Genomic DNA, 55443 nt, shown 5'->3' on the forward strand with positions numbered 1-55443 from the left:
TGGCCTTTGTGTAAATGGAGTGGGGTTTCGGTGTATTTCCGACCCCCCCCTTAGACGCTTTTGCTGGGTGGTGGTTCCCCCTCTTTGTTTTTTTGGCCCTTTCCCGGGGGGCCGCCCCCCGGCACGTGCGGGCCGTCGTCGACCCCGCGCTGGTGCCGCGTGTGCGGGCGCTGGCCGACGGCGCGCGCCGCGTGACGTCGGTGTGCGTCGGTGCGCACGTGCTCGCCGAGGCGGGTCTGCTGGAGGGCCGCCGCGTCACCACGCACTGGTCCACCGCGCAGCAGCTCGCGGCCGAGCACCCGGGCGTCCGGGTCGACGTCGACCCGATCTTCGTGCGCGACGGCGACGTGTGGACCGGGGCCGGGCTCACGGCGTGCCTGGACCTCACCCTGGCGCTGGTGGCCGACGACCACGGCCAGGAGGTCGCGATGCGCGTGGCCCGCCAGCTCGTGATGTATCTCAAGCGGCCCGGCGGGCAGAGCCAGTTCTCCGTCGCGACCGACCCGCGCGCGACCACCCGCCGCGTGGACGACCTGCGCCACCACGTCCTGCAGAACGTCGCCGCGCCGCTCACGGTCGCCGAGCTCGCCGAGCAGGCGCACGTCAGCGAGCGGCAGCTGACCCGGCTGTTCAAGACCGAGCTGGGCACCACGCCCGCGGCCTACGTCGAGTCCGTCCGCGTCGAGGCGGCCCGCCAGCGCCTCGAGACCACCGACGACACCCTGGAGCGCGTCGCCGCCACCTGCGGGTTCGGCACGACCGACACCCTGACCCGGGCGTTCCGGCGCCGCCTCGACACCACGCCCGCGCAGTACCGCGCCCGGTTCCGCCTCGCGGGCTGACGCCGGCGCCCGCGACCGGCCCGAACGGGTCCGGAGTCAGCGCCAGCGCTCGAGCAGCCGCGCGACGGTGGCGGTCGCGCGGTCCAGCACCCCGTCCGTGCCGGCGGAGGCGGCCGTGAGCAGCGCCGCGTCGACGACGTGCGCCACGAGGTCGACGTCGCGCGGGTCGGCGCACGCCGCCTCGAAGCCGGAGGCCGCCAGCACGGTGCGGGCGGCGGCGAGCAGCCGGGGCCGCGAGCGCCGCATGATCGGCTGCAGGGCGGGGTCGCGCATCGCCGTCATCATCGGGTCGAGCCGCCGGGCCACGACCGTGTCGTCGACGTGCGGGGCGTACAGGACCTCGACGAGCAGCCGCGCCGTCGTGGCCGCGGAGCGCCGGCGGTGCGGCAGCGCCTCCGCCGCGGCCTGCGCGGACGCGCCGCGCAGCTCCTCCGCCGCCTCGACGGCCGCGGCGACGAGGGCGGCGCTGCTCGGGAAGTAGTAGGACGCCGAGCCCTGCGGCAGGCCCGCCGCCTCGGCGACCCGGCGGTGCGTGACGGCGCCGAACCCCTCGTCGATGAGGAGCACCGCGGCCGCCTCGACCATCCGCCGCTGCTTGTCGGCGCCGCGGTCCTGGACCATGCGCCGCCGGCGCGGCCGGTCGCTCTCCGTCACGTCGCCCATCGTAGGCGGGCTGCCGCCGCGGCGCAGGAATTATTCATACGCACGTATGGTTCTCGCGATCGACAGACCCGCCGCCGGCGGCACGAACCGAGGAGATGAACCGACATGGCCACGGAAGGCCTCGTGATCGACTGGGCGCAGATGCCCACCTACAACACCGTGATGTCCGTCGCCGTGGGCGCCGGGCTGCTGCTGCTCGTGTGGCTCGGGCGCGAGCTGCTGCGCTCGCCGAAGAAGGTCGTGGCCGAGGGGTGGGCGCTCGCCTTCGGCGTGCTGGGCCTGATCCTCACGGCCACCGGGCTGCACATGACGCTCACGTGGCCCCTGGCGGCAGGCGGCTTCCCGTTCGACAACATCATCTTCGGCGAGACGAGCCTCGCGTTCGGCGTGCTCCTGCTCGCCGCCGCGTTCTACCTCTGGACGCGCGGCAAGGAGGCCCTGGCCCGCGAGGACGCCACCGACCACCTGCGCGCCGTCGCCCGTCCGGTCTCGGTCTTCGTGCTCGGCATGGGCCTGGGCCTCGTCGCCATCGCGATCGCCGGCGTCACCTACCAGCTCTTCGCCGCCCCGCCGCAGGAGCCGATCTCGGGCGCCTTCGCTGCCTACCCGCTGGTCGAGGCGATCTTCATGTCCGGCCTCATCGCCCTGGTCGGCCTCGGCGCGATCCTCTTCCCCCTCGCGCTGCGCGACGGCGCCGGCCGCGGCCTGCGCGTCGTCGTCGGCTGGGCCTGGGGCCTCGCCGGCCTCGCGTTCCTGCTGTTCGGCGCGATGAACTTCTTCACCCACATCGGGCTCATCGTCAACACGATGGGCTGACGCCGACGTCACACCGGACGGGCCGGGCCCGCGGGAAGCCCCGCGGCCCGGCCCGTGTTGTGCGCACCATGCGAGCCATCACCTACTCCCGCTTCGGCGGCGCCGACGTCCTCGAGCTCACCGAGCAGCCCGACCCCCACCCCGGCGCGGACGCCGTGCTCGTGCGCGTGCGGGCCGCGTCCGTCAACCCCGTGGACTGGGTGGTGCGCCAGGGCCATCTCGAGGGCCTGATGGACACCCAGTTCCCGGTGATCCCGGGCTGGGACGTCGCGGGCGTGGTGGAGCAGGTCGGCCTCGACACCCCGGAGTACGAGGTGGGCGACGAGGTCTACGGCTACGTCCGCAAGGACTGGGTGCACGCCGGGACGTTCGCCGAGCTCGTGGCCGCTCCCGTGCGCACCCTGGCGCGCAAGCCCGCGTCGCTGAGCTTCGAGGAGGCCGCCGCGGTCCCGCTCGCCGGCCTCACCGCCTACCAGTCCGTGCTGCGCTCCGGCGTCCGCGAGGGCCAGACCGTCCTGGTGCATGCCGCGGCCGGCGGCGTCGGTTCCTTCGCGGTGCAGATCGCGCGCAGCCTCGGCGCCCGCGTGATCGGCACGGCGAGCGAGGCCAACCACGACTTCCTGCGCGGCCTCGGCGTCGAGCCCGTGACCTACGGGGACGGCCTGGCAGAGCGCGTGCGCACCCTCGCCCCGGGCGGCGTCGACGTCGCCCTCGACTACGCCGGCGGCGACGCCGTCGCCACGAGCGCACAGGTGCTGGCCGACGGCGGCACGATCACCTCGATCGTGGACGCCGCGGCCCGCACCGAGCACGGCGGGCACTACGTGTGGGTGCGCCCGTCCAGCACCGACCTCGAGGCGCTCGGCGCCCTGATCGACGCCGGCAAGGTCTCGGTGGAGGTGGGCCAGGTCTTCGACCTCGCCGACACCGCCGACGCGCACCGCGCCAGCGAGTCGCGGCACGGCCGCGGGAAGATCGTCGTGCGCGTCTGACGGGTGGTCGCGGGCCCGGGCGGGCCGGCGAGCCGCGTGCGGGGCGGGGCGCCGGGCGGCACGCTGGGCACATGACGCCCTTCTCCCCCGCCGTGTACGCCGACCGCCGCCGCCGGGCCGCCGCGCAGGCCGCCGCCGCCGGCCTCGCCGGGGTGCTCGTCACCCCGGGCCCCGACCTGCGCTACTTCCTCGGCTACACGCCGTCCGCGGACACCGAGCGGCTCACGCTGCTGGCCATCCCCGCCGACGGGTCCGACGCCGTCGCCGTCGTGCCGAAGCTCGAGGCGCACGACCTCGAGGTCGGCGCGGTCGGCGGCATCGAGGCCGTGGCGTGGTCCGACGGCGAGGACGAGCACGCCGTCGCCGGCCGGCTCCTGCGCCCGGACGGCCGGTACGCGATCAGCGACGCTGCGTGGGCGCTGCACGTGCTCGGCCTGCAGCGCGCGCTGCCCGCGTCGTCGTACGCGGCCGTCACGAGCTCCCTGCCGATGCTGCGCGCCGCGAAGTCGCCCGAGGAGGTCGCCCGCCTGGCCGCGGCGGGCGCGGGCGCGGACGCCGTCTTCGACGAGATCGTGCGCCGCCGGTTCGCGGGGCGCGCCGAGCGCGAGGTGTCCGACGACCTCGACGCGCTGCTGCGCGCCCACGGCCACGAGCAGGTGGACTTCACGCTCGTGTGCGCCGGGGAGAACGGCGCCGACCCGCACCACGAGGCCGGCGACCGGGTGATCCGCGAGGGCGACATGGTCGTCATGGACTTCGGCGGGCTGGCGGACGGGTACGGCTCGGACACCACGCGCACCGTGCACGTCGGGCCGCTCACCGCCCGCGAGCAGGAGGTGCACGACGTCGTGCGCGCCGCCCAGCAGGCCGGGGTCGACGCCGTCCGGCCGGGCGCCGCCTGCCAGGACGTGGACCGCGCGTCGCGCGGCGTCATCGCGGACGCCGGGTTCGGCGAGTACTTCGTGCACCGCACCGGCCACGGCATCGGCCTGACGACGCACGAGCCGCCGTACATGGTGGAGGGCGAGGAGACCCCGATCGAGGCGGGGATGTGCTTCTCCGTGGAGCCGGGGATCTACCTGCCCGGCGAGTTCGGGGTGCGGATCGAGGACATCGTCGTCGCCTTCCCCGCGGGCGTGACCGGCCTGGCCGACGCGCCCGACGCCGGTGTGCGGCTCAACACCTCGCCGCACGAGGTCGTCGTCGTGGAATGACCGGCATCCGTCGGCCGGGCGGGTCAGCTGGGCGACGCCTTGCCGTGCCGCCAGTACCCGACGAAGTCGACCTGACCCTTGGGCCAGCGCCGCTCGTTCACCAGGTGGCGGCGCACGCCCGCGGCGAGCGCCTGCTCCCCCGCGACCAGCGCGTACCCGTCGCCGGCGGGGAGCTGCTCCCCACGGACGAAGGCGAGCGCGGCGCGGCCGGGGACCTCGCCGAGCGCCGGGTCGTCGGCGGCGGCGCGATCACGCTCCACCCAACGTAGGTCGACCCCGCCCGGCACGCGGAAGTCCTGACGGTCGTCGGCGGTGGGCACCTCGACGACGGCGACGCCGCGGGCGTCGTCGGGCAGGGACTCGCAGATGCCGGCGACGGCGGGCAGTCCGCTCTCGTCGGCGACGAGGAGCCGCCACGCGCACTCCGCGGCGGGCCGGTGGTAGGCCCCCTGGTCGAGGAGGCCGACGCGGTCGCCGGACTGCGCGGACAGGGCGAACCCGGCGCCCGGCCCGAGCGGCTCGTCGCCGACGTGTGCGTCGTGGCCGTCGTGGCCGTCGTGGCCGTGCAGGACGAAGTCGACGTCGATCTCGCGCAGCTCGGGGCGCGCCGCCCGGATCGTGTAGTTGCGCACCAGGGGCCGGCGCGAGCGCGGCGTCGCGAGGTACTGCGCGTACCAGCCGAGGTTGGAGGTGCGCGTGGGGAGCGTCAGCGAGTCCTGGCCCGGGCGCGGCAGGAACAGCCGGAACCACTGGTCGTGGCCGACGAGCGTCAGGTGCTCGATGTCCTCGATGCCGAGCGTGACGCGCTGCAGGTGCGGGCCGATGCGCTTGGTCGTCACGACCTCGGCCACCAGGACGTGCGGGTCGACCGGCTTCGACAGGGTGCGGGTGCTCACGGAGGTAAGGTTAGGCGACCCTCACCTATTTGACCAGGCCCGTCTGCTCGACCGGGTCTGCCCGCCCCGCGGACGTGACGGAGACTGTGCGGGTGCACCCCCGCCCGTCGCGCGCCGCCCTCACGCTCGCCCTGCTGCTGCCGCTCGCCGCCTGCACGCCGGCGGCGCCGGCGCCCGCCGACGCGACTGCCACCTCCGCCACGGCGAGCCGGACGCCGACACCCGCACACGAGGTGCGCGTCGAGGTCGCGGCCGGCGACGTGACCCTGGAGGTCACCGTGCCAGGAGCGTCGGACGACGACCCGCGCGTCACGGTCGAGCGCGACGACGACGCGAGCACGGCGGCGGTGACGTTCGCGGCGGCGGCGCTCGGCGACGACGACGCCGGCCCGCCGCGGATCGCCCTCACCTCGGGCGGCACGCTCGCGTCCCGCCCGGACGGCAGCGTCGTCGTCCGCGACGGCGGGACCGCGGTCGGCGGGCTCTCGGCACCGCGGGGCGCGCGGTTGGTCGCGGTCGACGACACGCACCTCGAGGTGCGCGCCACCGCCGCGTCCGACGCCGAGGTGGCCGAGGACGCTGAGGACGCGGCGGGCGCGACCACCGTCCTCGGCACGGCGGGTGTGCGCTCGGCCGACTGGGGCGACCGGGAGGGCGGGCGCTCCCTGGCCGTGGACGCGACCGCCTGGGCGCGCGACGCCGGGCAGGCGGGCGTCGACCTCGTGTGGGCGGAGCTCGTCGCCGACGACCCGGAGGTCGACACGTCGACGATGCACGACCAGCTCGAGTGCCACGCGATCGGCGCGCCCGACAAGGCCACCTGGAACCTCGAGCCGTGGCGGCCCGACGTCGGCCTCGTCGCGACCATGGCGGCGCGCTGCAACCCGACCTCTTGACACATTCCGATATAGGCATACATTGAGAGGGTGGCACGCGCAGCGACGACGACGGACGCGTTCAACGCGGTGGCCGAGCCCCGGCGCCGCGAGATCCTCGACGCGCTCGCGCAGCAGGAGCGCAGCGTCGGCGAGCTCGTCGAGCTGCTCCACGTCGCCCAGCCGGTGGTCTCCAAGCACCTGAGGGTGCTGCGGGAGGTCGGGCTGGTCGAGGTCCGCGACGACGGCCGTCGTCGCCTCTACCGCGTCGACAGCCGGCCCCTGCAGGAGATCCATGCGTGGGTCGGCCGGTACGAGCGGCTGTGGGAGGAGCGGTTCGAGCTCGTCGACGGGCTGCTCGACACCCTGGAAGGCACACCGGAGACCCCAGGAGAACGATCATGACCAGCACCACCACCGGCACCGCCGTCCTGACGTTGCCGAACGACACCGACATCCAGGTCGTGCGCCGCTTCGCCGCGCCGGCCGCCACCGTCTGGCGCGTCTTCGCCGAGCCCGACCTCGTGGCCCGCTGGTGGGCCGGGCGCCGCGGCACGGTGACGAGCGTCGAGATCGACCTGCGCGTCGGCGGCGCGTACCGCTACGCCATGCAGGCCGACGGCGGGTTCGAGGTCGCGTTCCACGGCGAGTTCACCGAGATCGTCCCCGCCGAGCGACTCGCGCACACGGAGGTGTTCGAGGGCATGCCCGACGGCGACGCCGCGGCCACGCTGAACACCTACTCGTTCGTCGAGGACGACGGCGCCACCACGCTCACGCTGGTCACGCGCGCCCCGAGCCGCGAGGTGCGCGACGCCATCGTCGAGTCGGGCATGGAGGGCGGCCTGCAGGAGGGGTTCGACCTCGTCGACGAGCTGGCTGCCGGGCTCGCCGCACACTGACCCGACGCCGACCAGGCAGCTGCCACCGGTATGGGCCGAGGATCGGCGCCATTCCGGTGGCAGCTGCCTGGTCGGCGGGGGGCGGGTGCCGGGTCAGACGGCGGTGTAGCCGCCGTCGATCAGCCAGTACGCGCCGGTGACGAACGACGCGTCGTCGGACAACAGGAAGCGCACGACGCGCGCGACCTCCTCGGGCTCGCCGAGGCGGCCGAGCGGGTGCTTGGCGACGAGCGCCTCGCGCGCCTCGGCCGGGAGGCTCGACTCGACCAGCGGCGTCTTGATGTACGCCGGGCCGACGGCGTTGATGCGCAGGCCCTGCGGCCCGTACTCGGCGGCGGCGTTCTTCGTCACGCCGACGACGCCGTGCTTGGCCGCGGTGTACGCGCCGCTGCCGATGGCGGCCACCGTGCCGTGGATGGACGCCATGTTGACGATGGCGCTCTGCGCGGCGCCCTGCTCGAGCATCGCCGGTATCTGCGCACGCATGCCGTACAGCACCCCGTTGAGGTTGATACCGATCACGCGGTCCCAGTCGTCGAGGTCGGTGTCGCCGGCCGGGGCCTGCTTGCCCCCGATGCCCGCGTTGTTCACCGCGTAGTTCAGCCCGCCGAAGGTCGACTTCGCGAACTCGACCGCACGGGCCGAGTCCTCCTTCACGGCGGTGTTCGCCTCGAACGCCGCAGCCTCGCCCCCGGCGGCCGTGATCTCGTCGGCGACACGCTGCGCCGCGTCGAGGCGGATGTCGGTCACCACGACCTTCGCGCCGTGCGCCGCCAGCTCCTTGCTCACCGCCTCGCCGATGCCGGACCCGCCGCCCGTCACGAGCGCGACCCGTCCGTGGAAGCTACCGCCTGTCGCCATGTCCGTACTCCTTCGCACCACGCCCCGGCGGGCGGGGCGCGGAGTGCACGACGACGGCCCGGACGGGACGAACGACCGCCCCGTCGCCCTCGTGAGGGAAGGGGCGCTGACCCTTCGACCGTAAGCCCGACCGTGGGCACCCAGGGCCCGTTCCAGGCCGAAAGTGACGCACTACACCTGTGGCGTCAGCATCTTGGGCCGGGCCGTCATGAGCCGGCCGGCCGTAGCCTCTCCAGAACCTCGGACTCCTCCGCGGCGGTGAGCCCGGTGACCGCGGCGCCGGGTGCGGCACGCAGCCACGCGAGCGTGTCGCGGGCGGTCTCCTCCACCGGCCGCGGGGTCAGGCCGGCGGCGACCGCCGGGGCGGCGTCGTGCGCCGGCATCCCGTCGTACTCCGGCCGCGGCAGCCAGAGCGGGAGCGACCGCTCCCCCGACCACGGGCGCACGTCGGCCGCCTCGAGCCGCGCGCCGTCCGCCCACACCCAGCGCGGCTCGGCACCCACGCCGCGGGCCACCGCCGCGAGCAGGTCGCCGATCGGCGTCACCGGGCCGACGGCGTCGAACACTCCCGTCGTGCGACGCTCGGCGAGGTCGACGACCCACGCCGCGAGGTCGCGCACGTCGATCACCTGCACGGCGTCCGACGGGTCGCCGGGCGCGAGCACGTCGGCGGCGCCCTCGAGCACGCGCCCCATCCGCGCCGGCCAGTAGGCGAACCGCCCGCTGGTGTCGTCGGGGCCGACGATCAGGCCGGGACGCACGACGGCGGCCCCCGCCGCGCCCGCGCGGACCGCCTCCTCGCAGGCCACCTTCATCGCGCCGTACGCCTCGGGGCTTGATGCCGGGTCGACGTCGCGGGTCTCGGGCTCGCGCAGCGTGCCCACGCCCGGGCCGCCGGGGTCGGAGTCGTCGGCATAGACGTTCACGGTCGAGACGAACACCCAGTGCGCGGCGGGCAGCGCGGCCACGGCGCGGCGCACGTGCGACGGCGTCCGCGACACGTCGACGACGGCGTCGAAGCCCTCGTCCGCGAGCACGGCGGGGAACGGCTCCGCCCGGTCGAGCAGCACGTGCCGCACGCCCTCCGGGACCGGGCCCGAGCGACCGCGGTTGGCGGCCACCACCTCGTGGCCGCGCGCCACGGCGTCCGCCGCGACCGCCTTCGAGAGGAACACGGACCCACCCAGCACCAGGAGCTTCATGGACCCACCCTGGCGCACGCCGTCGCCCGGCGCCGGGGCCTTCCGCGCGTGGCAGAAGACGTGCCGGCCGTCGCCCGCGCTAGCCTCCGGCGGCATGACCCCCGAGGCACCGAGCGCCCTCCCGCTACCGGACGGCCTGCCTGCCACCGTGCCCGTCCGCGCCGCGTTCGAGGTCCTCGTCCGCTCCTCGCCCGCTGCGCTGGTCCACCACGCCGTCCGCTCCACCCTGCTGGCGGCCGACCTCGGACTCCGGCTGGAGCTCCCCGTCGACGACGAGGTGCTCGCCGTCGCGGGCCTGCTGCACGACACCGGCCTCACGCCCGGTTTCGACGCGCACGCCGCACCCTTCGAGGTGGCCGGCGGCAACGTGGCCTGGGCGGTCACCGCCGGCGCCGGCTGGGCCCCGGAGCGCCGCGACCGCACCGCGCGCGCCGTCGTCGACCACATGCTCGACGACGACGAGGTGCCGCCCCACGAGCGCCCGGAGGGGTACCTGCTCGCCCGGTCGACCGGCGCCGACGTCAGCGGCCGCGGCCTCGAACACTGGCCCGCGGCGTTCCGCGACGACCTCGAGGCGCGATGGCCGCGGCTCGACTTCCGCGACCTGTTCAGCGCCTGCCTCCGGGACCAGGCCGCGCGCAAGCCCTCGTCCGTCGTGGCGGCCTACGTCGCCGCGGGCGGCGCCGACCGCGTCCGCTGACCGGCCTGATCGGTTGTCCACAGATTGCCGGGAAGGTCTAGAACAGGTGTTCGAACGTCGCTAGGCTGAGGGCATGACGACGACGCTCCCCGACTCCGCGACCGGCACCTCCGCCGGCACGCCTGCGGGTCGCGCGAACGTGCCGGTGAGCCTGAACGCGGCGGCGGAGCGGCTCGCCGCGATGCCACGGTCGTGGACCCCGTCGATCAGCGAGCTGCTCGAGGAAGAAGGACGATCTGGCAGGGGCGGGCCCGGCACTGAGCCGCAGCACCCTGCCTCCTCGAAGCAGCCCTCGTTGGCCGACCTGGACCGGGTGCTCGACGAGCTCGCCGAGAACGACGCCGAGATCGCTACCCTGCACGCCCACCGCGCGGTCCTCCTCGCCCGCGCCGCCGGTCTGGCCGAGGCCCTGGAGTCCGACCTCCTGGACCCCGCCGACCCGACCGCCCGCCGGGCACCCTCCGCCCGCCGCCTCGAGCTCGCCAGACGCGCCGTCACCACCGAGATCGCCACCACCCTGCACCAGGGCGAGCACGCCACCGGCACGCTGGTCGACCACGCCGTGACCTTGACCGTCAAGGCCCCCGCGACCCTGGCCGCCCTGCACCAGGGCCGCCTGTCCTGGGCGCACGCCACCGCCATCACCAAGCACGTCGCCGACCTCGATCCCAGTGCCGCCGCACACGTCGAGCACGCCGTCCTGACAGCCGTGATCAAGCCCGACGACGCCCCCGGCACCACCACGGGCACGGTCACCTGCACGCCCACCCAGGTCGCCCGCCGCGCCCGCCGAGCCCGCGAGACCGCCCACCCCACCCCGCTCGACGTCCGCCACCACGAGGCCGCCCAACACCGCACCGTCTTCCTCGACGACGACCACGACGGCATGGCCTGGCTCGTCGCCCACCTCCCCGCACCCCTCGCGCACGCCGCCTACGACCGCCTCACCCGCACCGCCCGCCACCTCATCACCAACAATGCCACCAGCAGCGACGCCGGCCGAGCCGGTGGCACAAGCGGCGCAGGCAGCACGGGCAGCGCACGCGGCATGGGCAGTGGCCGCACCCTCGCCCAAGCCCGCGCCGACACCCTCACCGCCCTCCTGCTGGACGACGGCACCCTCGAGACAAGCACCATCAAGACCAGCACCTCCGCGACGCGCACCCCTGACACGCGCACCCCTGAGACGGGCAGCGCCGAGACGGACACCTACGACGACCCGGACTCACAGGTCGCGCACGAGCACGAGCACGAGCGGGCCACCCTGGCAACCCTGGCGCGCTCGATCCGCCCCCAGGTCACCGTCACCGTCCCGGTCCTGACGCTGCTCGGCATCACGGATGTTCCGGCCACGATGAACGGGCACATCCCCATCGACCCCGACACCGCCCAACACCTCACCGCCCTCGCCCCCACCCTGCGGCGGATCCTGACCCACCCCGAGACCGGCACCGTCCTGTCCGTCGGCCGCACCACCTACACCACCCCCGCCGACCTCAAGAACCTCATCCGCCACCGCGACACCACCTGCCGCTTCCCCGGCTGCACCCACCCCGCCACCCAGTCCGACCTCGACCACACCACCCCCTGGGCCACCGGCGGCACCACCAACGCCACCAACCTCGCCGCACTCTGCCGCCGACACCACGTCCTGAAACATCAGACGACATGGCAGGTCAAACAGGTGAACACAGCCCCCGGCACCGGCCCGCACCAGCAACCACCCGACTGGGGCGGCACCCTCGAATGGACCTCCCCCACCGGACGCCGCCACACCACCACGCCCGAGCCCATCGACACCACACGACACCGCACGCTGCCGCGGGGCCACGAGATCGAGCCGCCGGACCACGACGCCCACGACCTCCACGACCCCCACGACGTGCGGCCGGACATCCCGCCGTTCTGACCTGAGCGTCCGACCTGAGCGTCCGACCCAAGCGTCCGACCCGGGCGGCCAACCCGAGCAGCAGGTCCGAGCAGCAGCTCCGAGCAGCAGCTCCGAGCAGGGGTCCGAGCGGTTCGGCTCACCAGCGCTGCGCGACGTCCTCCGCCCAGCCGTCGAGCCGGTCGACGTCGACACGCGTGCCGTCGTCGGCGACGACCCAGCCCGACCAGGTGCCGAAGCACTGGTGGGTGGACGACGCGACGAGGCCGAGTTGGGTGCGGCTCACGCGGTCGTGGACGGGAGCGAAGGTGAGGTCCAGCCGCTCGCCGCGCACGCGCCACGGCTGGGTGTACGCGGCCGTGTCGAAGGTCCAGTCGAGCTCATCGTGGATCTTGTGGAGGAGTCCGTCGACGAAGACGCCGTTCTCGGTGGTCGGGCCGGGCCGGGTCCAGGTGCCGCCGAGCTGCAGCGCCACCTCGTGCTCGGCGCCGGCGGCGTCGACCCCGCGGCCGAGGCCCACGCCCCACTGCCACGCGGCGCGGTACGGCCACCGCCCCCGCCCGTGGTCCAGCACGGCCCACGACCCTTCCGGCAACGCACGCTCGAGGCCGTCCACGGTGAGCCGGCCGGCGGCCGGCCGCCCGACGTCCTTCGCCGTGTACTGGAACCGCCGCTGAGACCAGGGCACCACCACCCCGAGCAGCTCCCGGCCCGCCGGGCGGGCGACGGTCACGTCGAGGTCGACGCGGGCCGTCCGGGCCCGCAGGCGCGTGCCGCCGGGCTCCTCGTCCACCGCGATCGCGACGGCGCGCGTGCGCGACCGGACGGGGCCATCGCCGAGCCGCCCGGGCAGCGTGGCCGAGCGGTTCAGCGGCGCGATCGCGACGGCGTCGACCTCGGCCCCGGAGGCGCGGTCCCACACCCACACCTGGTGCAGGGCGGCGTAGTCGAGCGCCGACGTCGTGAGCGCGACGACGTGATCGGGCGTCACGACGGCCCAGTACTCCCACCGCTTGTTCCGCCCGCGCCCGCGCAGGCCGCGCCCGACGCTGGACGTGTCGTGCAGGGGCCCGCGCGACCACCCCACGGCCTCCGGGTTCAGACGCCCGTCGGGCCGACAGAGCGCCACGTCCGCACGGACCTCGCGCTCGCCCGCCTGCTGGGTCCCGTGCTTGTGCTCTGCCACACGGCGAGGGTAGCGGTGCCTGCTACCGTCCGGGCGTGCCCGACTCCCCCGCCGCCGGCTCCCCCACCACACGCGTCACCTTCCGTACCGCCACCCGCGACGACCTGCCGCGGGTCGTCGAGCTCATCGCCGACGACGCCGTCGCCGCCGCCCGCACCGGCTCGTACGGCCCGGCGCACGTCGCCGGGTTCGAGGCGATCGAGGCCAGCCCCAACGACGAGCTGGTCGTCGCGGAGCTGGACGGCGCGGTGGTCGGCGTCATGCAGCTGACGTTCGTGCCCGGCATCTCACGCAACGGCGCCACCCGGCTGCTGGTCGAGGCGGTGCGCGTCGACGCATCGCTGCGCGGCCAGGGTCTGGGCCGGCTGCTCATGGAGCACGCGCACGAGCGCGGCCGCGAGCGCGGCTGCGTGCTCGCCCAGCTCACGTCGGACAAGCAGCGTCCCGACGCGCACCGGTTCTACCGGTCGCTCGGGTACGCGCAGTCGCACGAGGGGTTCAAGCTGCCCCTGTGACATCGGGGGCGGGCCGGCGCACGTCGCGGATGCCCACCATGCTCACCAGGCCGCCGAGGACCAGCAGCCCCGCCGTGACGACCAGCGCCCGGTGGAACGACGCGACGTCGAGCACCTCGCCGAGGATCACGCCGGCGAACGCGACCGTCAGCAGCCCGGCGACGCGTGAGACGGCGTTGTTGACGGCCGAGGCGATGCCGGCGTCCGCGGGCGGCGCGGCGCCGAGGATCGCGGCGGTGAGCGGCGCGACCGTGATCGACAGGCCCAGGCCGAACACCAGCAGCCCCGGCAGCACCTGCGTCACGTAGGCGGCGTCCTCGTCGATGGCGAGCAGCAGCAGGTACCCGGCGCCCGCGACCATCGGGCCCACCGTCATGAACCACCGCGCCCCGTACCGGGCCGCGAGAGTGCCGAACCGCGTGGACAGCGCCAGCATCGCGAGCGTGGAGGGCAGCTGCGCCACCCCCGCCGCCGTGGCCGAGTAGCCGGCAACCTGCTGCAGGAACAGGCCCAGCACGAAGCCTCCCAGCGACAGCGCGCCGTAGACGGCGAACGTGGCGGCGTTGCCCCACGCGAAGTTCCGCGCGGCGAACAGCCGCGGCGGCATCATCGGGTCGCGCGCCCGCCGCTCGTAGACGACGAACGCCACGAGCAGCACGACGCCGAGACCGGCGGCGGGCCAGACCCGCTCGATCAGCCCGTACACGCCGGCCGCGAGGCCGGTGGCGGCGAGCAGCGCGCCCGGCACGTCGAGCCGGCGCCCGGTGGTCTGGTGCACCTCCGGGACGGGGCGCAGCAGCACGAGCGTCACGACCACCACCGGCAGGTTGATCCAGAACACCCACCGCCACGACAGCAGGTCGACCAGGCCGCCGCCCACGAACGGGCCGACGATCATCGCCGTCCCCGTCCATGCCGTCCAGCGCCCGATGGCGCGGCCCTGCGACTCGCCGTCGAAGGTCGAGATGATCAGCGCCAGCGAGCTCGGCACCAGCAGCGCGCCCGCCACGCCCTGCAGCAGCCGGGCGCCGACGAGCACCGGCCCGGTCGGCGCGAGGGCGCACAGCACGGAGGCCGCCGCGAAGCCCACCAGCCCGGCGACCAGCACGCGCCGCCGCCCGTAGAGGTCCGACAGCGAGCCCGCGAGCAGGATCAACGAGCCGAGGGTGACCAGGTAGCCGTCCACCACCCACTGCTGGAGGCTGAGCCGCGCCGCGCCGGCCCCGCCCAGCTCGTCCCCGATGGCGGGCAGCGCCACGTTCACCACGGTGCCGTCGAGGAACGACACGAACGACGCGAGGATCGCGACCACCAGCACCCGGGCACGCAGCCGGGCCTGCGTCGCGTCGGGCACGGGCGCGTCTGGCACCGAGGACGGGCTCACCGGTTCACGGTACGGCGCAATACCGGTGACGCGCCGGTCGCGCCACGCTAGCGTCGCCGCCGTGAGCAGCGACACCAGAGAGTTCCGGCGTACGACCATCGCCGACGTCCCCGCGTCACGGCGCCTCGGGGCGGAGGCCTTCGGCGTGCCGGAGACCCCGCTCCCGGACCCGGATCCCGCCTCGTGGCCGCTGCCGAACATCCGGCCGTGGGTCGCGACCGACGACGGCGAGGTCGTCGCGGGCCTGGGCGTGCGCTCGTTCACGTCGTGGTTCCACGGGACCAGGCTCCCGACGGCCGGCTTCGCCGGGGTCACCGTCGCGGCCGAGCAGCGCGGCTCCGGCCTCGTGCGCCCGCTGATGACGGCCGCCCTCGCGGAGGCCCGCGCGCTGGGTGACGTCGTCTCCACCCTCTACCCGTCCTCCGCGGGGATCTACCGCGGGCTGGGCTACGAGGTGATCGGCGCGTTCGAGGAGGTCGACGTGCCGATGGCGGCGCTCGCCGCGGTCCCCCCGCCGGCCGCCGGCGTGCGCGCACGCCGCGCCACCGCCGACGACGTGCCCGCCGTCCGGCGCGTGTACGAGGCGTGGGCGTCCGCGCAGAACGGGCCCCTGTCGAGGGCGGAGGAGCCGTTCGCGATGGAGGCCGACGACCTGGCCGGCCCGGACGCCGAGTACACCGGCGTCACGCTGGCGGTGCGGGGCGGCGGCGAGGCCGAGGAGGTGCTCGGCTTCGCGAGCTGGTCGCGCGGCCAGGGCTACGACCGCACCACCGCGATCGAGGTCGACGACCTCGTCGCCCTCACGCCGGACGCCGCCCGCGCGCTGTGGCGGGTGCTCGGCTCGTTCTCCGCGGTCATCGGGTCGGTGCGGGTCTGCACCTCCGGCGGGTGGTCGGGCCTCGACCCCTCGCGCCTCGTGCTGCCCGACCACGCGGCCACGTCCGCGCCGCGGCCGTACATGCTGCGCCTGCTCGACGTCCCGGGCGCGCTGGGCGCGGGCCGCGTGGCTCCGTTGACGGCCCGCGTGCCGTTCGCCGTGGCCGACCCCCGCACGCCCGACCTCGAGGGCGCGTGGACCCTGGAGGCCGCCGACGGCGCGGTCCGCGTGCTGCCCGACGCCGACGCCGTCCCGGGCGACCGTCCGACGTTCACGTCCGGAGGACTGGCCCAGTCGTGGGCCGGAGCGCAGTCGGCCGCGAACGTGCGGCTCGCGGGCGGGCTGAGCGGCCCCGACGCGCACGACGCCGTCTGGGACGCCCTCTGGGGCGGCCGCCAGGTGCACGTGCGCGACTACTTCTGACCCGACTCTCGCTGCCCGCCCCCCATCTGCCCGCCGCGGCGGGGCGACGGGCGGCGGGGCTGGTCACCATACCTAGAGGTAGGTATGGTGACGCCATGAGCACGCCGACCGACGCGCGCGCCCGGCTCGTGGCCGCCGCGCAGGAGATGTTCGCCGCGCAGGGCGTGGGGGCCACCAGCCCGCGCCAGGTGCTGGCCGCCAGCGGGGTGGGGCAGGGCAGCCTCTACCACCACTTCCCCACCAAGCACGACCTCGCGGCGGCCGCGGTCGGCGCGACGGTCGAGAACGCGCTCGCCGCGGCGCGGCGCGACCTCGAGGGCGCCACGCCGGCCCTCGACCGGGTCGTCGCCTACGTCGAGCGGCCCCGCGACGCCCTCGCCGGCTGCAAGATCGGCCGGCTCACCAGCGACCAGGCCGTCATGGACGACGACGGCCTCCACGACGTCGTCACCGCCTACTTCGTCCGCCTGCTCGACGCCGTCGCCGCGACCCTGCGCGAGGCGGGCCTGCCCGACGACGACGCCCGCGACCGCGCACACGCCGCCGTCGCGATCGTGCAGGGCGGCTACGTGCTGGCCCGCGCGACCGGCGACCCGGACGCGATGCGGGCCGCCGTGCGCGGGTTCGTCGCGATCCTCACCCCCGCCAGCACGAAGGAGACCGCATGACCTTCCGCGAGCGCCTGCGCGCCCTGCCGACGTTCCCGCCCGGCCTGCCCCCGTTCGGCGTCGATCTCGACGACCTCGCCACGGCGCCCGCCGCGCCCCAGGAGCTGTTCGGAAGCTGGTTCGACGACGCGTTGGCCGCCGGCGTCGGCGCCCCGCACGCGGCGATCCTCTCGACGGCCGACGGCGAGGGCCACGTGCACGCCCGCACGCTGGTGATCAAGGACGTGACCGAGGCGGGCTGGTGGTTCGCCGGGCACGCGTCCAGCCCCAAGGGCCGCGACCTGGCCGCCAACCCGCACGCGGCGCTCACCGTCTTCTGGCGCGACCTGGGCCGCCAGGTCCGGGTCACGGGCCGCGCCCGCTCGGCAGGCCCGGAGGCCGGAGCGGCGGACTTCCGCGCCCGGCCCGAGGGGTCGCGCGCGGCGGGCCTCGTCGGCCACCAGAGCGAGCCGCTGGCATCCCCCCAGGAGTACCGGGACGCCTTCGCCGGTCGCCTCGACGAGGCGCGCGAGCACCCCGACGCCGTCGCCCCTGCATGGACCGCCTGGGTGCTGGCCCCCGCCACCGTCGAGTTCTGGGCGGCGAGCGACGACAAGGGCCAGTCCCGCCTCCGCTACCGCACGACCGGCACCACCACCGAGAACGCCCCCACCTGGACCAAGGAGCTGTTGTGGCCGTGACGATCCCTGACCCCACCCTCACCCACGCGCTGGCCGACGCCGACGCCGCGCTCGCCGCGCTGATCGACGTCGTGCGCACGCTGCCGGACGACGCGGGGGCGGCGCCGTCGCCCCTGGACGGCTGGACCCGCGGGCACGTGCTGTCGCACGTGGCGAACGTGGGCGCCGCGCTCGCCCGCCAGGCCGAGTACGCCGCGCGCGGCGAGAAGGTCGAGCCCTACGACGGCGGCCGCGCCGGCCGGGACGCCGCCATCGAGGCGGGCGCCAGGCGCACCGCCGCCGAGCACCTCGCGGCGCTGGAGACGACGCGGGCCCGGCTCGCCGCCGCGTGGCCGGACGCGAACGACGCCCTCTGGGGCGCGCCCGTGGCGTACCGCGACGGGGTGCTCGCGGACGCCCTGCTCGCCTGGTGGCGTGAGGCGCGGATCCACGCCGTCGACGCGACCGCGGGCCTCGCCACCGAGCACGGCACCGCACTCGGGTACGCCTCCTGGGACGACGCGTTCTGCGCCCACCTGGACGAGTTCCTCGCCGTGCGGCTGCCGGACGGCGGGGCGGGCCTCGAGCTCGTCGGCGACCGGCGGGACGTGGCCGCCTGGCTCGCGGGCCGCACGCCGTCGGGCCCCGTCTCGGCCACCCGCGACGGCGCGGCCGTGCCCCTTCCCGAGCTCGGCCCGTGGCCCTCGTCGCCGGCCCCGAAGCCCTGACCTGCAGGCCGGTCGCGGCCCGGTGTGACGCACATCACTGCAGGTCAGGGCGCCGTGTGAGGTTGCTCTCATTCTTTGTGACAGTTTTCACGCGCGGCGTATGGTGGCCCGGTGACTTCGAGTGCTACGACTGCTGGGGCCCCCACGGGGGCCGACGTCGACGTCGTCCTCATCGGCGGCGGAATCATGAGCGCCACGCTCGGCACGCTGCTCCAGCAGCTCGAGCCGTCGTGGTCCATCCGGATCTACGAGCGCCTGGACGACGTGGCGCAGGAGTCCTCGAACCCGTGGAACAACGCGGGCACGGGGCACGCCGCGCTCTGCGAGCTCAACTACACGCCCGAGCGCAAGGACGGCTCGATCGACATCACCAAGGCGGTGGCGATCAACGAGCAGTTCGAGATCTCGCGCGAGCTGTGGCAGCACCTCCTGGCCACCGGCCGGATCAAGGACGACTCGTTCCTCAGCCACACCCCGCACATGACGTTCGTGCGCGGCGAGAAGAACGTGGACTACCTGCGCCGCCGCTACGAGACGCTGCGCGTGCACCCGCTGTTCCGCGACCTCGAGTACAGCACCGACCGCGCGGCCATCGGCCGCTGGGCACCGCTGCTGACCACCGACCGCGACGCCGACGAGCCGATCGCCGCCACCCGCGCGACCTCGGGCACCGACGTCGACTTCGGCAACCTCACCCGCCAGCTCGTCGACGGCCTCGTCGCGAACGGCGCCGAGCTCAAGCTGCAGCACGAGGTGAAGAGCCTCAAGCGCACGAAGGACGGCCGCTGGCGCCTGCGCGTCAAGGACCGCTCCTGGAACGCCAGCCGGCGCACCAGCACCGTCACGGCGAAGTTCGTCTTCGTCGGCGCGGGCGGCGGCGCGCTCCCCCTGCTCCAGTCGGCCGGCATCCCGGAGATCAAGGGCTTCGGCGGCTTCCCCATCTCGGGCGAGTTCCTGCGCACCTCCGACCCGGAGCTCGTCGCGCAGCACCAGGCCAAGGTCTACGGCAAGGCCGACGTCGGCGCCCCGCCGATGTCCGTGCCGCACCTGGACACCCGCGTGGTCGACGGCAAGACGTACCTCATGTTCGGCCCCTACGCCGGGTTCAGCCCCAAGTACCTCAAGAAGGGCAAGTACCTGGGCCTGATCACCTCCCTGCGGGCCAACAACGTCACGTCGATGCTCGGCGCCGGCCTGAAGAACCTCGACCTCACCCAGTACCTCGTCGGCCAGCTCGTGGCGGCGCCCGAGACCAAGTTCCAGGCGCTGCAGCAGTTCATGCCCACCGCGCACCCCAAGGACTGGGAGAAGATCACCGCCGGCCAGCGCGTGCAGGTCATCAAGCGCGACGCCGACGGCAAGGGCGTGCTGCAGTTCGGCACCGAGATCGTCACCGGCGCCGAGGGCTCCATCGCCGGCCTGCTCGGCGCCTCGCCGGGCGCGTCGACGGCGGCCTCCGCGATGGTGGACCTGCTGGAGCGGTGCTTCCCGTTCCGGTTCACCAAGTGGCGCCCCGAGCTCGCCTCGGTCATGCCGAGCCTCGACGGGGTCCCCGCCGACGCCAGCACGATCGACGCCACCCCGGTGCCCGACTCGCCCTCGATGCTGCACGCCGACGGCGTCCTCGACGCGGCGGTCTACGAGTCGCAGGCGGACTCGCGGATCTGACGATCCCCCCGAACGACCTCCTCCTCGGCGGCGTCAGAGAGCCTGGACGATCTTGTCCACCTGCTCCCTGGCGTCGCCGAAGAGCATCCGGGTGTTGTCGCGGAAGAACAGCGGGTTCTGCACGCCCGCGTAGCCCGTGGCGAGCGAGCGCTTGAAGACGACGACGTCGCGCGCGTGCCACGCCTCGATCACCGGCATCCCCGCGATGGGCGAGGACGGGTCGTCCTGCGCGGCCGGGTTCACCGTGTCGTTCGCGCCGATGACGAGCACGACGTCCGTGTCCGACAGGTCGCGGTTCACCTCGTCCATCTCGAGCACCAGGTCGTACGGCACGCGCGCCTCGGCCAGCAGCACGTTCATGTGGCCGGGCAGGCGCCCGGCCACCGGGTGCACGCCGAACCGCACCGTCACGCCGCGGGCCCGCAGCCGCTCGGCCAGGTCCGCGACGGGGTGCTGCGCCTTCGCCACCGCCATCCCGTAGCCGGGCACGACGACGACCGACCGCGCGGCGGTGAGCAGCGCCGCCACCTCGTCCGGCGACGTCTCGTGGACCTCCCCCACCTCCGCGGTGCCGCCCCCGCCCGTCGTGCCGCCGGACGCCCCGGCGCCGAAGCCGCCGAGGACGACGGACCAGAACGACCGGTTCATGGCGCGGCACATGAGGTAGCTGAGGATCGCGCCGGACGCGCCGACGAGCGCCCCGGTGACGATGAGCAGGTCGTTGCCGAGGGTGAAGCCCGCGGCGGCCGCGGCCCAGCCGGAGTACGAGTTGAGCATCGACACCACGACGGGCATGTCGCCGCCGCCGATCGCGGCCACCAGGTGCCAGCCGAGCGCCAGCGCGACGAGCGTCATGAGCAGCAGCGGCACGATCGCGGACCCGGCGTCGTCCGCGACGAGGAACCACGCGAGCAGCCCGGCGGACGCCACCAGTGCCAGCAGGTTGAGCGCGTGCCGGCCGGGCAGGGTGAGCGGCGCGGACGCCAGCCGGCCCGACAGCTTGCCGAACGCCACCACGGACCCCGTGAACGTCACCGCGCCGATGAGCACGCCGAGGAACACCTCGACGCGGTGCACCGTGTCGCCGCCCGTCGCCGCGGGCGCCGCGAGGAAGGACCCGTAGCCCACCAGCACCGCGGACAGCCCGACGAACGAGTGCAGCAGCGCGATGAGCTCCGGCATCTGCGTCATCTCGACGCGGCGCGCCCGCCACGACCCCACGGCGGCGCCTACCACGAGGACCAGCAGGATCAGCCCGGCCGTCACCGGCCACGGCCGCTCCGAGCGGTCGAGGGCCAGCGCGATCGTCGCGACGATCGCGAGCCCCATGCCGACCATGCCGAGCACGGTGCCCCGCCGGGCGGTCTCCTGGGCGGACAGGCCCGCCAGCGACAGCACGAACAGCAGGCCGGCGACCACGTAGGCGGCCTGCGCCACCGACTCCACGCTCACGAGGCGCCCCCGTCCGTGGGGGCGTCCCGGCGGAACATGCCGAGCATGCGCCGGGTCACGAGGAAGCCGCCGAACACGTTGACGCCCGCGAGCGCCGCGGCCACGACGGCGAGCGCCGTGACCAGGGGCGACGCGTCGCCGATCTGCAGCAGCGCGCCCACCATGATGATGCCGCTGATCGCGTTGGTCTGGGCCATGAGCGGCGTGTGCAGGGCGTGCGTGACGTTCGAGATCACGTAGAAGCCCACCACCACCGCGAGCGCGAACACGGTGAGGTGCCCGACGGCGTCGGGCGGGGATGCGGCGATCAGGAGGCCGAACGCGACGGCGCCGAGCGCGCCCAGCACCGTGCGCCGCATCGCGCGGCGTCGGCGCTCGGCCGCGGGGTCGACGGCCGGGGCCGGAGCGGGCTCCGGCTCGGGCGGGGGCGGGGCGGCCGACACCTGGACGGGCGGCGGCGGCCAGGTCACGGCGCCGTCGTGCGTCACGGTCATGCCGCGGACCACCGCGTCGTCGAGGTCGAGCGCGAGGCGCCCGTCCTTGCCGGGCGTGAGCAGGGTGAGGAGGTTGACCACCACCGTGCCCAGCAGCCGCGAGCTGTGCTGCGGCAGGCGCGCGGCCAGGTCGGTGTACCCGAGGACGACGACGCCGCGGGGCGTGACCACCCGCTGCCCGGGCACCGTGGCCTCGCAGTTGCCGCCGCCGGGCGCGGCGAGGTCGACCACCACCGAGCCGGGGCGCATCGCGTCCACCATCGCGCGGGTGATCGTCGTGGGGGCGGCGCCGCGCACGAGGGCGGTCGTGACCACGACGTCGGCCTGCGCGGACTGCTCCGCGTACGCGCGCAGGGCGGCCGCCTCCTGGTCGGCGCTCTGCGCGCTGGCGTACCCGTCGGCGCTGACCTGCTGCACGGCGTCGTCCGCCCGCACGACGCGGGCGCCCAGGGACTCGATCTGCTCGGCCGCCTCGGGTCGCACGTCGAAGGCATGGGCCTCCGCGCCGAGGCTCACGGCCGTGCCGATCGCGGCGAGCCCGGCCACGCCGGCGCCGATGACGAACACGCGCGCCGGCGGCGTGCTGCCCGCGGCGGTCACCTGACCCGCGAACATGCCGCCGAACTCCTCGGCCGCCTCGACCACCGCGCGGTAGCCCGCCACGTTCGACAGCGCCGAGAGCACGTCGAGGGACTGGGCGCGCGAGATCCGGGGCACCGCGTCGAGGGCGAGCGCCGTCACGCCGCGCGCGGCCAGCTCGTCGAGCAGGCCGGGGCTCGTCGCGGGCGCGAGCTGGGACACCAGGACCGCGCCCGGGCGCAGCAGGCCGAGCTCCGCAGGCCCGGGCGGGTGCAGCGTGACCACGACGTCGGCCGCCCACACGTCGGCGCGGTCGGCCACGCGGGCGCCCGCGGCGACGTAGTCGTGCGCGGGCAGCCGGGCGCCGTCGCCGACCCCGGGCTCCACGACGACGTCGTGCCCCAGGTCCGCGAGGCGGCGGACGGCGGCGGGGGTGACGGCCACCAGGCGCGGGTCCGCGCCGGCCGTCCGAGGGGCACCGATGCGCATGACCGCCTCCTCAGCGGGCTGCGTCGGCTGCGCTGTGCAGGGCGCCCCAGGCCGTCCAGCGGTCGACCTCGACCACGGCGGTCACGCGGGCGCGGTCGCGCACGGCGTACGACTTGCCGCCGTAGTGGTGCGAGATGCGGTCGGTGTCCACGAGCCCGACGTCGTCGCGCCACGCGGTCACCCGCCCGAGCAGGGTGACGTGCGTGTACCAGTCCTCGCCCAGCACGGTGAGGCTCACGTGCGGGTTCGCGTGCAGGTGCTGCACCCGCTTGCGCGTGGCGTCGAGGTTGACGAGCACCTGCCCGCCGCCGGAGCCGTCCTCCTCCAGCAGGTACCACGTCGCCGCGGTCACGGGGCTGCCGTCCGGGCGCACGACGCCGATCACGGCGGGCTGGGGGCGGCGCAGCAGGTCGAGCACGGGGGCCGGGAACGGCGGACGGGGCATCGTTGACTCCTCCGGGACACGGGGCGGGTGTGCGGTCGCTCGGCGCCGACGCTACGCCCTGGACGTGCGGGGACGCACGCGATCCCCGCACGCCGCCCGGTCTGCGGTCGTCGCTAGGGTGGCGCCGACGCTCGCCGAGCGTGCCCCGACCCGCCCGCGCCCTCCCGGAGTCCCGCATGTCCCGCACCGTCCACCTCGCCGGCGACTCGACCGCGGGGCCGAAGTCCCGCTCCGCCGCGCCCGAGACCGGCTGGGGCATGGCCCTGCCCTACTACCTCGCCGACGACGTCGCCGTCGCGAACCACGCGCGCAACGGGCGCAGCACCCGCAGCTTCGTCGCCCAGGGCCGCCTCGACGCCGTCGCCCGCGACCTGCGGTCCGGCGACGTGCTGGTGATCCAGTTCGGACACAACGACGCGAAGGTCACCGACCCCGAGCGGTTCACCGAGCCGTGGACGTCCTACACCGAGCACCTCGTGCGGTTCGTCGAGGTCGCGCGCGCCGCGGGCGCACGGCCCGTGCTCGCGACGTCGGTCGAGCGACGCCGGTTCGACGACGCCGGCCGGGCGGTCCCCGCGCACGGCGAGTACCCCGACGCGATGCGCGCCGTCGCCGCGCGCGAGGACGTGCCGCTGGTCGACGTCCAGCGCGACTCGCTCGCGCTCTGGGACGACCTCGGGCCCGAGGGGACCCTGCACCACTTCTTCCACGCCGCCGACGGGCGGCGCGACGACACGCACTTCAACCCGCCCGGCGCGGGAGCCGTCGCCCGGCTCGTCGCCACCGGCCTCCTCACCGCCGGCGTCCTCGCGGGCGGCGAGGTGCGGCGCCTCGACGAGGACGTGCCCGACGACTGGTTCCGCTGGCTCGACGACGAGCCCGCCTGAGCCTCCGCGCGGGGTCGGGCGTGCGCTAGGCTGAAGCACACTGGAACCGGTTCCAGAGTCGGCACCAGCCCCTGGAGGTCCGTGTGGTCACGCTCCGCGACGTCGCGCGCGCGGCGGGCGTCTCCCCCGCCACCGCGTCGCGCGCCCTCAGCGACGCGCCGCACGTCTCGCCCGCCAACCGCGAGCAGGTGGCCCGCGCCGCCGCGTCGCTCGGCTACCGCCCGCACCCCGCCGCCCGCGCCCTGACCACCGGCAGCACCGGCACGCTGGGCCTGGTCGTCCCCGACCTCGCCAACCCGTTCTTCGCCGCCGTCGCCAAGGGCGTGCAGGCGCGGGCGCACGAGACGGGGCGCGACGTCCTCGTCGCCGACACCGACGAGGACGTCTCCGCCGAGCCCGACGTCATCACCCGACTCGGCGACCGCGTGGACGGCCTCGTGCTCTGCTCCCCCCGCATGCCGGCGGACGACCTCGGCACGCTCGTCGCCGGCGGACGGGTGGCGCTGGTCAACCGCGAGACGCCGTTCGCGCCGTCGGTGTCGTTCGACCTCGCCGGCGGCGTGCGCCAGGCGCTCGACCATCTGCGCGCCCTCGGGCACGACCGCATCGCCTACGTGGGCGGCCCCGCCACCTCCTGGTCCGACGGCGAGCGGCGCCGGGCGCTGGCTGACGTCTCCTCCCGCGGCGTTCCCCCCGTTCACGACCTGGGCCCCTTCCGGCCCACGCACGGCGGCGGGGTGCAGGCCGCCGACCTCGCGCTCGCGGCCGGCGCCACGGCCGTGCTGTGCTTCAACGACCTCGTCGCCCTCGGCGTCCTCGCCCGCCTGCACGCGCGCGGCGTCGCCACCCCCCACGACGTCTCGGTGGTCGGGTTCGACGACGTCCCCGCCGCCTCCCTCGTGACGCCCGCGCTCACCACCGTCGCCGTCCCGCTGGCCCGCGCCGGCCGCGAGGCGGTCGACCTGCTCGGCCGCGACGCCGGCAGCTCCCCCGAGCCCGGCTCCCCCGAGCACCGGCGCCTGCCCGTCGAGCTCGTCGTCCGCGCGTCGACGGCGCCCCTGAGCGCCACCGCACCCACCGCCACGTCTCCCCACCGCACAGATCCCGAGGTCGTGATCCGATGAGCACCGCCCCGCACCACCCGCTGCTGCCGCTCGCGACGCCACCGGCCACCACCGAGCCGCCGCTGCCGGGCGTCGTCGACCTCGCCGACGTCGCGCTCCTGCTGCGTCCGGCCGACGACGTCGCCGTGGCGACCCGGCAGGTGCCGGCGGGCACCACCGTGCGGCTGCCGGGCGGCGGCGAGGCCACCACGCGCTCTACCCTGCCGCGCGGGCACAAGCTCGCCGTCCGGGAGGTCCCGGCGGGCACGGAGGTGCGCAAGTACGGGCAGCCCATCGGCCGCGCGAAGAAGGACGTGGCGCCGGGCGACCACGTGCACACGCACAACCTCGGCTTCGACGACCCCACCGCCGACGGCGCCCGCGAGTACGAGTTCGGCACCGCGCGCACCACGCTCCCGGCACCCGAGCGCCGGCGGACGTTCCAGGGCTACCGGCGTTCGGACGGCCGCTGGGGCACCCGCAACTACGTCGGCATCCTCACGTCCGTGAACTGCTCGGCGTCGACGGCGCGGATGATCGCGGACCAGTTCCGCGGGCCGGTGCTCGACGCCTTCGGGCACGTCGACGGCGTCGTCGCGCTCACCCATGACACCGGCTGCGGCCTGGTGCCGACCTCGGAGGGTGCGCAGGTCACCCTGCGCACCCTGCGCGGGTACGCGTCGCACGCCAACATGGCCGGCCTGCTCGTGGTCGGGCTGGGCTGCGAGATGCTCCCCGCCGCGTCCGTCCTCGACGGGCTGGAGCTGCGCGAGGACCTGCCGGTGCGCACCCTGACCATCCAGGACACCGGCGGCATCCGCGCCACCGTGCGGGCGGGCGTCGCGGCCATCACCGAGATGCTGCCCGAGATCGACGCGCTGCGGCGCGAGGAGGCGCCGGCCTCGGAGCTGGTGCTCGGGCTGAACTGCGGCGGCTCCGACGGCTTCTCCGGGATCACGGCCAACCCGGCCCTCGGGCACGCGTCCGACCTGCTCGTGGCCCAGGGGGGCACGTCGATCCTCGCCGAGACGCCCGAGGTGTTCGGCGCCGAGCACCTGCTGCTGCGCCGCGCCGTCTCCGAGGAGGTGGGCCGGCGCCTGCTCGACCGCCTCGACTGGTGGCAGGGCTACGCCGCGGCCGGCGGCGGCACGCTCGACAACAACCCCTCGCCCGGCAACAAGGCCGGCGGCCTCACCACCATCCTCGAGAAGTCGCTCGGCGCCGTCGCCAAGGCGGGCACCGCCGACCTCGTCGCGGTGCACGAGTACGCCGAGCCCGTCACCGAGCGCGGCATGACCTTCATGGACACGCCCGGCTACGACCCGGTCTCCGTCACCGGGATCGTGGCGGGCGGCGCCACCGTGGTCGTCTTCACCACCGGCCGCGGATCGGTGCTGGGGTGCAAGCCGGCGCCGTCGATCAAGGTGGCCACCAACTCCGACACCTACCGCCGCATGTCCGAGGACATGGACCTCGACGCCGGGCGGATCGTGGAGACCGGCCTGTCCGTGGAGGCGGTGGGCGAGGAGCTGTTCGAGAAGATCCTCGCCGTCGCCTCCGGCGAGCAGACCGTCTCCGAGGAGCTGGACCTCGGCGCCGACGAGTTCGTGCCCTGGCAGCTGGGCGCCGTCACCTGATCCGTTCGCGCACCACGCGCAGCCCCGCGCCGGTCAGCTCGTCACAGGACGCCGGCCGGCCCGCCAGCACCATGACGAGCGCCAGCGTGCTGCCCCGCACCACCGGCCCGTCGCCGTGCACGAACGGCCCGTCGGTCGCCTCCAGCCGCAGGCCGCGCGCGACCGCGCGGCCGGAGACGGTGAAGTCGCGGGCGACGAAGAAGCGAGCCACCTCGGTGGTCGTGGCCACGGGCGGCACGCGCGGGAGGCCGAGCGGGGTCCGGACGTCCTGTCCGTGCACCACGACCTCCCCGAGCCACGCGGCCGTGTGCCCGCTGGGCGCGACCGTGCTGGTCACGACCGCGCGGAAGCGCTCGAGCGTCTCGGCCGGCGTCGACCCGCGGTGCTCCGCGAGGCGGCGCGCGTTGTGCAGGTCGGCGTCGAACCGTGCCCCGGCGATGCTCCGCAGCCACGCCCACCGGCCGGCGCTCGCGCCCGCCGTGAGGTGGGCGACGACGTCCCGCACGGACCACTGGGTGCACAGCGACGGCGTCTCCCAGGCCGCGTCGTCGAGCCCGGCGAGCTCGCCCGCGAGGGCCTCCCGCTCGGCGTGGATCATGGCCCAGGTCCGGGCGCGCAGGGTGCTCGTCGTCACGTGGGCAGCCAACCATGCGGCACCGACGCGCGGTTAGGCTCGACGGTGCCCACGACGACGCCGAGAGCTGGAGGTCTGCCCACGTGTCGGGTTCGATGAGAGACGGGGCGCGGGTGGCGTTCCTGGACGTGGACGGCACGTACGCCGACCACAGCGCCGTGCCGGAGGCCCACGCGGAGGCCGTCCGTGCCGCCCGGCGCGCGGGGCACCGGGTGCTGCTGTGCACGGGCAGGCCCGAGTCGATGCTGCCCCCGTCGCTGCTCGCGGCGGGCTTCGACGGCGTCGTCGCCACGGCCGGCGCGTTCGTCCGGCTCGACGGCGAGGTGGTGGCCGACCTGCGCTTCCCCGCGGACCTGGCCGACCGCGTGCGGCACGTGCTCGACGCGCACGACGTCGCCTACCTGCTGGAGGCGCCGGAGGCCGTCTACGGCCCGGTGGGGCTCGACGCCCGCCTCGCCGTCCGCGGCGACGCGGCGCCCCACGAGATCCTCGACGTGCTGCGGATGCCCGGCGACCTCGCCGGCGTCAGCTACGCCAAGATCAGCTACTTCGACTCCCGCCTGCCCATCGCGGCACTGCGCGCGGAGCTGGGCCCGGAGGTCGGGATCCTGCCGTCCTCGTACGCGGACACGGGCGACAACGCCGGCGAGATCCACCTGGCCGGCGTGCACAAGGCCGTCGGGATGGCGGCCGTCGTGGAGCACCTCGGGATCACGCCCGCGCAGGTGGTCGGCATCGGCGACGGGTACAACGACGTCGAGATGCTCGCGTACGCGGGCACGGCCGTCGCCGTCGAGGGCGCGCCGGAGGCCGTGCTCGCCGAGGCCGACCTCGTCGTGCCGGGCCCGGCCCGCGGCGGCGTCGCCGAGGCGTTCGCCCGGCTCGGGCTCATCCCCGCCCGCGCCTGATCCCCGCCCGTGGTCGGCCCCGGCCCGCGGGCCCGCTCCTGCAAGATGGCGCCGCCCCGCGACACGGGAAGGGCATGAGGAACACCGCACCGCGCGCCCTGGCCCTCACCGCGCTGACCACCGTCGCGCTGACCGGCGCCCTCGCGGCGTGCGCGCAGGGCGGGGCGGACGGGACGGGCAGTGCGGCCGGCCCGCCGCCAGGCGTCCCGTCGCCCACCGCCACGGCGACGCACGGCCTGTGGCCCCCGGACGCCGAGGGCATCGAGCAGCCGCGCCCGTTCGAGGTGCGGTACGACGGCCGGGCGCTGCTGCTCTACCCGTTCACCTTCTGTGCCGACCAGGGCTGCGCCGACGGGTTCGACGACCACCCACCGTCCGTGGGCGACGTCGACCAGCTGCTCGTGCACGTCCCGCTCGAGGGCGACGTGGAGCTGACGGTCGGCGAGGTCGAGGCGGACGAGGTCCGGGACGGCGCGGTCGTCGCCACGGCGGAGGAGCTCGGCGGCGGCTGGTGGCAGGTCGGACTCACCGGGCCCGCCGAGGAGCGTCTGATCAGCCTGTTCGCCGGCGGCGACGGCGCGGGCGACATGGTCGCCGAGGTGCTCTGGACGGGCGGCGGCTGACCGCGCCCCCCGGGTACGGTGAGGTCGGCGGGTCTCGTCGACGCGGCCCGCGCCCGTGCCGCCCGACGGATGGAGCCACCGATGGCCGACCTGGACGCCCTCACCACGACGCACCTCGACAAGGCCCGCGCCGCCGAGAACGGCCGCAGCGCGGAGATCGTCGTGCACGACGGCCCGCTGCGCCAGACCGTGCTGGCCCTGGTGGAGGGCGTGGAGCTCGGCGAGCACAACTCGCCGCCGGCGGCGTCCGTCCTCGTGCTGCACGGGCGCCTGCGCGTCACCGCGCTGGAGGGCGACGAGGAGGTGCGCGCCGGGCAGCTGCGCGTGCTGACCCACGAGCGCCACGCCGTGCGCGCGCTGGCGGACTCCGTGTTCCTGCTGACCACGGTGACGAGCATCCCGAAGCCCTGACCCCGCGACGGCGGGGCCAGGGCTCCGGGTAGTGCTCCGGGTGTCGGCTCAGCCGCAGGCGAGCTTCGCGCCCGCCCAGTCGGCGTGGTCGTTGCCGTTGCCGTCCCCGCCGTCGGTCACGACGAGGTCGAGGTAGCGCACGCCGGTGACGTCGACGTCGAGCGCCCGGGTGGCGCCGCCGCCGCGCAGCACGGGCGTGGTGGCCAGCGATGTGCCGTCGCCGAGCACCTGGAAGGCGACCGACCCGCGCGTGGCCTGGACGTCGTCCACCCCGACGGTCGCGGTGAACGACGCGCAGCGCTCGCCGAGGAACAGCCGGACCGTCGACGGCGCGTGCGCGCCGAGGCCCTTGTCGTAGACCGTGCCGCGCAGGGTGATCGGCGACCCGTCGCCGGACCCCTGCTCGCCGTTGGACAGGTCGCGCTCGACCGGCCCCCACCCGTTCGACGCGGAGACGAACGGCAGGTCGCTGGCCCAGTGGTCGCCCGCGGCCGGCGGCACGACGACGTGCACGTCGCTGCTCGCCTCGACGGTGCGCGGCCCGACCGGGTCGGCCGTGGTCGTGTACGTCGCGGTGGCGGTCAGCGGGTACGCGTCGGTGGTGACGTCGCCGCGCGGCGTGACCTCCCAGGTGGTGACGAGCTCGCCGCCGCTCGGCAGCGTCCCGGCGGACGTGGCGTCCGTCGCCTCCACCTCCCAGCCGTCGGGCACGTCGAGGGCGACCTCGACGTCGGCGACGTCGGCCGGCTCGAAGACGCTGAGCGTGGTCGTCACCGTGTTCGCGACGTCGGGCTCGAGCGAGGCCTTCGCCGGGGCCACGTCGAGCGACGCGCACGCCGGGACCTCGTCAGCGACTCCCAGGTCCTCGACCAGGAAGTCGTCGAGGATCAGGTCGGCCTGGTCCCCGCCGCCGACCGCCTTGCGCAGCCCCACCCAGGTGTCGCCGCAGGTGGAGCCCACGACCTCCTGGCTGAACCGCTGCGTGCTGCGCTGCTCGCCGATCGCCGTCGCGCCGGTCTCCACCGACACGGGCTTCCCGGAGGCCACGGAGTCGTAGCCGGTGACCCACTGGTAGTAGCCGCCGCGCCCGGACTGGTAGTCGAAGCTCACGCGGTAGCGGTGCCCCGGCTGGAGGTCGACCGTCGCGGGGGTGGTCCGGTACACGAGGCCCTGGTTCTCCTCGTGCGCCTTGAGCGACCAGGCGTCGCCGATCACGTCGTCCACGAGCTTGCCGTTCCAGCCGGCCTGCGTGTACGGCGCGTGCTTCGACGCGAGGTGGGTGCGCGGGTCGGTGACGCCGCCGGCGTCGCCCTTGACGAACGGGCCCCAGCCCTGGGGCACGGACTCGAAGTCGTCGAACGCGACGACGTCCGCGCCGTCCGCGCGCAGGTCGGCCGGCGCCGCCGCCCGGTCGGTCGCGACGACCCGCAGGTCGTCGAGGCGCACCACGGCATCGCCCTCGCCCGCGCGGACGGTCAGCGTGGGCCGGGTGGCCTCCTTGACGTCGAACACGACCTGCACGCGCTGGTAGTACCGGCTGTGCTTGTCGTCGGCGGCGACCTCGTTGCGCGCGGTCGAGCGGTGGACGGTCACCGACGCGCCGTCGACCGACCGGCCCGGGCCGGTGACCTCGAGCGTCGTCGGCCGCGACGCCCCCGGCTGCACCTCCACCCACGCGCTGGCGGCGTAGGTGCCGGGCTGCAGCTCGGCGGTGCGCTGCGCCACGGAGGCCTTGCCGGCGCCGAGCTGCGCCACGTGCTGGCCGTTGCTCAGCCGCTCGCGGGTCACGGTGCCCGACGTGCGGTAGGCGGCCAGGCCGGCGGCGTCGAAGCCGGGGTTCACGAGGGGCGAGCCCTCGCCCCACGCGACCTTGCCCGCGGTCGGGGTGGTGAAGCCCTTGCCCGGCACGTCCGGGTAGAGCACGTACGGCTGCCCGGCCTCGGCGTCGACGGTGACCTCGCCGCCGCGCACCGGCACGACGCCGACCTTCTCGCGGCCCGTGTCGGTGAGCCGGTACTGGGTCAGCGACGACGCGCCGGCGAGGGTGCCGGGCAGGTCCCACGTGGTGGAGCCCCCGGCCGGGTTGTAGTGGTACAGCTTGTCGCCCTGGGCCACCTTGCCGGTGGCACCGGGCGCGTCCGCCGCGCTCCACGGCAGCAGGTACGTGTCGCCGCGCGCGACGACGGCGTCCCCGACCCGGATCTCGCGGTTCGCCGCGCTGGTGCCGCGCGCCGAGACGCCGTCGGCGAAGTCGATCTCGTCGTCGGTCCAGCGCTCGATCTCGTGGTGCTGGAGGAACTTCGTGGTCACGTTGTTCGACCAGATGTTCTTCGTGAAGGCGTCCCAGTCCACCTGGCCGGTCCAGCCCTCCCACTCCACGATGCGGGCGTTGCCCAGCAGCGGGTGCGGGTTCCAGGTGTCCTTCTCGCCGTTGCGGATGAACCGCACGATCTGCGAGTTCAGGCCCTTGTTCGAGGCACCGCCGTAGTTCTCGTCCGAGGACCAGTGGCTCCACAGCGAGTCGGCCTCGAACTTGTCCGACCACTCCGTGGCGAGCTGGAACCCGTTCGCCTTCGCGGCGTCCGCGAGCCCCCGCGCCTGCCACCCGTAGTTGTAGTAGACGTCGACGTAAAGCATGTCGAGGTCGCCGCCGGTCTCGTCGGCGAGCTGGCCGATGCGCGACGCGAGGTCGCCGCTGGTGATGTCGCGGCGCTGGTCGATGTAGTACGACTGGCCGAGCCAGTTCCAGCCCTTCGCGTTCTCGTCGACGAGGTCCTCGTCGAACGCGTCGGCCTCCGCGTACGACTCGGTGGCGTTGATGTGCACGCCGAAGTCGGCGTTCCAGTCGCCGCCGGACCGCAGCAGCCGGCGCATGTCCTCCAGGCCGCCGGCGCGCTCGTTGTAGTTGCCGCCGTAGTCGGGGTGCGCGGAGTCGTGCCCCTCCGACCCGTAGCCCTTGAGCAGCGCCATCTGGCCCAGGCCGTCCGTGGCCAGCGAGATGTGCTTGACGTCGTCGAGCGTGCGCAGGAACGGGTGGGTCGCCTGCGACGCGAAGTTGAACGGGATGTGCGTGACGACCCGGTCGGGCACCTGCTCGGCGCCCTTCGCCTTCGGGGCGGCGTCGCGGTAGGCGATCGCGCCGTCCTGCCAGTCGACGACGCCGTCGTCGTTGGCGTCCGGCGTGAGCACGACGGTGGCCTGCGGCAGCTCCTCCGTGACCGACGAGCCCTTGGCCCGGTAGGTCCACGCGCCGCTCCAGACGCCGACGCGGACGTCGTCGCCGTCGGCACGCGCCTGGCGCTGCAGGCGGTTGCGCTCCTGCGCGGCCTTGCCCGCCGCCTCGTCGTACACGCTGTTCGTGACGACGGACGCCGCCAGGCCGTTGGCGCTGACGATCGCGTAGGCGGACCCGACGGGCGCCGGGTTCGTGGCCGTGCCGCGCGTGACCGAGGCGAAGGTGTCGCCCTTGCCGTTGCGGTCGGGCGAGATGACGGCCGTGGCGACCCGCGGGTCGGTGTCGGCGGACGAGACCGAGAGCAGGTCGTGCCCCGGGATCTCGAGCGTGCCGACCCGGTGCTCGGCGGTGTCGACGATCTTCGTGATCTCGAAGCGCACCTGGTTGTCGTGCACGCGCAGGGCCGCGTCGATCGCGACACCCGGGAGGTCCGCGAACGTCAGGCGGTAGGTGGCGGCGTCCGCCGTCGCGCCGGTGCGCTCCACGGTCACGTCGTGCGCCGTGCCGTCGATCGTCACGGCGGTCACCGGGCGGGTGCTGCCGGCCATCGTCGCGCCGGTCGCCCGGTCGGTGTAGCGCAGCACCCGGGGGAAGTCGTCGGCGACCTGGACGTCGAGCGCCGCCGAGCGCAGCGTGGCGGCGTCGTCCGCCGCGGTGGCTGCGGGTGTCACGGCGGACGCCGCGTCGGTGGTCGTCGTCGCGGTCGCCGCCGGCGCCGCCACGAGGCCCGCGCAGCCGGTCGCGAGCGCCGCGGCCAGGGCCACGGCGCCGCGCGCGGTGCGTGGTGGTAGGGATCGTCGTGCCATGCGGATCTCTCCTTCTGTCGGGCGGGTCGTCCTCGACCCGCCAAGGGCGGTCCGTGCTGGTAGAGCGTGCTTTCCGGACGTGCTGGTCAGAACTCCTCGACGTACTCCTGCGCGGCGCCCAGGTCGGGGCCGGAGAGCAGCTCGAGGTCCGTGCCGGCGCGGTGCTGCTCGAGCACCGTCACCGTGTTCTCCCCGCGGCGCAGCAGCGGCGCGGGGACGTAGAGGGTGCGCTGCGGGCCGACCTCCCAGTAGCGGCCGACCAGGACGTCGTTCACCCAGACGAACCCCTTGGCCCAGCCGGGCAGCGCGAGATACGTGTCGGCGGGCTCGTCGACGACGAGCACGGTGCGGGCGAGGATCCCGGCGCCGGACCCTGCCACGGGTTCGGCTGCGGGACCGTCGGCGGCGGCCCACAGGGCGTCCGGGGCCAGGGTCGCGAGGGGGACGGGCCGGGACTCCCAGCCGTGCACGATGCGCCGGTCCACGAGGACGTCGCCGACGATGCCCTTGGGCTCGCCGAGGCGCGGGCCGTAGTTGACGCGCCCGAGGTTCTCGACGAGCAGCTCGAGGGTCACCTCCGCGCCCGTGCCGGTGACGACGACGCCGTCCGTGGCGGTCGCGCGCTCCAGCACGCCCACGGGCGCGCCGTCGACGAGCACCGTGGCCCGGTCGTGCAGGCCGAGCACGGAAACCCTCGACTCGCCGGCGGGCAGCCGGGTCCGGGCGCGGTAGGCCACGAGGCCCGCGTCGAGACCGAGCTGCTCGAAGGTGCGCGGACGGGGCGAGCCGTCGCCGGGTCCCGCGAGCGCGTCGAGGGCCGGCGCCGCCGTGCGCATCTCGGGGGTCGGGAGCGTGCGCGGCGCCAGGCGCGCGGGCGGCTCCAGGGCCGCGTCGTCGCTCTCGTCGCCGCCCCCGTCGTGGGGCACGTGAGGCGACCGGAACGGCTCGAGGACCTCCCGCATCGCCAGGAACTTCGGGGTGATCGTGCCGTCCTCGGCCACGGGCGCGTCCGAGTCGTAGCTGGTGACGGTGGGCTGCAGCACCGTGCCGTCGTGGTTCGCGCCGGCCCAGAGGCCCGGGTTCGAGCCGCCGTGCGCCATGTAGAGGCTCACGGAGCCGCCGAGGTCGAGGATCTGCCCCACGGTCCGCGCGGCGTCCTGCGGGTCGCGCGTGTGGTGCTCCTCGCCCCAGTGGTCGAACCAGCCGTTCCACATCTCCGCGACGAGGAAGGGCTCCGGGTCCGCACGGCGGCCGGCGAGCAGGTCGCGTGCCTCCCGCGGCTTCGAGCCGAGCGTCGCCGCGGCGAGGACCCCGGGCAGGGACCCGCCGTCCTGCATGAGATGGGTGGCGCCGTCGGCCGTGAAGACGAGCTCGTCGATCCCGTGCCGGGCGAGCGCGTCGCGCACCCAGGAGACGTAGGCGTGGTCGTCGCCGTAGCTGCCGTACTCGTTCTCCACCTGCACGGCGACCACGGGTCCACCGCGGCCGGCCTGCAGCGCGGCGACCCGCGGCAGCAGCTCGGCGAACCACCGCTCGACGGCGTCCGTGAACCGGGGGTCGACCGTGCGCAGCGCGATGCCGGGCGTGCCGGTGAGCCAGGCGGGCAGGCCGCCGTTGGACCACTCGGCGCAGATGTACGGGCCGGGCCGCACCACGGCGTCCATGCCGAGCTCGCCCACGAGGCGCAGGAACCGCTCGACGTCGCGGTCGCCGGCGAAGTCGAACCGGCCGGGCGCGGCCTCGTGCCAGTTCCACGGCACGTACGTGTCGACGGTGTTGAGCCCCATCGCACGGACCCGCACCAGGCGGTCGCGCCACAGGTCGGGGTGCACGCGGAAGTAGTGGACCGAGCCCGAGAGCACGCGGTGCGGCACCCCGTGCCGCAGCAGGGTGGTCCCGTCCGTGGTGAGCGTCGCCGTCACTTGAGCGCCCCGTTCGCCAGCCCCGAGCGCCAGAACCGCTGCAGGGACAGGAACGCGACGATCAGCGGCACGACGGCCACGAACGCGCCGATGATCACCATGTGCCGCTCGATCTGCCCGGACTGCACGAGGGCGTTCCACGTGACCAGGCCGACGGTGACCGGCTTGAGGTTCTCGTCGATCAGCACCTGCGACGGCAGCAGGAAGTTGTTCCAGATCTCGACGAACTGGAAGAGGAAGATCGTCACGAGCGCGGGCGACATCATGCGCAGGCTCACCCCGAAGAAGATCTTGCCCTCCGCGGCGCCGTCGAGGCGCGCGGCCTCGACCACCTCGTCCGGCACCGACTGTGCGGCGAAGACGCGCGCGAGGTAGACGCCGAACGGGCTGACGATGCTGGGCAGCAGCACCGCGAGGTACGTGTTGACGATCCCCACCTGGGAGAACATCAGGAACAGCGGCAGCGTGAAGAGCACCTTCGGCACCAGCACGGCGCCCAGCACGACGGCGAACAGGACGCCGCGCCCGGGGAAGTCGAACTTCGCGACGGCGTAGCCGGTGGCCGCCGCGACGAGGGTGCCGACCCCGGCGCCCACGATCGAGTAGAGCGCGGCGTTGCCCATCCAGGTCGCGAAGATGCCGTCCTTGTAGGCGAACAGGTCGGCGATGTTGCCGAACAGGTCGAAGTGGCTGAACCACAGCGGGTTGCCCGCGAACGTGTAGCCCGCGTCCTTGGTCGCCGCGACGAGCAGCCACCACAGCGGGAAGAGGAAGTAGGCGCTGGTCAGCACCAGCACCCCGGTGACGAGCACCCGGCTGCGGAGCGTCGTCTCCACGGTGTCGCGTCGGGGCCGCACGGCCGTGCGCGGGGCGCTCACGAGGACCTCCGGGAGGTGAGGCGGAAGAAGAGGACGGACAGCACGGCCACGCCCACGGCGAGGATGACCGACTGCGCCGCGGCGTACGGGTAGTTCGCGGCGGTGATCGACGACTGGGCGGCCATCAGCGGCGTGAACTTGGGGCCGATGGTGCCGGTGCTCGACGAGAGCACGAACGGCTCGTTGTAGAGCTGGGCGGACCCGATGATCGAGAACACGGCGGTGAGCAGCAGGGCGGGCCGCACCAGGGGCACCTTGACGTGCCAGGCGATGCGCCACGGGGAGGCGCCGTCGAGCTTGGCGGCCTCGAGCACCTCGCCGGGGATCCCCTGGAGCGCGGCGTAGATGATGATCATGTTGTAGCCGGTCCAGCCCCACGTCACGACGTTGGCCACGGACCACAGGGTCAGCTCCGTGCCGAGGAAGTCCACGGTGACGCCCGTCGGGGCGAGCAGCTGGTTGATGGGGCTGCCGGTCGGCGAGTAGAGGAACGACCACATGAGCGCCGACACGACGGTCGGCACCGCGTACGGCGCGAAGCTCGCCAGCCGGAAGAACCCCTTGCCCCGCGCGGAGGCGGAGTCGATGAGCAGGGCCAGGCCGAGCGCGAAGCCCAGCATCACCGGCACCTGCACGACGCCGAACAGGAGCACGCGGCCGAGCGACGCGACGAAGCCGGAGTCGTTCAGGGCGGCGGCGTAGTTGAACCAGGGGTCGAAGACCTCGGTGGGCGGCGTCAGGCCGAGTGCGTCCCGCTCGATGCGGAACAGGCTCTGGTAGACGGCGTAGCAGATGGGCGCGACGTACACCGCCAGGAACAGCACGACGAACGGCGCGACGAACCGCAGCGCGACGCGGGAGGTGCGGGAGCGCGGGCGGCGCGCCCGCGGGGGCACCACCCCGGGCGCGGTGGCGCGCCCGGGGCGGTGCTCCGTGGAGATCGTGGCGGTCACGGTCACTCGCCGACCGTGATGCCCTGCTGGGAGAGCTCGTCGATCGTGGCCGCCTTCGAGCTGTCCAGCGCGCCGGCGACGGTAGCGTCGCCCTGGCCGGCGTAGGCCTTCTTCATGTCCGCGGCAAAGGTGCCCATGAGCGTGGACACGCCGGGGCCCCACTGCCAGCCCTCGGCCACGTTCGCGGCCGCGTCGACGAACACCTCGTCCACGACCTGGCCGCCGAAGTAGTCGTCGCCCTGGGTCAGCAGGACCGACTTCAGCCCCTCGACCGAGGCGGGCAGCGTGCCGGCGGCCTCGATGACCGCGTCCACCGCCGTGGGGTCGGTGGACATGAAGTGCGCGACCTCCCACGCGGCCTCCGGCTCCTCGCAGCCGGCGAGGACGGCCGTGGCGCTGCCGCCGACGTTGCCGGTGGTGGCCTCGCCCTTCTCCCACGTGGGCAGCGGGGCCACGGCCCAGGAGCCGGAGGCGGCCGCGGCCGAGTCCTTGAGGATGCCCTTGAACCAGGCGGCCCCGACGATCGTCGCGATGCTGCCGTCGGAGAGCCCGGCGGCCCACTGGTCGCTCCAGATGCCGGCGCCGACGAGGCCGTCGTCGATCAGGCCCTGCCAGTAGTCCGCGACCTTCTGGTTCTCGGGCGAGTCGTTGGTGATGGACCACGTGCCGCCGTCGACCGTGTACCAGGGCGCGCCCGCCTGCCAGGAGAAGCCCGTGTAGTCGAAGTCCTCGTACGTGCCGGTGAGCGCGACGCCGGCCTTCTTGAGCTTCTCCCCCGCGGCCTGGTACTCGGCCCACGTCGTGGGCACGTCGATCCCGTGCTCGGCGAAGACGTCCTTGTTGTAGAAGAGCACCATCGGACCCTGGTCCTGCGGGGCGCCGTAGACGCGGTCGCCGACGGTCACGCCGGACCAGCCGGCCGGGGTGTAGGCGTCCGCGTCCTTCGAGGCGATGTCCGTGACCTCGAGCAGGTTGCCCTCGGAGACGAAGCTCGGCATGGTCTCGTAGCCGACCTGCGCCAGGCAGGGCGCGTCGCCGGCCTTCACGGCGTTGCGGATCTTGTCGTAGCCGCCCTTGTTGCCCGGCTCGATCTCGGTGAACTTCACCTGGACGTCGTCGTGCGCGGCGTTGAACGCCTCGGCGGCCTGGTCGTAGCCCTGCGCCCAGGTCCAGACCTCGATCGTGGTGGGCTCGCCTTCGGCGCCGCCCGCCGGGTCGCCGCCGGCGCACGCCGCGAGGCTCACCGCCGCCACCGCGGCCACGCACGCCGCACCAGTCGCACGCGCCGACCCGTTCACCGTCGAACGCTTCATCTCTGACTCCTTCTGACCACTGTGTACCGAGGAGCGGCACCGCTGCCGCACGAGGAATGCGAGCACCATAGCCGGTTCTGATATCCATAACAACCAGTCGGAGACGCACGGTATATGGCCGCTTCCCTCCCGAACCGTGATCCGCTTGTTATGGTCATCACGACGAGCGGTACCATCGAGCCCGCAGCGGGCCGGGACGGCCCGCACGACCAGGGACCGGGGTGAGCCGTGGCACGGGCGTCATCGATGAACGACGTGGCGCGCATCGCCGGCGTCTCCGCGCAGACCGTCTCCCGCGTCCTGTCCGACCACCCGCACGTCAACGCCGCCACGCGCGCCAAGGTGCTGGCGGCCGTCGAGGAGACCGGCTACCGCCGCAACCGCCTCGCCCGGGCGCTCGTCACCGGCCGCAGCCGCACGCTCGGCGTCGTGACGCACGAGACCGACCACTACTCGACGTCCGCGATCCTCCTCGGCGCCCAGACCGCCGCCCGCGCGGAGGGCTACTTCGTCTCGACGGCGACGACGCCGTCGCTGTCCACCCCGGCGGTGGCGGAGGCCGTCTCGCGCCTGCTCGACCAGGGGGTCGACGGGCTCCTCATGGCCGTGCCCGTGCGCGAGGACGCCTCGCTCGGCGACCTCACCCGCGGCCTGCCCACCGTCGTGCTCGACGGCATGCGTTCGTCGGCCACGGAGGTCGTCGCCGTCGACCAGGTCGAGGCCGGCCGCCTCGCCACCGAGCACCTGCTCGGCCTCGGGCACCAGACCGTCTGGCACATCGCCGGCCCCGAGTCCTGGAACGACGCGATCGGCCGCACCGCCGGCTGGCGCCAGGCGCTCGAGGACGCGGGCCGCACCGTGCCGCCCGTGCTGCACGGCGACTGGTCGCCCGAGTCCGGCCACCGCAACGGCGAGCTCGTCGGGCGGATGCCCGAGGTCACCGCCCTCTTCGTCGCCAGCGACGAGATGGCCTTCGGCGCCGTGCGCGCCCTCGTCGAGCTGGGGCGCCGGGTGCCGCAGGACGTGTCGGTCGTCGGGATGGACGACATCGCCCTCGCGGCCTACGCCTCTCCCCCGCTCACCACGGTGCGCCAACCGTTCCACGACGTCGGCGGGCGGGCCGTGGAGCACCTCCTCGCACTGCTCGCCGACCCGGACACGGTGCACGAGCCCGAGGTCGTGCACCCGGAGCTCGTCGTGCGCGCGTCCACGGCGCCCGTCACGGACGCCGCGGACCGACCCACACCTGCTGCACGTTGACGAACTCACGGATCCCGTGCGGGCCCAGCTCCCGCCCGTAGCCGGAGCGCTTCACCCCGCCGCTGGGCAGCCGCGGGTCGGTCTTGACGATGCCGTTCACCGCGACCTGCCCGGCGGCGATCTCGCGGGCCAGCTCCTCGCCCCGCTCCGGCGTGCTCCACACGCTCGCCGCGAGGCCGTACTCGGTGGCGTTCGCGGCCGCGAGCGCCGCGTCCGCGTCCTCGGCCCGCAGCACCGCGGCGACCGGTCCGAAGGTCTCCTCGCAGGCCGCGGTCATGTCCGGGGTCACGTCGTCGAGCAAGGTGGGCGGGTAGAACCAGCCCGGGCCGTCGGGCAGCTCGCCGCCGAGCAGCAGCCGGGCGCCCGCCGCCACCGTCTCGGTGACCTGCCGGTGCAGGGCGGCGCGCAGGTCCTCGCGCGCGATCGGGCCCACCTGCGTGGCCGGGTCGCGCGGGTCGCCCACGCGCAGCGCGGCGAGGCGGTCGCGCAGGCGCCCCACGAGGGCGTCGTGCACCGGCTCCTCGACGATCACCCGCTTGGCGGCGATGCAGGACTGCCCGGCGTTGATGATCCGGGACAGGGCGATCGTGTCGGCGGCGGCGTCGAGGTCGGCGTCGGCCAGCACGACGCACGGGTCGGACCCGCCGAGCTCCAGCACGGCCGGCTTGATCTCGGCCGCGGCCAGGCTCGCGACGGCCGCGCCGCCGCGCGACGACCCGGTGAAGGACACGGCCTGCACGCGCGGGTCGCGGATCACGGCCGCGACGTCCGCGGTCTCCAGCGGCAGGTTCGCGAAGACGCCGTCGGGCGCGCCCGACACGGCCAGCGCCCGCGCGAACACCTCGCCGTCCGCCGCCGCGCAGCCGGGCACGTGCGGGTCATGCTTGAGCACGCCGGTGTTGCCCGCCATGAGCGCGGGCGCGGCGAACCGCAGGGCGAGCCAGAACGGGGCGTTCCAGGGCAGGATCCCCAGCACCGTGCCGAGCGGCAGGTGCTGCACGTAGCTGTGCGTGGCGTCCGACGCGATGTCCTGGGGCGCGAGGTAGGCCGCGGCGTGCTCGGCGTAGTGCTCGGCGCACCAGGCGGCCTTCTCGACCTCCCCGACGGCCTCCGTCGCCGGCTTGCCCATCTCCTGCGTCATCAGCGGGGCCAGCTCGCCCGAGCGGGCGCGCAGGTCGGCCGCGACGGCGCGCAGCACCTCGGCCCGGCCGTCGAACCCGCGCTCCCGCCACGCCGCCCTCGCCTCCTCCGCGGCGGCGAGGGCCGCGTCCACCTGGGCGGGGCCCGCGGCCGGGACCTCGCGGACCACCTCGCCCGTGCTCGGGTCCGTCGCGATGAGCATCGTCATGCCGTCTCCTCCTCGGTGCCGTCGGCCGTCGGGCCGGGCACGAGGGTGAGGGGCTCCCCGTCCCCGCGCTCGTCTCCCCGCACGGCGCCGTGCTCGGGCTTGCACGTGAAGTCCTGGTCGAGCGTGAAGAACGACTCGCACCCGTCGGCGGTCACGCGCACCGTGTCGGAGATGCCGACGGTCTTGTCGCCGTCGACGCCCCACATCCACGGGATGATGTGGAACGTCATCCCCTCGCGCAGCACGCGCGGGTCGCCCTGGTTGAGGCTCACGATGTAGCCCTCGTCCCAGCTGGGCGGGAAGGCGATGCCGATCGAGTACCCCGAGCGGGTCACCAGCCGGGCCCCGACGCCGTTGTCGGAGATGATGTCGCGCACGATGTTGTCGGCGTCGGACACCGTGAGCCCGGGCCGGATCGCGGCCTCCACCTCCGCGAGCGCCAGCTTCATCCGCTCCTGCGCCACGAGCATGCTGCGCGAGAGGTCGTCGAGCACCACCGTGCGCATCATCGCCGTGTGGTAGCGGCGGAAGCAGCCGCCCACCTCGAGGAACACGTGCTCGCCGGGCCGCACCGTGCGCCCCTCCCACGTCGCGTGGCCGATCATGCTGCGCGGCCCCGACGCGACGTACGGCATCACCGCCGGGAACTCGCCGCCGGAGCGGAACATCGCCGACGCGATCTCGGCGGCGACGTCGTTCTCGGTCACCCCGGCGACGACCGCCTCGATCCCCGCCGCCATCCCGACCTCGGTGGCGCGCGCGGCCCGCCGCATGATCGCGATCTCCGCGTCGGACTTGATCACCCGGCCCTCCTCCACGATGCCGAAGCAGTCGAGCAGGCGACCGTCGGTGAACGAGTTGTGGATGTAGTCCTGGTGGTAGGCCGGGAAGTAGTAGCTGTTGCGCTCGTACCCCACGTCCTTGGTGTCGAGGCCGAACTCGCGCAGCGACTGCACCAGGCTCTGGATCGCGTCGCCCGTGTCCGGGTACGGGCGCGTGAGCTCCACCCACGTGCGGGCGTGCACGTTGGACTCCTCCATGCTGCGCGTGATCATGAACGGCTCGTCGGTGAGCGGCACGACCAGCGCCTGGAAGAACGAGTACCCCGTGGTCTGGAAGTCCGTGAGGTACATGAGGTTCTCAGGATCGGTGATGACCACCGCGTCGAGCATCCGGTCCGCCATGCGGCGGCGCAGGTCGCCGAGGCGGCGCTCGTACTCCTCGAACGGGAACGTCATGTCGTCGCGCTGCCGCATGCGGCCTCCTTCTGCCTGTCACGCGTCCCCGGCGGGATTGCTCGAGGGCGCTAGAGCGTGTCGCGCACCGCCCCCGCGAGGACGTCGAGCCCCTCGCTCAGGTCGTCGTCGGGGATGGTGAGCGGCGGGATGAGCTTGAGCACGCGGCCGCCGCTCCCGCAGGCGCCGATCAGCAGGCCGCGGTCGAAGCACTCCGCGACCACCGCCTTCGCCAGGGCGCCGTCGCCCAGGTCGAGGCCCTGGATCATGCCGCGCCCGCGGACGGCGAACCCGCGCCCCTCGGGGCCGGGCGCGTCCTGCGCGAGGGACAGCAGCACGCCTGCCATCCGCTCGCCCTTGGCGCGGACCTCGGTCATGAGGGCGTCGTCCTCGAAGTAGGTGAGTGCCTCGCGACCCGCGACGAACGACAGCCCCTGCCCGCGGAAGGTGCCGGTGTGCTCCCCCGGCAGCCAGCGCGCGTCGTGCTCGGGCTGCACGAGGTTCATCGCCAGCGGCGTCCCGTAGCCGCCGATGCCCTTGGCCAGGCAGATGATGTCCGGGTCCAGGCCCATCCCGTCGAAGCTGAAGTAGCTGCCGGTGCGGCCGCAGCCCACCTGGATCTCGTCGATGACGAGCAGCGCTCCCACGTCGCGGGCGAGCTCCTGCACGGCCCGGAGCCACTCGGCGCTCGCCACGTTGACCCCGCCCTCGGCCTGCACCGTCTCGACGACGAACGCGGCCGGTGCGGCGAGGCCGCTGGAGACGTCGGCGAGCTGGGCCCGGTAGGCCTCCAGGGACTGCAGCCCGCCGCCCGGGGCGGTCTCGAACGGGAGCCGCACGACGTTCTCCAGCGGCACCCCCGCCGCCGCCCGGAAGAACTCGTTGCCGGTCAGCGCCAGCGACCCCAGCGTCATCCCGTGGAACCCGTGCGTGAACGCGACGACCTCCCGCCGCCCGGTCACCTTCCGCGCGAGCTTGAGGGCGGCCTCCACCGCGTTGCTGCCGGTGGGGCCCATGAACTGCAGGCGCATCGACATCCCGCGCGGCTCGAGCACCGTGCCCACGAACGCCTCGATGAAGTCACGTTTGGTGGTCGTGGCCATGTCGAGGCTGTGCGCCACCCCGTCGGCCTCGAGGAACGCGATCATGGCCCGCTTCATCCGCGGGTTGTTGTGCCCGAAGTTGAGCACGCCCGCCCCGGCGAAGAAGTCGACGTAGCTACGCCCGGCCTCGTCCACCTGGCGCGCGTTCGACGCCGAGGCGAACACCGTGGGGTACGTCCGGCTGTAGCCGCGGATCTCGGATTCCCACTTCTCGAAGACCTCCATCTCCCACACCTAGTTGCTCGCGGCGCGGGGCGCAACAGGCGGCGCGGGTCAGTCGGCCCCGCGGCGGCGTACGAGGTTCGCCAGCGGCGAGTAGCGCGGCACCCAGCGTGCGAGGGCGGCGGCCGACGCCCCACCGAGCGCCGCGGTGGCCCACACCCCCGCCGCGAGCGAGCCGAGCGCGGCCCCCGCCGACAGGAGCAGCGGGCCCAGCGCGTCGCCCGTGTCCTGGAAGAGCCGCCACACCGACAGGAACGTGGGCCGCACGGCCGCGGGCGCGACGTCGGCCCCGAGCGTCATCACGATGCCCGACCCCATCCCGTTGCCGACGCCCAGCACGGCCGCGACCACGGTGACCGCCGCGACGGTGTGCGCGAACGGCAGCAGGGCCAGGCCCGCCGCCATCGTGAGCATGGACGGCACCGCCACCCACAGCCGCCCGAACCGGTCCATCACCTTGCCCGCCGGGTAGAACAGCAGCATGTCGAGGGCACCCGAGACGCCGAAGACCAGCGAGGTCACCTCGGCGTCCAGGCCCAGGTGCTCGCCCCACAGCGGGATGACGGTCTGCCGCGCGCCGCGCACCGCGCTCACCAGGAGGATGGCGACGCCGAGCGTCGCGAACAGCTGCCGGTGGTCGCGGGCCACGGCCGCGACGGAGACCCGCGGCCCGCCGCCCGCGCGCGGCAGCGGGGCGCCGGCCCGGGGCTCCGGCGGCACCAGCGCGAGCACGGCCACCGCCACCAGCGCCGCACCGGTGCCGAGCCAGAACGCGCCCTGCAGCGACGTCGCGGCGATCACCGCGGCGCCCGCGAACGGCCCCAGGAACAGCCCGATCCGGTGCACGCCCGCCAGCGTCGACAGCACGCGCGCGCGCCGCAGCGGCGGGGTGATCTCGGTGAGGTAGGCCTGTCGCGCGAGGTTGAACACGGCGTTCGCCGCGCCGAGGGCGAGCACGCCCAGGGCGAGGCCCCACAGCGCGGTGGTCAGGGCGATGGCGGTGAACGCGAGCACCGCGACACCGCCCGCGAGCAGCATCGCCGTCCGGTCCCCGAGGCGCTGCGCGAGCGCGCCCGCGGGCAGGTCGAACGCGATCTTGCCGAGCGGCAGCAGGGCCGCCACCAGCCCCGCGACGGTGAGGGTCGCGCCGCGGCCCGTGGCCGTGACGGCGACGACCGGCAGCAGCGCGCCGATCCCGATCTCCAGCACCAGGGTGGGGAGGAAGGCCCCGAGGACGACGCTGCGGAACGGGAAGAGGGGCGGGGACGGCACGCACCCTTCCTATCGCACGCGCGCCCGGCGGCGGCGGGCCGTCCGGCGGGCCGTCGGTCGCGGGTCGCGTCACCGGCTCGTGGCACCCTCGGGGCCATGACAGGCACCCGGGCGTTCGTCGGCGCGTCCACCCTCGACGACGGCGGCCTCGCCCTGGCCCTCGCCCCCGGCCTGGCGCCCGGCGGCCCGGAGGCGTCCCCGTCGTTCTTCCACGGCTTCGCGACCCACCCGCAGGTGCTCGCCCGGTCCCTCGTGACGCTCGCGGACGTGACCGCGACCCGGTACGTCCAGCCCGCGCCGTCCACGCAGCGCGACCCGGTCCTCACCGCGCAGGGCGACCGGCTGCGCGCCGAGGTCTTCTCCGCGTGCAACGGCGTCTACGCCCGCCTGGACCTCCTCGGCGACGGGCTCGACGGCGGCGAGATCGGCTCCGGCACCACCAACGTGGACCTCGGGCCCGACACCCGGCGCGCCCTGACCGGCGTGGGCCGGGCGGACCTGCTCCACCTCGACGTCGGGGTCGGCGGCCTGCGCGTGGCCACGCCCGGCGTGCAGGTGGTGGAGCGCCCCGTCGAGATGCCGCCGCGCTGGGTGCGGGCCCTCGGCAACGCGGCCGAGCTGCACCACGGCCTGGCCCCCGTGCTGCGGCTCGACGGCGCCGCGGCGCGGTCGTTCGTGGCCTCGCTCCCGGCGGCGACCTCGACCGCGCGCTCGGGCTGGCTCACGGCCGCACCCTCGGGCGCCCGGCTCGCGCCGCGCCGCTCGGCAGGGTCGGTGCACGTGAGCGGCCTGCACCGCCTCGCCGCGCTGAAGCGGCTGCTGGTGCACGTGCGCGGCGTGACCGTCTACGGCCCGGCCGACGGCGGCGCGGGCCCGGCGCTGGTGGAGGTCGCGCTGCCCGGGGCGCGGGTCAGCGTCGGCCTGACCGCCGAGCCGTGGCGCGGGCACTCCGGGGAGGGCTCGCTGCTCGACGGGCTCGCCGCGCCCGAGGCCTCCGGCGACGCCGACCTGGTCGCCGCCCTCCTCGCGTTCGAGCCCGTCGTCGACGTCGCGCGCCTGGCCCGCGACGCGGCCCTCGACGACGCCCGCGTGCGCGCCGCGCTCGCCGTGCTCGCGGCCCAGGGGCGGGTGGGGTGGGACGCCCACGACGCCGCCTGGTTCCACCGCGAGCTGCCCGACGACCCGGGCCGCCCCGAGCGCGACAACCCGCGCCTGCGGGCCGCCCGCGCCCTCGCGGCGAGCGGTGGAGCGCGGCCCGACGGCGACGGCTTCCTCGTCCGAGGCAGCGGCGGCGACCACCGCGTCCGCCTCGCGCCCGGCGGTCACGGCCCGGACACCTGCACGTGCACCTGGTACCTGCGGCACGGCGGTGACAGGGGCCCGTGCCAGCATGTGCTCGCGGCCCGCCTGGGCGCGGCCGCGCCGCCGGCGCAGGGCCGGTCCGACGACGAGAGGACCCCGCACCCGTGAGCTCCGTGCCGCGCGTGGACACCGACCTGGCCACCCCCGCCCTCGCCCGCGCGGTCGAGATCTTCCGGGAGCTCGGGTGGGACGGCGCCGACCCCCAGGATGCTCCGACGCTGCCGCTGGGCTCCCCCGCGCAGCAGCGCGAGGCGCTCGCCGGGCTGCGCCGCGGCCCGTGGCAACGGCTCGGCACCCTGGACGAACGCTCCTGGGGCTGGACGGCGTTCACCACCGCCGACCTCGACCTCCTCACCCTGTTCGCGCTGCGGCTGGGCGTCGACGCCGCCCGGACGGTCCAGCTCCTCGCCCGCACGTCCCGGCTCCCGGCCGACCTCGTCGCGAGGGTGGTGGCCTCCCGCGGACCGGAGTTCGCTGCCCAGGTCGTGGCCCGCGGGTACGCGTCGACGAGCCGGCTGTGGGAGCACTCGATGTCCTCGCTCGGCGACGTGGCGACCCTGCTGGTGCACCGGCTCGGCCTGGACGTGCCGGACGACGTCGAGTACCTCAAGGACTGGGCGGCCTTCGCCGCGGCCGAGCTCACGGGCGACGCGGTGGACTGGCTGTTCACCGGGGAGCCGCTCCCGGCCGGACTGGTGCCCCCGCGGTACGCGGAGCACGCCCGGGCCGCGGTCACCGTCGGGCTGCCGGCGACGGGCCCGTTCGGGCGGACCTACGCGGCGGCCGTCGGCGCCGGCTGGCTCGACCGGGACGAGGCCGTCGACCTCGCCTTCCGGGCCCTGGACGCCGCGACCCGGCCCGGCGACCGCAAGGCGTGGGCCGTCGTCCTCACCGCGCCCCCGACCGCGCGCACCCCGGGCCTCGCCGCGACGCCCGCCGAGATCCTGGCACGCGCGGACCTGCTGGTCGGCGTGCTGGCCACCGGCGAGGCGCCGCTGGTCGAGGCGTTCGCTCCCGCCCTCGTCGAGGGCGCCGACCCCGCGACGCTCGCCGACGTCCTGCTGGTGTCGCTGGCGGTCGCCACCAAGAAGGCGCAGCGCGCCGTGCTCGCGGCCGCGTCCCGGCGGGCGTCGTCCGACAGCGGCGCGGGGCCCGAGGTCGTCGAGCTCGTCGGGGACCGGGTCGCGGAGCTCGCCGCCGGCCGGGACCCCGCGGTGGCGCGGGCCGCGCGCGCCGTCCTGGAGGCGTGGGGCGTCGCCCCGGCGAAGCCCGCGCGGCCCGCCGGACCTGCCGCGACGGCTGCCGCGACCGCCGGGCGTTGGCGGCCCACCCCGCCGGTCTGGACGCCGCCGCGGTTCGCGCCGCCGGAGGCGACCGGCGCGGAGCTCACCGCCGCGGCCGCCGCGCTCACCCTGCAGCCGGAGGGCGCCGCCGACCTCGCCCTCGAGACCTTCCTCCACCTCGCCGTCCAGGTCGCGCGCCGCGACCCCGAGGAGGCGCGCACCGCGCTGCGCGGCGTGGGGCCGTCGTGGCAGCCGGGGCTGGGACCGGTGCACGCCTGGGTCCGCGGCGAGCAGCCGGAGCACGGGTTCGACGCGAGCGGCGCGGTCTACGGTGTGCTGCACGCCCGCGACCACGGCGTCGTCGAGCGGCTGGGCGAGGTGCCGAACCTGCTGTCGGCACCCACCCGCGTGGACCTGAGCGTCGACCCCGCCGACCTGGCCGACCGGCTCGAGGAGTACGCGTCGTCCGGCTCGCCCGCCGTCGAGGCCGACCTGTTCCTGGCGCTCACCCGGCTGGACCTCGCCCGCGCGACGCCCGAGGTGCTCGACCGGCTGGGGGCGCTCGAGGTGCCCGTCGCGGGGCAGCGCGGCCGGGACCTGCGGCTCCTGGCGGGCCCGGTCGTCGTCGCGTACGTGGCCGACCCGGTCGCCGAGCCGGCGCTCGTCCGCGACGAGCGCTGGGACTGCTGGCGCGCCGCCCCGGTCGTCCTGCCGCGCTCGCTGCACGGTTTCCCCCGCCGCATCGACACCCGCGGCTACGCGGGCCACGACGCGTACGCGGTGTTCCCGGGGTGGGGAGACGCCGCCGCGGAGGGCCTCGTGCACAGCGAGGACCCGGCCCTCGGCGTCACCCTGCGGCAGGCCGCGCGCCGCGCGACGCCGTTCGGGCCCGCGGGCGCGGTCGCCGTGCTCGGCGCCCAGCGGGGCTTCCACGAGCGGGCGGCCGAGGACGGCTCCGCCGCGGCGCTCGAGGCGTGGGACCGCGGCCTGCTCCGGCCCGGCGTCGCCGACGCGGCCCTGCTCGACCTGCAGACCACGCCGCGCGCCCTCGCGGCGTTCGCCGCCGCGGCGGTCCGCCTCGCGGACGACGGGCTCGCGTCGGTGGTCTGGCCGGTGCTCGACGACCTCCTCGCCGCCTCCCAGGCCCGGACCCGCCTGCTGGCCGGCACCGCGGAGCTGGCCGAGGCGATGCTCGCCCTCGCGCCGGACGCGGCCGCCGCCGTCGCGACCGGGGTCGCCGACCCCGCGGTCCTCGCCGTGCCAGGGTTGCGGCGGCTGGCCGCACGGCCGGGCTCCTCGCGGGCCGTGGTCGCCGCGCGGGAGACCGTGGCGGCGCTCCCGCCGGTCGCGGGGGAGCCGGTGGCCCCCGCCCCGGCGGCACCGGCACCCGTGGGCGTCCCCGACGACTTCGACGCCGTGTGGCCCGCGGGCGTCGCGACGCTGCCCGCCGTCGACGACGGGGTCGGCGTCACCGCGACCTGGCAGGACCCGGACGCCCCCACGAGGCTGCTCGCCCTCGACCTGCGGCTCCCCGCCCACCCCGGCCGCGTCTACCGGGTCGTCAAGGTGTGGGCGTACGACCTGGAGCGCGAGGGCCAGTGCGCCGCCGTCGCGCGCGCCGAGGGCGAGGAGCCCGACACGTCCGGCTACCCCACGCGCGGCACCGAGGCATGGCTGGCCTGGGACGCGGAGGCCGGCGTGCTGCGCGCGCACGAGCACCGCAACCGCACCGAGGGCACGGGCGGGCCGCTGCGGCCGCCGGCCGGCGGAGTCCCGCCGCGCAGCGCGGCCCTGCACGCCGTCGCCCTGTCCATGCTGTGCCACGAGGGCGACGCGGGGATCGCCGGGGAGCACGTCGTGCGCGAGCTGATCGAGAGCGGCGGCATCGGCTGGGCGGGCGTCCGCCTCGCCGCGCGCGCCCTGGTGACGCAGCCCGCGGCGAGCCCCGCGCGCATGGTCCGCGTGGTGGAGCGCCGCCCCGCCACGCTGCCCGCCCTGTGGCCGGTGCTCACCGAGGCGGTCGCCGCGGCGGGCGCCACCGACGGCCCGCTGCCCCGCTGGCTCCCCCGCGTGCTCGACGTCGCCGGTGCGGCGCTGCCCTACCTCGCGGAGGCGGCCCGCCGGGGCCTGGTCCCGGCCGACGCGGCGACGTTCCCCGGGCTGGAGGCGATCGCCGCGCGGCCCGGCCGCACGGTGGGGCCGGCCAGGGCCCGCGCGCTGCTCGCCGCGGTCGGGGCGCAGGGGCTCACGCGCGCCGCGTCGTGAGGAGCAGCGCCGGCAGGTGCTGCTCGTCGTCGGTCGGCCGCGCGACGATCTCCGCGTCCGTGACCTCGGTGGACGTCCAGTCCGCCGCCGGGAACGCGGCGCGCAGGTCGCCCGCGGTGGTGCCCCAGCCGAGCCCGGCCCGCACCGACATCGCGAGCACGGCGACGAGCGCGTCGGGCGGGCAGATCACGGCCAGCCCGGCCACGTAGGCGGCGCGGCCGTCGGCGTCGAGGGAGTGCAGCAGCCCGGAGTCCAGGACCGTGCGCGGGCGCACGTCGAGGCGGTCGAGGTGGCGGGCGTCGGCCACCTCGAAGCGCACCTCGCCCGGCGGCTCGAGGATCGCCTCCGCGGCCCGCTCCCGGGCGCGCGAGATCGCGTGGGCCGCGCCGTCGACCCCCACGACCCGGTGCCCGGACCGCGCGACGGCGAGCGCCAGCACGCCGGTGCCGCACCCGGCGTCGAGCACCGGGTCCGCGAGCACCGACCGCCGCACCAGGGAGAGCAGCGCGGGCTGCGGGCGGCCGATCTCCCACGGCGGCGGGACGTCCCCCGCGTACAGGGCGTCGAAGTCGTGCTGCGGGCGTGCCTCCGGTCCGGCCATGCGCGCACCTCCTGAGCCCAGTGTGCGCGCCGCGGGCGATCCCTCACCTGTCAGGGGTGGGGCGTCTACCCCGCCGCGAGGACGGCGAACGGCAGCGCCGCGACCAGGACGCCGACGGCCAGCACCGCGGTGTCGTGCCGGGCCCACGGCGCCGGCTCCGCCCAGGTCCGCGAGCCCGCGCCCGCGAAGCCACGGGCGTCCATCGCCACCGCCATGGTCGTCGCGTCGCGCAGTGTGGCCGCGAGGACGGCGAACGTCACGGAGGCGGCGTGCCGCCCGCGGTCGAGGGGCCCGTGCCCCGGCCCGACGCCGCGGGACCGGCGGGCCCGCGACGCCTGCTCCCACACGGTGCCGAGGCGCTCGAACCGCTGGAGCGCGGCCGCGACCCCGACGACGAACCGCGCGGGCAGCCGCAGGCGCTGGCCCAGCTGGTCGGCCAGCCCGCTCGGGTCGATCAGGGGCGCGAGCGCGACGCCCGGCAGCGCGAGGACCGCGATCCGCATCCCCGCGACGGCCGCGACCTCGAGGTCGCGGCCGCCCAGCAGCCACGTCGACCACGTGACCGACGCGACCGCCACGACCACCGCGAGGTAGCGCGCCGCCGGCCCGGAGCGCCGCGGCAGGCCGACCGCCCCGCAGGCGACGACGGCGCCCAGCGCGGCGGCCGCCGACGCGAGGTCCCGCACCCCGAACGACGCGACCAGGCCCAGCAGCCCGAGCGTCACGAGCACGAGCGGGTTCGCCCGCCCCAGCACGCCGAGCGCGCCGGTCGTGCCGCCACCGCCCGTCATGCCGCGGCCACCCGGTGCGGGCGGCCCATGCCGTGCCCGTCCTCGTCCGGCCCGCCCGGCGGCAGCGCGACGCGATGGTCGGCGAGCCCGACGAGGTGGCGGTCGTGGGTGCTCGCCGCCACGGTGGCGCCGTGCCCGGCGGCCGCGACGACCCACCCGGCCACGGCGGCCCACGTGTGCCGGTCCTGGCCCACGGTGGGCTCGTCGAGCAGCGCCAGGGGTGGCCGGTGCGCGAGAGCCGCCGCGAGCGCCAGCCGCCGCTGCTCGCCGCCGGAGAGGCGGAACGGGTGCGCGTCGGCGAGATGGTCCAGGCGCAGCAGCGCGAGCACGGCGTCGACGTCCACGGGCACATCGAGCCGCCTGCCGGTGAGCGCCACCTCGTCGCGAACGCGCAGCGCGAGCAGCCCGTGCTCGGGATGCTGCGGCACCCACCCGCAGCGGCGGGCGAGCTCGCGCGACCGGGTGCCGCGCCCGGGCGACCCGGCCACGCGCCCCCGCGCGGGCCGCAGGTGCCCGGCGAGGGCTGCCACGAGCGTGGACTTCCCCGCCCCGGACGGGCCGGTGACCGCGGTGAACCGGCCCGCGGGCAGGCGGGCGTCGACGCCGTCCAGCGCGCGCGTGGTGGTGCGGCCCCGCAGGCCCCGGGTCGTGAGGTCGACGCCGAGTGCGTCGACGGTCACCTCCGGACCGGCGTCGTCCGGCGCGACCAGCGCCGCGGGCACGGGCAGCGGGTCGGGCGCCGGGGCGTCCGGGAGCCAGATGCCGGCGGCGGTGAGCGCGGCCCGGAGCGGGGCGCCCTGATCGACCCCGGGCTCGCCCCCGGGCTCGACCCCAGGTGCGCGCAGGGCGCCCGGCGCGACGTCGTGCGTGACGACGCCGCCCGGGCCGAGCACCACCACCCGGTCGAGGTGCTCCAGCCACGGCCCCACGTGGTGGTCGACGACCACCAGCGAAGTCTCCGTCCCGGCGAGCGCGTCGAGCACCGCGGACCGCACCTCGGCCGCGGCGTCCGGGTCGAGCATGGCGGTCGGCTCGTCGAGGAGCAGCAGGTCCGGGCCGCACGCCAGCGCGCCTGCGAGCGCGAGCCGCTGCAGCTCCCCGCCGGACAGCGCGGAGGTCGGCCGGTCGAGCGGGTACCGCAGCCCCACGTGGTCCAGCGCCCCACGGGCGCGGCGCCAGATCTCCTCCCGCGGCAGGCCGGCGTTCTCGGGCCCGAACGCGACGTCGCGGCCGATCCGCTCGGCGACGACGGCGGCCCCGGGGTCCTGGAGCACGAGGCCGACGACGCCGTCCACGTGGGCCGTGCCGGACAGGTCGCCCGGCAGCGGGTCGCCGAGCACGCCCGCCAGGGCGTGCAGCACGGTCGACTTGCCGGCCCCGCTGGGACCGACGAGCCCGATGCGTTCCCCGGCGCCGACGGCGAGATCGAGCCCGTCGAGCACCGGCGTCGCCCGCCCCGTCGGGCGCCAGGTGAGCCCCGCCAGCCGGGCGCGCGCGCCGCCGTCAGCCACGGGCGACACGGGCCGCCCCGGCGGCGCCGTCGGCCAGGTCCCGGCCGGGCGCGAACGCGTCCAGCACCCCGGTGCGGGCGAGGGCGCGCACCAGCGCCGCGCCGCCGAGCCCCGCGAGGAGCGCGCCGGACAGCGCGAAGAAGCCGAGGTAGGCGAGGCGGAACCCCCACTGCCAGTCGGGGTAGTAGGCGAACCACTCGTAGACGGCGCCGCACGCGCCCGCGGCGGCACCCGACAGCGCCGCCACCGCGGTGCCGAACCGGCGGTACAGGAACAGCGCCAGGACGAGCTCGACGCCGAGCCCCTGCACGACGCCCGAGACGATCGCCGAGAAGCCCCAGCCGGCGCCGAGCAGGGCCTCGACGCTCGCGGCCACGACCTCGGTGAGCAGCGCGGCGCCAGGCTTGCGGACGATCAGCCCGCCGAGCACGCCGCCGAGCAGCCAGCCGCCGCCGAGCAGGCCGGTGGCCGGCGGGAACGCGACGACGAGCCCCGCGGAGAGCAGGTGGTAGAGCTGCGTCCAGCCCCAGAAGACGACGCCGACGGCGACGCCGAGCATCGCCATCGTGACCAGGTCGACGGTGCGGTACCGCAGGCTCGCGCGAGCCGTCCCGAGGACGGTCGGACGCATGATGGGCGCGGACATTCCAGGTAACTCCCTTCGCCGGTGCTAACCGGAGCAGGTTCCAAGGGTCTGCGGCTCGTGCCCGCACTCTCAGCGCCCCTTCGACGGCGCTCCCCTGTCATGGGTGTCTTCAGTTGTGCGTCAGGTGTGACGTCACCTGCGGCGGCCCTCGATGCGGCCGCAGGACCGACCCTAGGCGACGGCGTCGTCGACGCAAGGCCGTCCCGCCCCGTGGGACCCGGGTACGCGAGAAGGCCCGGAACCATGTGGTTCCGGGCCTTTTCGTCGGGGTGGAGCTGAGGGGACTCGAACCCCTGACCCCCTGCATGCCATGCAGGTGCGCTACCAGCTGCGCCACAGCCCCGAGAACCGGCGATCCATGGCCGCGAGCGACCCATGTTTCGTCTGATTCGGTGTGTTCCTCCGGGCTTGCGCCCCTCGGAACGTCGATATCTTAGGCAGACTTCGGGCCAGGTTCCAAATTCCAGTCCGGACCGGCCTGCCAGTGGTCCAGCGGGTACCCGGCCCCCACGTTGTGCGCCACGAGCCGCCACGCCGGGACAGCGCCGGCCCCCGCCCGATGCAGGTGCGACCAGTGCACGTTGTGCATCCCGGCCAGCCCGCGCCACGAGGTCGGGTCGAGGCCGAGCAGCGCCGTCACCCCCAACGAGATCGCGGCGCCGTGGGAGACGAGGACCAGGGTCGCGTCGTCGTCCAGCTGCTCCGCGTGCTCGGCGACGGCCTCGGCCATCCGCGCGGCGACCTCCGCCTTGGACTCCGCTCCCGCTCCCGCCGGCTCGGCGCCGCGGCGCCAGGCGGCGTACTCCTCGGGCCAGCGCGCGGAGAGCTCCTCGCCCGTCATGCCCTCCCACTCGCCGAAGCCACGCTCGCGCAACCGCACGTCGGTCTGCACGGGGGCGCCGCCGAGCGCGTCCGCGTACGCGGTCGCGGTCTCGAGGGCGCGACCCAGGTCGGAGGAGACGATGCGCGTCGCGCGGTGGGACGACGCGAGGGCGGAGCCGCCCTCCCCCGCCTGCCAGCGGCCGACGTCGTCGAGCGGGATGTCGATCTGCCCCTGCAGCCGCAGGGACGCGTTGTACGCCGTGCGGGCGTGGCGCAGCAGGACGACGGTCCCGGCCGTCACCGCTCGTCGCCCGCGAGACGGATGGCCCCGTCACCCGCGGCGTCGCCGTACTCGGCCGCCGCGGCTGCGCCGTCGCCGCCGCGCGCGTCCTCGGGCAGGTCGATGGCCGGGCAGTCCTTCCAGAGGCGCTCCAGCGCGTAGTAGACCCGGTCCTCGGCGTGCTGCACGTGCACGACGACGTCCCCAAAGTCGAGCAGCACCCAGCGCGCCTGGGCCTTGCCCTCGCGCCGGATCGGCTTGGCGCCGGCCGTGATCATCGCCTCCTCGACGGCGTCCACGATCGCCGAGACCTGGCGCTCGTTGGTGCCCGACGCGATGAGGAACACGTCCGTGAGGACGAGCTGCTCGCTCACGTCGAGCGCGATGATCTCCTGCGCCTTGCGGTCCGAGGCGGCCCGGGCGGCGACGACCGCCAGCTCGACGGCGCGGGGGGTGGCGGTCATGCGGCGGCTCCAGGCGGGGAGGTCGTAAGGGAGTGGACCACCGCGGGCGCGGCGGAGTCGGTGCTGAAGCTCTTGTCGTCCGAGCCGGCGAGGAGCAGCTTCCACACCAGCAGACCGAGCACGAACGCGACGACGACCAGCACGATGTAGTGCAGCCAGGTGTACGACGCCTCGGGCTCGTCCCAGTCCTCGTCGTCCTCCTCCTCGACCTGCGGCGCCGCCGAGCGGGCCCGCACGGGCTGCTCCGAGG

49 protein-coding genes, 1 tRNA gene, 1 pseudogene and 1 riboswitch are annotated in these 55443 nt (G+C 75.4%); of the genes and pseudogenes, 24 read left to right on the forward strand and 27 right to left on the reverse strand.

Annotation, left to right across the window (positions count from 1 at the left end; genetic code table 11):
- Positions 1-92: 92 nt before the first annotated feature.
- Positions 93-842 carry a GlxA family transcriptional regulator gene (locus tag ACWF41_RS18005; protein WP_452182982.1) on the forward strand — a complete coding sequence of 250 codons (750 nt, stop codon included), beginning with the start codon at positions 93-95 and terminating at the stop codon, positions 840-842.
- 36 nt (positions 843-878) lie between these two features.
- Here the strand turns inward: ACWF41_RS18005 and ACWF41_RS18010 are convergent, their stop codons facing one another.
- Positions 879-1496, reverse strand: coding sequence for a TetR/AcrR family transcriptional regulator (locus ACWF41_RS18010; RefSeq protein ID WP_380314740.1), 618 nt, complete (start codon positions 1494-1496; stop codon positions 879-881).
- Positions 1497-1610: 114 nt separating this feature from the next.
- On the opposite strand from ACWF41_RS18010, the gene ACWF41_RS18015 reads away from it, so the two are divergent.
- The 3 genes from ACWF41_RS18015 to ACWF41_RS18025 all read left to right on the forward strand — a co-directional run bounded on the left by ACWF41_RS18015 (position 1611) and on the right by ACWF41_RS18025 (position 4527).
- A complete protein-coding gene (locus ACWF41_RS18015; protein WP_380314743.1) occupies positions 1611-2321 on the forward strand; it encodes a DUF981 domain-containing protein in 711 nt (236 codons plus the stop codon).
- A gap of 68 nt (positions 2322-2389) precedes the next feature.
- Complete coding sequence (locus ACWF41_RS18020) at positions 2390-3313, forward strand: NADP-dependent oxidoreductase (protein ID WP_380314746.1); 924 nt, start codon at positions 2390-2392, stop codon at positions 3311-3313.
- A 71-nt stretch (positions 3314-3384) separates the two neighbouring features.
- Positions 3385-4527 carry a M24 family metallopeptidase gene (locus ACWF41_RS18025; protein ID WP_380314749.1) on the forward strand — a complete coding sequence of 381 codons (1143 nt, stop codon included), beginning with the start codon at positions 3385-3387 and terminating at the stop codon, positions 4525-4527.
- A gap of 23 nt (positions 4528-4550) precedes the next feature.
- Here ACWF41_RS18025 and ACWF41_RS18030 read toward each other — a convergent pair whose 3' ends face one another.
- Positions 4551-5423, reverse strand: coding sequence for a siderophore-interacting protein (locus tag ACWF41_RS18030; protein ID WP_380314752.1), 873 nt, complete (start codon positions 5421-5423; stop codon positions 4551-4553).
- Between the two features lie 92 nt (positions 5424-5515).
- Here ACWF41_RS18030 and ACWF41_RS18035 point away from each other — a divergent pair, with 92 nt between their 5' ends.
- The 3 genes from ACWF41_RS18035 to ACWF41_RS18045 are packed head-to-tail and all read left to right on the forward strand — an operon-like array spanning position 5516 to position 7200.
- Positions 5516-6319, forward strand: a complete 804-nt coding sequence (locus ACWF41_RS18035) for a DUF2599 domain-containing protein (RefSeq protein ID WP_380314754.1) — start codon at positions 5516-5518, stop codon at positions 6317-6319.
- 30 nt (positions 6320-6349) lie between these two features.
- On the forward strand, positions 6350-6703 hold the full coding sequence (locus ACWF41_RS18040; RefSeq protein ID WP_380314757.1) for an ArsR/SmtB family transcription factor: 354 nt from the start codon (positions 6350-6352) through the stop codon (positions 6701-6703).
- Complete coding sequence (locus tag ACWF41_RS18045) at positions 6700-7200, forward strand: SRPBCC family protein (RefSeq protein WP_380314760.1); 501 nt, start codon at positions 6700-6702, stop codon at positions 7198-7200. Before ACWF41_RS18040 ends, ACWF41_RS18045 begins: the two co-directional genes overlap by 4 nt.
- A 93-nt stretch (positions 7201-7293) precedes the next feature.
- Here the strand turns inward: ACWF41_RS18045 and ACWF41_RS18050 are convergent, their stop codons facing one another.
- Together ACWF41_RS18050 and ACWF41_RS18055 are read right to left on the reverse strand one after the other, a co-directional pair.
- Positions 7294-8061: an SDR family NAD(P)-dependent oxidoreductase gene (locus ACWF41_RS18050; protein WP_380314763.1), complete on the reverse strand. Its 768-nt coding sequence runs from the start codon at positions 8059-8061 to the stop codon at positions 7294-7296.
- Positions 8062-8267: 206 nt separating this feature from the next.
- Positions 8268-9263: an NAD-dependent epimerase/dehydratase family protein gene (locus ACWF41_RS18055; RefSeq protein WP_380314766.1), complete on the reverse strand. Its 996-nt coding sequence runs from the start codon at positions 9261-9263 to the stop codon at positions 8268-8270.
- 94 nt (positions 9264-9357) lie between these two features.
- Between ACWF41_RS18055 and ACWF41_RS18060 the strand changes: the two genes are divergently transcribed.
- Both ACWF41_RS18060 and ACWF41_RS18065 read left to right on the forward strand, forming a co-directional pair.
- A complete protein-coding gene (locus ACWF41_RS18060; RefSeq protein ID WP_380314769.1) occupies positions 9358-9963 on the forward strand; it encodes an HD domain-containing protein in 606 nt (201 codons plus the stop codon).
- 73 nt (positions 9964-10036) lie between these two features.
- Positions 10037-11872 (forward strand): HNH endonuclease signature motif containing protein, encoded by a 1836-nt coding sequence (locus tag ACWF41_RS18065; protein WP_380314772.1) that lies wholly within the window; start codon positions 10037-10039, stop codon positions 11870-11872.
- Positions 11873-11990: 118 nt separating this feature from the next.
- Here the strand turns inward: ACWF41_RS18065 and ACWF41_RS18070 are convergent, their stop codons facing one another.
- The gene (locus ACWF41_RS18070) at positions 11991-13037 is read right to left on the reverse strand and encodes a DUF2804 domain-containing protein (protein ID WP_380314775.1); all 1047 of its coding nucleotides are present in this window, start codon (positions 13035-13037) and stop codon (positions 11991-11993) included.
- A gap of 35 nt (positions 13038-13072) precedes the next feature.
- Between ACWF41_RS18070 and ACWF41_RS18075 the strand changes: the two genes are divergently transcribed.
- Positions 13073-13552 (forward strand): GNAT family N-acetyltransferase, encoded by a 480-nt coding sequence (locus tag ACWF41_RS18075; protein ID WP_380314778.1) that lies wholly within the window; start codon positions 13073-13075, stop codon positions 13550-13552.
- Here ACWF41_RS18075 and ACWF41_RS18080 read toward each other — a convergent pair.
- Positions 13536-14936, reverse strand: a complete 1401-nt coding sequence (locus ACWF41_RS18080) for an MFS transporter (protein WP_380314781.1) — start codon at positions 14934-14936, stop codon at positions 13536-13538. The genes ACWF41_RS18075 and ACWF41_RS18080 overlap by 17 nt on opposite strands.
- 61 nt (positions 14937-14997) lie before the next feature.
- Between ACWF41_RS18080 and ACWF41_RS18085 the strand changes: the two genes are divergently transcribed.
- The 5 genes and pseudogenes from ACWF41_RS18085 to mqo all read left to right on the forward strand — a co-directional run.
- Positions 14998-16236, forward strand: a complete 1239-nt coding sequence (locus tag ACWF41_RS18085; RefSeq protein ID WP_380314784.1) for a GNAT family N-acetyltransferase — start codon at positions 14998-15000, stop codon at positions 16234-16236.
- Positions 16237-16331: 95 nt separating this feature from the next.
- A complete protein-coding gene (locus ACWF41_RS18090) occupies positions 16332-16904 on the forward strand; it encodes a TetR/AcrR family transcriptional regulator (RefSeq protein WP_380314788.1) in 573 nt (190 codons plus the stop codon).
- Complete coding sequence (locus tag ACWF41_RS18095; RefSeq protein WP_380314791.1) at positions 16901-17584, forward strand: pyridoxine/pyridoxamine 5'-phosphate oxidase; 684 nt, start codon at positions 16901-16903, stop codon at positions 17582-17584. Before ACWF41_RS18090 ends, ACWF41_RS18095 begins: the two co-directional genes overlap by 4 nt.
- The gene (locus tag ACWF41_RS18100) at positions 17581-18291 is read left to right on the forward strand and encodes a maleylpyruvate isomerase family mycothiol-dependent enzyme (protein ID WP_380314794.1); all 711 of its coding nucleotides are present in this window, start codon (positions 17581-17583) and stop codon (positions 18289-18291) included. The genes ACWF41_RS18095 and ACWF41_RS18100 overlap by 4 nt, the downstream gene beginning before the upstream one ends.
- Positions 18292-18396: 105 nt before the next feature.
- Positions 18397-19959 (forward strand): annotated as a pseudogene (gene mqo / locus ACWF41_RS18105) (malate dehydrogenase (quinone)); the annotation flags it as partial.
- A 33-nt stretch (positions 19960-19992) separates the two neighbouring features.
- Here the strand turns inward: mqo and pntB are convergent.
- From pntB to ACWF41_RS18120, 3 genes are read right to left on the reverse strand one after another with little or no spacing between them, the layout of a single operon-like run.
- A complete protein-coding gene (gene pntB, locus ACWF41_RS18110; protein WP_380314797.1) occupies positions 19993-21411 on the reverse strand; it encodes a Re/Si-specific NAD(P)(+) transhydrogenase subunit beta in 1419 nt (472 codons plus the stop codon).
- A complete protein-coding gene (locus tag ACWF41_RS18115; RefSeq protein WP_380314800.1) occupies positions 21408-22973 on the reverse strand; it encodes a Re/Si-specific NAD(P)(+) transhydrogenase subunit alpha in 1566 nt (521 codons plus the stop codon). Before ACWF41_RS18115 ends, pntB begins: the two co-directional genes overlap by 4 nt.
- A 10-nt stretch (positions 22974-22983) precedes the next feature.
- On the reverse strand, positions 22984-23418 hold the full coding sequence (locus ACWF41_RS18120; protein ID WP_380314803.1) for a pyridoxamine 5'-phosphate oxidase family protein: 435 nt from the start codon (positions 23416-23418) through the stop codon (positions 22984-22986).
- Positions 23419-23594: 176 nt separating this feature from the next.
- Between ACWF41_RS18120 and ACWF41_RS18125 the strand changes: the two genes are divergently transcribed.
- From ACWF41_RS18125 to ACWF41_RS18135, 3 genes are all read left to right on the forward strand, one after another.
- Positions 23595-24305 carry a rhamnogalacturonan acetylesterase gene (locus ACWF41_RS18125; protein ID WP_380314806.1) on the forward strand — a complete coding sequence of 237 codons (711 nt, stop codon included), beginning with the start codon at positions 23595-23597 and terminating at the stop codon, positions 24303-24305.
- A gap of 83 nt (positions 24306-24388) precedes the next feature.
- Positions 24389-25429 carry a LacI family DNA-binding transcriptional regulator gene (locus tag ACWF41_RS18130; protein WP_380314809.1) on the forward strand — a complete coding sequence of 347 codons (1041 nt, stop codon included), beginning with the start codon at positions 24389-24391 and terminating at the stop codon, positions 25427-25429.
- Positions 25426-27045 (forward strand): UxaA family hydrolase, encoded by a 1620-nt coding sequence (locus ACWF41_RS18135; protein WP_380314812.1) that lies wholly within the window; start codon positions 25426-25428, stop codon positions 27043-27045. The genes ACWF41_RS18130 and ACWF41_RS18135 overlap by 4 nt, the downstream gene beginning before the upstream one ends.
- Here the strand turns inward: ACWF41_RS18135 and ACWF41_RS18140 are convergent.
- Positions 27038-27679: a maleylpyruvate isomerase family mycothiol-dependent enzyme gene (locus tag ACWF41_RS18140; RefSeq protein WP_380314815.1), complete on the reverse strand. Its 642-nt coding sequence runs from the start codon at positions 27677-27679 to the stop codon at positions 27038-27040. The two genes, ACWF41_RS18135 and ACWF41_RS18140, sit on opposite strands and share 8 nt — an antisense overlap.
- 113 nt (positions 27680-27792) lie before the next feature.
- Here ACWF41_RS18140 and ACWF41_RS18145 point away from each other — a divergent pair, with 113 nt between their 5' ends.
- From ACWF41_RS18145 to ACWF41_RS18155, 3 genes are all read left to right on the forward strand, one after another.
- On the forward strand, positions 27793-28587 hold the full coding sequence (locus ACWF41_RS18145; RefSeq protein WP_380346828.1) for an HAD hydrolase family protein: 795 nt from the start codon (positions 27793-27795) through the stop codon (positions 28585-28587).
- A gap of 74 nt (positions 28588-28661) precedes the next feature.
- The gene (locus ACWF41_RS18150; RefSeq protein ID WP_380314821.1) at positions 28662-29210 is read left to right on the forward strand and encodes a hypothetical protein; all 549 of its coding nucleotides are present in this window, start codon (positions 28662-28664) and stop codon (positions 29208-29210) included.
- A gap of 81 nt (positions 29211-29291) precedes the next feature.
- Complete coding sequence (locus tag ACWF41_RS18155; RefSeq protein ID WP_380314824.1) at positions 29292-29621, forward strand: cupin domain-containing protein; 330 nt, start codon at positions 29292-29294, stop codon at positions 29619-29621.
- A 48-nt stretch (positions 29622-29669) separates the two neighbouring features.
- Here the strand turns inward: ACWF41_RS18155 and ACWF41_RS18160 are convergent, their stop codons facing one another.
- The 5 genes from ACWF41_RS18160 to ACWF41_RS18180 all read right to left on the reverse strand — a co-directional run bounded on the left by ACWF41_RS18160 (position 29670) and on the right by ACWF41_RS18180 (position 38728).
- The gene (locus tag ACWF41_RS18160; RefSeq protein WP_380314827.1) at positions 29670-33662 is read right to left on the reverse strand and encodes an endo-alpha-N-acetylgalactosaminidase family protein; all 3993 of its coding nucleotides are present in this window, start codon (positions 33660-33662) and stop codon (positions 29670-29672) included.
- An 86-nt stretch (positions 33663-33748) separates the two neighbouring features.
- Positions 33749-35584, reverse strand: coding sequence for a glycoside hydrolase family 35 protein (locus ACWF41_RS18165; RefSeq protein ID WP_380314830.1), 1836 nt, complete (start codon positions 35582-35584; stop codon positions 33749-33751).
- Positions 35581-36462: a carbohydrate ABC transporter permease gene (locus ACWF41_RS18170; RefSeq protein ID WP_380314833.1), complete on the reverse strand. Its 882-nt coding sequence runs from the start codon at positions 36460-36462 to the stop codon at positions 35581-35583. Before ACWF41_RS18170 ends, ACWF41_RS18165 begins: the two co-directional genes overlap by 4 nt.
- Positions 36459-37415 carry a carbohydrate ABC transporter permease gene (locus ACWF41_RS18175; protein ID WP_380314836.1) on the reverse strand — a complete coding sequence of 319 codons (957 nt, stop codon included), beginning with the start codon at positions 37413-37415 and terminating at the stop codon, positions 36459-36461. The genes ACWF41_RS18170 and ACWF41_RS18175 overlap by 4 nt, the downstream gene beginning before the upstream one ends.
- Positions 37416-37417: 2 nt before the next feature.
- Positions 37418-38728 (reverse strand): ABC transporter substrate-binding protein, encoded by a 1311-nt coding sequence (locus ACWF41_RS18180; RefSeq protein ID WP_380314839.1) that lies wholly within the window; start codon positions 38726-38728, stop codon positions 37418-37420.
- Between the two features lie 246 nt (positions 38729-38974).
- Here ACWF41_RS18180 and ACWF41_RS18185 point away from each other — a divergent pair, with 246 nt between their 5' ends.
- Positions 38975-39988 carry a LacI family DNA-binding transcriptional regulator gene (locus ACWF41_RS18185; protein ID WP_380314842.1) on the forward strand — a complete coding sequence of 338 codons (1014 nt, stop codon included), beginning with the start codon at positions 38975-38977 and terminating at the stop codon, positions 39986-39988.
- Here the strand turns inward: ACWF41_RS18185 and ACWF41_RS18190 are convergent.
- Genes ACWF41_RS18190 through ACWF41_RS18205 form a run of 4 tightly spaced genes read right to left on the reverse strand, consistent with a single transcriptional unit; the run spans position 39948 to position 45168 of the window.
- Positions 39948-41336, reverse strand: coding sequence for an aldehyde dehydrogenase family protein (locus ACWF41_RS18190; protein ID WP_380314845.1), 1389 nt, complete (start codon positions 41334-41336; stop codon positions 39948-39950). The two genes, ACWF41_RS18185 and ACWF41_RS18190, sit on opposite strands and share 41 nt — an antisense overlap.
- Positions 41333-42592, reverse strand: coding sequence for an ectoine hydrolase (gene doeA, locus ACWF41_RS18195; RefSeq protein ID WP_380314848.1), 1260 nt, complete (start codon positions 42590-42592; stop codon positions 41333-41335). The genes ACWF41_RS18190 and doeA overlap by 4 nt, the downstream gene beginning before the upstream one ends.
- Before the next feature lie 50 nt (positions 42593-42642).
- Positions 42643-43899, reverse strand: a complete 1257-nt coding sequence (locus ACWF41_RS18200) for an aspartate aminotransferase family protein (RefSeq protein WP_380314851.1) — start codon at positions 43897-43899, stop codon at positions 42643-42645.
- 48 nt (positions 43900-43947) lie between these two features.
- The gene (locus tag ACWF41_RS18205) at positions 43948-45168 is read right to left on the reverse strand and encodes an MFS transporter (protein WP_380314854.1); all 1221 of its coding nucleotides are present in this window, start codon (positions 45166-45168) and stop codon (positions 43948-43950) included.
- Positions 45169-45264: 96 nt separating this feature from the next.
- Here ACWF41_RS18205 and ACWF41_RS18210 point away from each other — a divergent pair, with 96 nt between their 5' ends.
- Both ACWF41_RS18210 and ACWF41_RS18215 read left to right on the forward strand, forming a co-directional pair.
- Positions 45265-46638, forward strand: coding sequence for an SWIM zinc finger family protein (locus ACWF41_RS18210; protein ID WP_380314857.1), 1374 nt, complete (start codon positions 45265-45267; stop codon positions 46636-46638).
- A complete protein-coding gene (locus ACWF41_RS18215; RefSeq protein ID WP_380314860.1) occupies positions 46635-50078 on the forward strand; it encodes a hypothetical protein in 3444 nt (1147 codons plus the stop codon). Before ACWF41_RS18210 ends, ACWF41_RS18215 begins: the two co-directional genes overlap by 4 nt.
- On the opposite strand, the gene ACWF41_RS18220 is transcribed toward ACWF41_RS18215, so the two are convergent.
- The 8 genes from ACWF41_RS18220 to ACWF41_RS18255 all read right to left on the reverse strand — a co-directional run.
- A complete protein-coding gene (locus ACWF41_RS18220; RefSeq protein WP_380314863.1) occupies positions 50059-50679 on the reverse strand; it encodes a class I SAM-dependent methyltransferase in 621 nt (206 codons plus the stop codon). The genes ACWF41_RS18215 and ACWF41_RS18220 overlap by 20 nt on opposite strands.
- Before the next feature lie 65 nt (positions 50680-50744).
- Positions 50745-51470 (reverse strand): energy-coupling factor transporter transmembrane component T family protein, encoded by a 726-nt coding sequence (locus ACWF41_RS18225; RefSeq protein ID WP_380314866.1) that lies wholly within the window; start codon positions 51468-51470, stop codon positions 50745-50747.
- Positions 51467-52981: an ABC transporter ATP-binding protein gene (locus tag ACWF41_RS18230; protein WP_380314869.1), complete on the reverse strand. Its 1515-nt coding sequence runs from the start codon at positions 52979-52981 to the stop codon at positions 51467-51469. Before ACWF41_RS18230 ends, ACWF41_RS18225 begins: the two co-directional genes overlap by 4 nt.
- A complete protein-coding gene (locus ACWF41_RS18235) occupies positions 52974-53627 on the reverse strand; it encodes an ECF transporter S component (RefSeq protein WP_380314872.1) in 654 nt (217 codons plus the stop codon). The genes ACWF41_RS18230 and ACWF41_RS18235 overlap by 8 nt, the downstream gene beginning before the upstream one ends.
- A riboswitch (TPP riboswitch) is annotated at positions 53621-53733 on the reverse strand. It overlaps the preceding gene by 7 nt.
- A gap of 164 nt (positions 53734-53897) precedes the next feature.
- Positions 53898-53970, reverse strand: a tRNA-Ala gene (locus tag ACWF41_RS18240).
- A 90-nt stretch (positions 53971-54060) separates the two neighbouring features.
- The gene (locus tag ACWF41_RS18245; RefSeq protein ID WP_380314874.1) at positions 54061-54750 is read right to left on the reverse strand and encodes a histidine phosphatase family protein; all 690 of its coding nucleotides are present in this window, start codon (positions 54748-54750) and stop codon (positions 54061-54063) included.
- A complete protein-coding gene (gene rsfS, locus ACWF41_RS18250; protein ID WP_380314877.1) occupies positions 54747-55193 on the reverse strand; it encodes a ribosome silencing factor in 447 nt (148 codons plus the stop codon). The genes ACWF41_RS18245 and rsfS overlap by 4 nt, the downstream gene beginning before the upstream one ends.
- Positions 55190-55443: hypothetical protein (locus ACWF41_RS18255; RefSeq protein ID WP_452182999.1), on the reverse strand; the 254-nt coding region annotated here is incomplete at its 5' end. The genes ACWF41_RS18255 and rsfS, both read right to left, overlap by 4 nt.

The sequence above is a fragment of the Isoptericola sp. NPDC055063 genome (assembly GCF_053608125.1).

Bases quoted from the DNA above. Each gene is read 5' to 3' on its own strand.
- ACWF41_RS18125 (WP_380314806.1), top strand. From the start codon at position 23,595: ATGTCCCGCACCGTCCACCTCGCCGGCGACTCGACCGCGGGGCCGAAG.
- ACWF41_RS18115 (WP_380314800.1), bottom strand. From the start codon at position 22,973: ATGCGCATCGGTGCCCCTCGGACGGCCGGCGCGGACCCGCGCCTGGTG.
- rsfS (WP_380314877.1), bottom strand. From the start codon at position 55,193: ATGACCGCCACCCCCCGCGCCGTCGAGCTGGCGGTCGTCGCCGCCCGG.
- ACWF41_RS18095 (WP_380314791.1), top strand. From the start codon at position 16,901: ATGACCTTCCGCGAGCGCCTGCGCGCCCTGCCGACGTTCCCGCCCGGC.
- ACWF41_RS18025 (WP_380314749.1), top strand. From the start codon at position 3,385: ATGACGCCCTTCTCCCCCGCCGTGTACGCCGACCGCCGCCGCCGGGCC.
- ACWF41_RS18210 (WP_380314857.1), top strand. From the start codon at position 45,265: ATGACAGGCACCCGGGCGTTCGTCGGCGCGTCCACCCTCGACGACGGC.
- ACWF41_RS18155 (WP_380314824.1), top strand. From the start codon at position 29,292: ATGGCCGACCTGGACGCCCTCACCACGACGCACCTCGACAAGGCCCGC.
- ACWF41_RS18060 (WP_380314769.1), top strand. From the start codon at position 9,358: ATGACCCCCGAGGCACCGAGCGCCCTCCCGCTACCGGACGGCCTGCCT.
- ACWF41_RS18185 (WP_380314842.1), top strand. From the start codon at position 38,975: ATGAACGACGTGGCGCGCATCGCCGGCGTCTCCGCGCAGACCGTCTCC.
- ACWF41_RS18065 (WP_380314772.1), top strand. From the start codon at position 10,037: ATGACGACGACGCTCCCCGACTCCGCGACCGGCACCTCCGCCGGCACG.
- ACWF41_RS18235 (WP_380314872.1), bottom strand. From the start codon at position 53,627: ATGTCCGCGCCCATCATGCGTCCGACCGTCCTCGGGACGGCTCGCGCG.
- ACWF41_RS18200 (WP_380314851.1), bottom strand. From the start codon at position 43,899: ATGGAGGTCTTCGAGAAGTGGGAATCCGAGATCCGCGGCTACAGCCGG.
- ACWF41_RS18015 (WP_380314743.1), top strand. From the start codon at position 1,611: ATGGCCACGGAAGGCCTCGTGATCGACTGGGCGCAGATGCCCACCTAC.
- ACWF41_RS18180 (WP_380314839.1), bottom strand. From the start codon at position 38,728: ATGAAGCGTTCGACGGTGAACGGGTCGGCGCGTGCGACTGGTGCGGCG.
- ACWF41_RS18225 (WP_380314866.1), bottom strand. From the start codon at position 51,470: ATGACGGGCGGTGGCGGCACGACCGGCGCGCTCGGCGTGCTGGGGCGG.
- ACWF41_RS18190 (WP_380314845.1), bottom strand. From the start codon at position 41,336: ATGACGATGCTCATCGCGACGGACCCGAGCACGGGCGAGGTGGTCCGC.
- ACWF41_RS18090 (WP_380314788.1), top strand. From the start codon at position 16,332: ATGAGCACGCCGACCGACGCGCGCGCCCGGCTCGTGGCCGCCGCGCAG.
- ACWF41_RS18045 (WP_380314760.1), top strand. From the start codon at position 6,700: ATGACCAGCACCACCACCGGCACCGCCGTCCTGACGTTGCCGAACGAC.
- ACWF41_RS18120 (WP_380314803.1), bottom strand. From the start codon at position 23,418: ATGCCCCGTCCGCCGTTCCCGGCCCCCGTGCTCGACCTGCTGCGCCGC.
- ACWF41_RS18220 (WP_380314863.1), bottom strand. From the start codon at position 50,679: ATGGCCGGACCGGAGGCACGCCCGCAGCACGACTTCGACGCCCTGTAC.
- ACWF41_RS18135 (WP_380314812.1), top strand. From the start codon at position 25,426: ATGAGCACCGCCCCGCACCACCCGCTGCTGCCGCTCGCGACGCCACCG.
- doeA (WP_380314848.1), bottom strand. From the start codon at position 42,592: ATGCGGCAGCGCGACGACATGACGTTCCCGTTCGAGGAGTACGAGCGC.
- ACWF41_RS18050 (WP_380314763.1), bottom strand. From the start codon at position 8,061: ATGGCGACAGGCGGTAGCTTCCACGGACGGGTCGCGCTCGTGACGGGC.
- ACWF41_RS18160 (WP_380314827.1), bottom strand. From the start codon at position 33,662: ATGGCACGACGATCCCTACCACCACGCACCGCGCGCGGCGCCGTGGCC.
- ACWF41_RS18020 (WP_380314746.1), top strand. From the start codon at position 2,390: ATGCGAGCCATCACCTACTCCCGCTTCGGCGGCGCCGACGTCCTCGAG.
- ACWF41_RS18055 (WP_380314766.1), bottom strand. From the start codon at position 9,263: ATGAAGCTCCTGGTGCTGGGTGGGTCCGTGTTCCTCTCGAAGGCGGTC.
- ACWF41_RS18150 (WP_380314821.1), top strand. From the start codon at position 28,662: ATGAGGAACACCGCACCGCGCGCCCTGGCCCTCACCGCGCTGACCACC.